Here is a 55,456-nt window from a genome sequence, read left to right on the forward strand (position 1 = left end):
CCTCTTCCAGACCCAGCGTCTCCAGGAAGTCGGCGCGCTCTTCGCGCGACAGCGTGGCGATCTCGGATTCGATCTTGGCGGAGATGGCGACAGCAACTGCGCCTTCCTTCGCCGCCTGCTCCTCGACCGCCCTGGAGAAGGAATTGCCGGTCGCCGCCGAACCTTCCTCGACATTGCAGACGTAGAGGACGGGTTTTGACGACAGCAGGCCCAGCATCGAGAAAGCGCGCTCCTCTTCCGCCTTGCGTTCGACGAGGCGCGCGGGCTTGCCCTCGCGGAGCAGAACCAGCGTGCGATTGACGAGGTCGAGCTGCTCCTTGGCCTCCTTGTCGTTACCCTTGGCCTTCTTGGAGAGGTTGTCGACGCGCTTCTCGAGGCTGTCGAGGTCGGCGAGCATCAGCTCGGTCTCGATGGTCTCGATGTCGGCGACCGGGGCGATCTTGCCTTCGACATGGGTGATGTCGGAGTCTTCAAAGCAGCGCACGACATGCGCGATGGCATCGACCTCGCGGATGTTGGCCAAAAACTGGTTGCCGAGGCCTTCGCCCTTGGAGGCGCCGCGCACGAGACCGGCGATGTCGACGAAGGTCAGGCGCGTCGGGATGATCTGCGCGGATTTGGCGATCGCCGAAAGCTTGTCGAGCCGCGGATCGGGCACGGCGACCTCGCCGACATTGGGCTCGATCGTGCAGAACGGATAGTTCGCCGCCTGCGCGGCCGCCGTCTCGGTCAGCGCGTTGAACAAGGTCGACTTGCCGACATTGGGCAACCCGACAATCCCGCATTTGAATCCCATCGTGTCCTCGTAGGGCAGTGCAATCGTAGGGTGGGTTAGCGAAGCGTAACCCACCAATTTCCTTGTCGTGACCCGGTGGGTTACGCCTTCGGCTAACCCACCCTACGCGTCGGGCAATGACGAGCCCTACTCTTTGCCGTTGTCGTCCTTGGTCAAAAATCCCTTCGCCTGCATGGCGAGATGCACCTTGTTGGCGAAGGTCGCGTCCGCGCCCTTGGCGAGCAGGCCGGCGTGCTCGGCGACGGCGTCGCATAGCGTCCTCACCCACTCGTCGTCGGCCTTGGCGAAATCCGACAGCACATGCGCGTGCACGAATTCCTTGACGCCGGGATGACCGATGCCGAGCCGCACCCGGCGATACTCGTTGCCGATATGCGCCGAGATCGAGCGCAGGCCGTTATGTCCGGCGATCCCGCCGCCCATCTTCACCCGCACCTTGCCCGGCGGCAGTTCGAGCTCGTCCTGGAACACGGTGACGTCGCCAGGCGCGATCTTGAAGAAGCTCGATGCTTCCTGAACGCTGCGGCCGGACTCGTTCATGTAGGTCGTGGGTTTGAGCAGGATGACGCGCTCAGCTCCGAGCGCGCCTTCCGAAGTCTCGCCCTGAAAGCGACGGCGCCATGGTGCGAAACCATGACGCCGCGCAATCTCCTCGACGGCCATGAAGCCGATATTGTGCCGGTTACGTGCGTATTTCGCGCCGGGATTGCCGAGCCCAACAAAGAGTCGCATGACGCGGCGCGCCCCTCGCTCGGCGCGCGATCAATGACCGCGCGCCAGCACTGAGAGATTACTTCTTCTTGTCGCCGCCGGCGGGCGCCTTCGCACCCGCTGCCGGAGCCGCAGCACCCGCTGCCGGCGCCGCAGCGCCAGCCGCCGGAGCAGCAGCCGCAGGCGCAGCGCCCGGAGCAGCCGCACCGGCTGCAGCCGCAGCCGCCGCCTTCTGCTCTTCGGCGTAGCCCGAGGGCGGCACGATGGTCACGAGGGTTGCGTCCTCGCGGGTCAGCGCCTTCACGCCGGCGGGGAGGTTGACGTCCGACAGATGCAGCGAGTGACCGATTTCGAGCTGGCCGACATCGACGTCGATGAACTGCGGAATGCTCTCGACCGAGCATTCGAGCTCGACCGCATGCGCCACGATGTTGACCGTGCCGCCGCGCTTCACGCCCGGCGAGGCTTCCGACTTCACGACGTGCAGGGGCACGCTGATGCGGATGGTGGCGCCTTCGCCGAGCCGCATGAAGTCGACATGGATCGGGAAGTCCTTGACCGGGTCGAGGTGGAAGTCGCGCGGAATCACGCGGTGCTTCTTGCCCTCGAGGTCGATGTCGAACAGGGTGGTCAGGAACCGGCCGGCCAGGATGCGCTGGCGCAGTTCACGATCGTCAACCGAGATCGTGAGCGGGGGCTGGTTGTTTCCATAGATCACTCCGGGCACTCTCCCGGCGCGACGCTCTGCCCGGGCGGCCCCCTTGCCGCTCTGCGGACGTGCGGTCGCCTTCAATTCCTTGACGGTCGCCATAACGTTAAGTCCTTGTTTTTGCAAAAGTTAATGGGCCGCAGCGCGGCCCATGGCTTGTCCGCAGCAAGCCTCCAGGGGTGCGGGGGCCGCGGACGTGGCGGGCTTTTAGCCGCAAAGTGCCGAAATGACAAGGAGATTGGGCCGCTTTCAGGCCGGGGTGGATCGCCTCAGGAACTTGGCGGCGGCGCCGCGGTCCTGGCCTCCAGCGCGGCAATGCGCACCTTCAGCGCCTCGTTCTCCTCGCGCGCAAGGCGGGCCATGTCCTTGACCGCCTCGAACTCCTCGCGCTTGACCAGGTCCATGTCGCGCAGGAATTTTTCAGCCTGGGTGCGCATGACCGTGTCGAACTCGCGCTTCACCCCCTGCGCTGCACCGGCGGCATCGTTCATGAGACGTCCGATCTCGTCGAAAAACCGGTTGCTGGTCTGGGTCATGGCGATCTCCGGGAGCCTTTGCGCGTACTGAACCTGACCAAGACAATGGCAATCCCGCAGCCACGGTTCAAGGGCCGAGCACCCCGGCGCGCGGTATCCTTGTCATGCTCCGGTTTCCTTGCAATCGTACTCGTCAGCCCCGCATGACAAGAATCACACGACAATAATCATTGGCGAAAGACCGACATGATCGACCAACAGATCGAGATTGCGACCAAGGACGGATCGACCACCACCTTCATCACCCATCCGGAACGCGGCGGTCCCTTCCCGGTCATCATCTTCTACATGGATGCGCCGGCGATCCGCGAGGAGTTGCGCGACATGGCACGCCGACTCGGCACGTCGGGCTATTACGTGATGCTGCCGAACCTCTATTACCGCTCCGGCGTGATGGAGCTCGGCCCGCTGCCGGCCGACCCGAATTCGCCTGAACGCAAGCGCATGTTCCAGCTCATGGCCTCGCTCAACATTCCCATGATCATGGAGGATACCAAGGCGCTGCTCGCCTATGCCGAGGGCCAGGCGGCCGCGAACACAGGGATCGTCGGCACGGTCGGCTATTGCATGAGCGGCCGCTACGCCGTCAACGCCGCGACGCATTTCCCCGACCGGGTGAAGGCCGCGGCGTCGATCTACGGCACGCATCTGGCCACCGACGAAGACAACAGCCCGCATCTCGCCGCCAGGAAGACCAAGGCCGAGCTCTATTTCGCCTGCGCCGAGACCGACATCTACGCCCCGCCCGAGGTGATCGCGAAGGTGCAGGAGAGCATGAAGGGAGCGCATGCCGAGGTCGAGATCTATCCCGGCACCCACCACGGCTTCGCCTTCCCCAAGCGTCCCGTCTACGAGCGCGACGCAGCCGAGCGGCACTGGGAGCGCCTGCTCGAGCTCTACCGCCGCAATCTTGTTTAGAACCTATTCCGATGGGATCGGAATAGGTTCTAGATTCTTATTTTGACGCGTTTTCTTGACGCGAACCGGTATCCACTTCGCTTGAAAACGCTATAGAACCTAAGGCGCGATGCCGCTTCTCCTGATCAACTTCCCGTCCTTCGATCCGATCGCCCTGTCGCTCGGGCCGTTTGCGATCCGCTGGTATGCGCTCGCCTATATCGGCGGCATCGTGATCGGTTGGCTCTACGCGCGCTCGCTGGTCAAGAAGGAGCGGCTCTGGGGCGGACCGGCACCGATGTCGCTGGTCCAGCTGGACGACTTCATCCTCTGGGTCACGCTCGGCATTATTCTCGGCGGCCGCACCGGCTACGTGCTGTTCTACAATTTGCCCTTCTTCATCGAGCACCCTGCCGCGATCTTCAGATTGTGGGAAGGCGGCATGTCGTTCCACGGCGGCTTCCTCGGCTGCGTCGTTGCGGTGATGTGGTTCGCCAGCCGCAACGGCATCTCGATCCTGTCGCTCGGCGACATCACCACGGCGGTCGGGCCGATCGGCCTGTTCCTCGGCCGCCTCGCCAACTTCATCAACAGCGAATTGTGGGGCCGGGCTGCCGACCCCAGCCTGCCCTGGGCGGTGATCTTCCCCAACGGCGGGCCCGAGCCGCGCCATCCGAGCCAGCTCTATGAAGCAGGCCTCGAAGGTATCTTGCTGTTCACCGTGCTGGCGGTGATGATCCGGTTTGGCGCCTTGAAGCGGCCCGGCCTGATCCTCGGCAGCTTCATCCTGATCTATGGCCTCGCCCGTATCACCGGCGAGCATTTTCGCGAGCCAGACCCCCAGCTTGGTTTTCTCTGGGGCGGGTTAACCATGGGCGCGCTGTTGTCGATCCCGATGCTTATTGTCGGGGTCATACTTATTGTATTGGCAGTGCGGCGCGGTGCGCCTGACACCGCGGAGGCCATTCGTTAATTCATTTCGAGAAGGCAGTTGTGAGCGAACATTCTGCGCTGTTGAACGAGATCAAGGCGCTGATCAAATCCTCCGGACCGATGCCGGTCTGGCGGTACATGGAACTGTGCCTGATGCACCCGCGCTATGGCTATTACGTCTCGCGCGATCCGCTGGGACGGGAGGGTGACTTCACGACCGCGCCCGAGGTCAGCCAGATGTTCGGCGAGCTTCTTGGGCTGTGGACGGCATCGGTGTGGAAGCAGATGGGCTCGCCGCAATTGCTGCGGCTGATCGAACTCGGCCCCGGCCGCGGCACCATGATGGCGGATGCGCTGCGGGCGCTGCGCGTGCTGCCGCCGCTCTATCAGACGCTGAGCGTCCATATGGTCGAGGTCAACCCGGTGCTGCGCGAGCGGCAGAAGACGACGCTGTCGGGCGTGCGCAACATCGCCTGGCACGACAATATCGACGACGTGCCGGAAGGCCCCTGCATCATCCTGGCCAACGAATTTTTTGACGTGCTGCCGATCCACCAGATGGTGAAGCAGAAGAACGGCTGGCATGAGCGCGTGGTCGACGTCGAGGCAGGCGGCAAGCTGGTCTTCGCTGCGGCCGCCGAACCGACCCCGCGCTTCGACGTGCTGCTGCCGCCACTGGTGCGTGCCGCGCCCGTCGGCGCGGTGTTCGAATGGCGCCCCGACGCCGAGATGATGAAGCTCGCGGCGCGCGTGCGCGATCAGGACGGCGCGGCACTGATCATCGATTACGGCCATTTGCGCAGCGATGCCGGCGATACCTTTCAGGCGATCGCGCGCCACACGTTCACCGATCCGCTGAAGGCGCCCGGCCAGGCCGACGTGACGGCGCATGTCGACTTCCAGGCGCTGACGCGTGCGGCCGAAGACGTCGGCGCCCGCGTGCACGGCCCGGTGACGCAGGGCGAGTTCTTGAAGCGCCTCGGCATCGATACCCGTGCGGCGGCGCTGATGCAGAAGGCGACGCCGGAGGTCTCCACCGATATCGCCGCCGCGCAAAAGCGCCTGACCGATCCCGGACGCGGCGGCATGGGCTCGATGTTCAAGGTGCTCTGCGTTTCCGAACCGAGGCTCACCTCGATCGCAGCCCTGAGCGACCATCTTGAGGAAGACGAAAGCACATGACTATTGGCTCGTCGCTGCTTGCAGGCGTTCCCGGCCTGCGCCACGCCTTCTTCACCCGCGAAGGCGGCGTGTCCAGCGGCATCTATGCCGCGCTCAATGGCGGGCTCGGCTCCAATGACGATCCGGCCCTTGTCGCGGAGAACCGCCGCCGCATGGCCGAGCATGTCGGCGTTGCGCCCGAGCGCTTCGTCAGCCTGCATCAGATCCATTCGCCCGACGCGCTGATCGCCGAGGGCGCGTGGCCGGCCGGCCCGCGCCCGAAGGGCGATGCGCTGGTCACCAACACGCCCGGCATTGCGCTCGGCGTCTCCACCGCCGATTGTGGGCCGGTGCTGTTCGTCGATCCCCATGCGCGCGTCATCGGCGGAGCGCATGCCGGCTGGAAAGGCGCGCTCACGGGCGTGCTGGAATCCACTATCGACGCGATGGAGAAGTTAGGGGCCGCACGCAGCGGCATCATCGCCGCGATCGGGCCCCTGATCCGTCAGGAATCCTACGAGGTTGGCGACGAGTTCGTCGCCCGCTTCATCGAGGCGGACGCCGACAACGCCGTGTTCTTCATCCCCTCGGTGCGCGAGGGCCATGCGATGTTCGATCTCGCCGGCTTCATCCGCCAGCGCCTGGAGCGCGCCGGCATTTTGATGATCGATGACTTAGGCCTCGACACCTATGCCGACGAGCGCTTCTTCAGCTATCGCCGCTCGGTGCATCGCAAGGAGCCGGACTACGGCCGGCACATCCACGCGATCACGCTCGAAGCGTGAACATTCAGAGAATCGTGCAAACGCAAGTCACGGCAATCGCGAGCGAATTCCGCTTCGCGTAAGACATGTGGCTTCCCCGCCCTAGACGTTAATCGGTTTTAACGATATCGCTGCCCGTCATAATGAGGGACGCGTCACCATTCTTGCTCCGTGCTGGCACGCGCGTGCTCGCAGTTGCGCTGCTGGCCGCCTCGTGCGCGCTCGGCGGCTGCGCCGGCGGCGGTGCTGCGAGCAATTCCTATGCGATGGCGCCAAGCGGGAGCGGTGCCACCGTGGCCTTCGAATCGATCGACGGTCCGCCGCCGGCCGTGTTCGACCGCATGGTTGGTGTGCTCGACAGCGAATCGAAGCTGCGCAGCCTGTCCGTGGTGTCCCGCGAGGGCGGGGCTGCCTATCGCGTGCGCAGCTACCTCGCCGCCCAAACCGTCCGCGGCAAGACCGTCATTTCCTGGGTCTGGGACGTCTATGACGCCAACCAGCAGCGCGCGCTTCGCCTGTCCGGCGAGGAACCTGCCGGCAAGGCCGGCCGCGATGCCTGGTCCGGCGCCGACGATCTGGTCCTGCGGAAGATCGCCCAGGCCGGATTCAGCGGACTTTCCAACATGATCAACGGGGCGCCGACGGATTCCCCTGGTACGGTTCCGGGTCTGCGGGGACCGGCGGTGGCCAGCATCCCGGCGCCCGCGCGAGAGGCCGACATATCAGCCACGGCGCTCGGCTATACCGACCGCTAACCACAGCCAAAGTGTTGGCCGGACTCAGGATTTTCGACAGGAAAACGTAGCCTCCCGGGTTGCCAGCGGAGCCTTCGGCCTGATATTTCCTCGCCCGTCGTAACCGTGCTCCGTGTGGGTATTCTTTGATGTTGAACGTCGTATCCAGCAAAGCGCGGGAGGAAGCGTCCATGTCGGCCAAAAACGGCTCGATCAAGCTCGTTGCCGGCAACTCCAATCCGGCTCTCGCCCAGGCCATCGCGCAGGGCCTGCATCTGCCGCTGACGAAGGCGGTGGTGCGGCGCTTCGCCGACATGGAGATCTTCGTCGAGATCCAGGAGAACGTCCGCGGCTCGGATGCCTTCATCATCCAGTCGACCTCGTTCCCGGCGAACGACCATCTGATGGAGTTGCTGATCATCACCGACGCGCTGCGCCGCTCCTCGGCGCGCCGCATCACGGCGGTGCTGCCCTATTTCGGCTATGCGCGGCAGGATCGCAAATCCGGTTCGCGCACGCCGATCTCGGCAAAACTGGTCGCGAACCTGATCACCCAGGCCGGCGTCGACCGCGTCATGACGCTCGACCTGCATGCCGGCCAGATCCAGGGCTTCTTCGACATCCCGACCGACAACCTCTATGCCGCCCCGCTGATGGTGCGCGACATCAAGGAAAAGTTCGACCTCTCCAAGGTGATGGTGATCTCGCCCGACGTCGGCGGCGTGGCCCGTGCGCGCGGCCTCGCCAAGCGCATCAACACCCCGCTCGCGATCGTCGACAAGCGCCGTGAGCGTCCCGGCGAGTCCGAGGTGATGAACGTGATCGGCGACGTCGCCGGCCACACCTGCATCCTGGTCGACGATATCGTGGACTCCGGTGGCACGCTGGTGAACGCGGCCGATGCGCTGATCGCCAAGGGAGCCAAGGACGTCTACGCCTATATCACCCACGGCGTTCTGTCCGGCGGCGCCGCCGCCCGCATCGCGAACTCCAAGCTGAAGGAGCTCGTGATCACCGATTCCATCCTGCCGACGGATGCGGTGAGCAAGGCGCCGAACATCCGCACGCTGCCGATCGCCAGCCTGATCTCGGACGCGATCGCGCGCACCGCGTCGGAAGAGTCGGTGTCGAGCCTGTTCGACTAGACACGTCGATCTCATAGGGTGGGTTAGCCCTGCGGCTGCGCGCAGCGCAGTTCGCTGGCGTAACCCACCTCTTTGATTTCCGTTGAGACAGAAGTGATGGGTTACGCCTTCGGCTAACCCCACCCTACGATCTAGCGCGTTGACGCGCCGCAGCACGCCTCACAGCCCCCATGGGTTGTTGCCGGCAATGGCGCATGACATCATCCAGATGCCGAGTCACCTCCTGGATGCCTGATGCCACGCCGGAAATTCGCCTGGGAAAAGCTGTCGGATGAGCAGTTGCTCGAGCAACGCCTCAGCAGCCTGAGGCTTACGGTCGAAGGCACCTGGCTCGAGGATTGTGTCGGCACTCTCCACGAAGAGCTCGAGGAACGGGGCATCCAGCTGCGGCCGCACACCTGGATATCGAGCGAATGGTTTAGTCCGGCAGACGTGCCGGGCATCGCGATTCCCTTCTATCTTGCTCATCCGCGCTTGATGAAGCTCGAGAAGAAGATGATGTTCGACGTTGAGGGCGGCACCTCGCGGGAGTGCATGGCCATTCTCCGTCACGAAGCAGGCCACGCCCTGCAGCACGGCTACCAGCTGCAACGCCGCCGGCGCTGGCAGCAGTTGTTCGGCCCGTCGTCGAAACACTACCCGCGCTACTACCGGCCCAATCCGGCCAGCCGCCGTTACGTCCAGCATCTTCGGCTCTGGTACGCACAGAGCCATCCGGACGAAGACTTCGCCGAAACTTTTGCGGTGTGGCTGCGGCCGCGTTCGAACTGGCGGACGCGCTATGCCGGCTGGCCCGCGCTGAAGAAGCTCGAATATGTCGACGAGCTGATGGGCGAGATTGCGGGAAAGCGACCGCTGATTACGACGCGGGAACGCGTCGATCCGCTGAGCAAGCTCAGCCAGACGCTCGAAGAGCACTACAAGAAGAAGCAGGCGTTCTACGCCTTCACGCCACCGAAGACCTACGACCGCGACCTCTCCAGGCTGTTTTCCGCCGATCCACGGCATCAACGGTCAAGGCCAGCCGCAGTCTTGATCAGGCGGCACCGCGCCCAGATCAGGCAATTGGTTGCGCGGTGGACAGGCGAGAACCAGCTCACGCTCGATGCCGTGCTTGACGACATGATCTCGCGCTGCCGCGAGCTCGATCTGCGCGCCGTCGGTCCTGAACAGAAGCTCGTCCTCGACTTCACCGTCCTCGTGACCGCCAAGACCATGCACGCGTTGTTCGGCCCATCACGTCGCAAATGGATCGCGCTATGAGACGCCTCCGTATTCTCGTGCTCATGCATCCGGATTTCATGCCTCCGGAGACGACCGACGGATACACCGCGCAGGAAATCAACGCCTGGAAAACAGAATTCGACGTGGTGAGCACCTTGCGCGCGGCCGGCCATGAGGTTCGCCCGCTCGGCGCGCAGGAGGAAATCAAACCGGTCCGCGACGCGATCGAGGAGTTCAAGCCGCACGTGGTCTTCACGCTGCTGGAGGAGTTCCACTACAACGTCGCCTATGACCAGCATATCGCGAGCTATCTCGAACTGATGAAGGTCCCGTATACCGGCTGCAATCCGCGTGGCCTGATCCTGGCCCGCGGCAAGGACCTGTCCAAGACGCTGGTACATCATCGCCGGATCGCGGTGCCGGCCTTCGCCGTTTTCCCGATGCGCCGCAAGGTCAAACGTCCCAAGCATCTTGCGCTGCCGCTGATCGTCAAAAGCCTGAACATGGATGGATCCTTCGGCATCTCGCAGGCCTCCATCGTCGACACCGACGAGAAACTCGCGGAGCGCGTCGCCTTCATCCACGACCGGCTCGAATCCGCCGCCATCGCCGAGCAATTCATCGAGGGGCGAGAGCTCTATGTCGGCGTGCTCGGCAACAACCGGCTGCGCGTTCTGCCGGTCTGGGAACTGAAATTCGGCAGCATGGGCGGGCGCAGATCACGACACATCGCCACCGAAAAAGCCAAGCACGATACCGATTATCAGGAGCGCGTCGGAATTGTCGACGGGCCCGCGAAAGACCTGACGCCCGAACTGACCGCCCGCATCCAGCGCGCTGCGAAACGCATCTACCGGGCACTTGGACTCGATGGATACGCGCGCATCGACTTTCGTCTCTCTGCCGACGGCACTCCATATTTCATCGAAGCAAACCCCAACCCCGAGATCGCGAAGAGCCAGGAGTTTGCAACCGCAGCTCAACACGACAAGCTCAAATATCCGGACCTCCTGCATCGCATCCTGACGCTTGGAATAAGCCGCGCGAAAGCGGGCGTGTCGCTGGGGTGAGGGCGGGATCGGCTTGCGTCGCTATCGTAGGGTGGGTTAGCGCAGCGGCTGCGCGAAGCGCAGTCCGCTCGGCGTAACCCACCTCTTTGATCTCCGCGGCGACAGAAGTGGTGGGTTACGCCTCGCGGGCCGCGCTTCGCGCAGCCACGGGTCTAACCCACCCTACGGCAGCTAGCCTGCCTCCGCCTTCGCACCGACCACTGCGGCAAACGACTTGAAGAACTCCCCGGCAAGCTTTGTCGCCGTCGAGTTGATCAGCCTTGCGCCGAGCTGGGCGAGCTTGCCGCCGATCTGAGCGTCGACGTCGTAGTGCAGCACGGTGACGTCGGCACTCTCCGACTCCAGCCGCACCATCGCGCCGCCCTTGGCAAAGCCGGCGACACCGCCGGAACCTTCGCCGGAGATGCGATAGGAGTTGGGCGGATCGAGATCGGACAGCGTGACCTTGCCGCCAAAGGTCGCCTTGACCGGGCCGACCTTGAACACGACGGTCGCGGTCATCTCGTTCGGACCGGTTACCTCGAGCGACTGACAGCCGGGGATGCAGGCCTTGAGCACATCCGGATCGTTCAGCGCCGCCCACACTTGTTCACGAGAGGCGGGAATGCGCTGGCTGTCGTTCATCTGCATGGTCGGTCCTCACTCCTTGCTTGCGATTTGGCTTGCGATTTGATTGGCGGCGCGTTGGCCGCGGCGGCGCTCCTGGGTGATCTCGGCGAGGATCGACATCGCGATCTCCTCCGGCGTGATCGCGCCGAGATCGAACCCGGCGGGCGCCTTGACGCAATCGATCGCGGCGGCATCGGTGCCTTCGGCGATCAGCTTTGCGCGCAGCGAAGCCATTTTGCGGCGGCTGCCAACGAAGGCGTGATAGTCCGCCTTTGTCGCGATGGCCGCGCGCAACGCGACCTCGTCGCCCTTGCCCTGCGTCGACACCACGACGAAGCGTTTTGCCTCGTTCAGCGCACCCAACTGATAGCCCTCAATCACCGCATCGGCATCCGGTTGCGCCGTGAGATCGGCTGATGGCGCCGCGAGCGTGACGTGATAGCCGAGCGTGCGCGCCTGCGCCGCGAGCGACAGCGCCACCGGGCTCGCGCCGAGAATGACCAGCGAGGGATGCGGCAGCACCGGCTCGACAAAGATGTCCATGGTGCCCTTGCTCGGGCACATGTTGCTGGCAAAGCGGATGCCGTCGCGGCTCTCGCCCGCGCGCACGCCGAGCTCGGCGAGCAGATTTTCCGGCTGCACCGACACCATGCGCGGCTCGCCGTCGGCGAGCGCCTCACGCGCCGCTTTCAGCACGGCACCGCGCGCGCAGCCGCCGCCGATCCACCCCGCCACGATGGTGCCATCGGCCGCGATGATCGCCTTCGCGCCGGCCTTGGCCGCCGTCACCGACACGGTGCGCACCACGGTCGCGAGCACGAAGGCGCGCTCGGCCGCCTTCATCTGTGCGACGATATCCAGCACTTCGAGATGTGTACTCATCGGTGTCCCCTCAGAGCTTTGCCAGATAGGGTTCAAGCGCGCGCAGGCTGTTCAGCGTATTGGCGGGCGCGTAGAGATCGACATGCGGCAGCGCGGCCTTGATGCCCTTCGCCTCCGGCGCATAGTCCTTCCACGCCATCATCGGGTTGAGCCAGACGATGCGGCGGCAGCGCCGGTGCAGTGCCGCCATTTCCCGGCCGAGCAGTTCGGCGTCGCCGGTCTCATAGCCGTCGGACACGATCATCACGCAACTGCGCGAATGGATGACGCGCGCGGCGTGCCAGCGGTTGAAGCTCTGCAGGCTCTCGCCGATCCTGGTGCCGCCGCCCGCGCCTTGCGCCATGATCGAGAGGCGGTCGAGCGCACGACCGGCATCCTTTTCCTTGAGCGCATCGGAGACGTAGGCGAGACGGGTGTGGAACAGGAACGCCTCGGCCTCAAAAAATTCGTCGAGCACGCCGTGGATGAAGCGGAGGAACACCGCGGTGTACATGCTCATCGAGCCGGACGCATCGAGCAGCACGATCAGCCGCAGTGGCTTGTCCTTGCGCTGCCGCTTCACCAGCGAAATCGGCACGCCGCCATGGCTGATGTTGCGATGGATGGTGCGCCGGAGATCGAGGCGATAGCCGCGCCGCCGCGCGAGGTCGCGCCGCGTCAGGCGCGTGCGCATGATCTTTGCCAGATGCGCCGCGGCCTCATGGGCCTGCGCAACCTGGTCGGGATCGGCGAGCTTGCGAAAGTCGACCTCGGCGAGATTTTCGGCGCGCGAGGCCCCTTCCATGCGCCCCTCGCCGCCGTGGCCGTCAGGGGCGTCGTTCGAGGTTGGCACCTGATCGAACGCGGATTGCGCCCCGCCCTGCTCCACCCGCGCCTCCTGCATGCCCTTCAGCGACGGACTGTTGGCGCCTTGCGTCGAACCCATCGTGCGGGAGCGCGAGCGCACGCGCTTTCCCAGCCAGAACGCGTCAAACAGACCGTCAAACTTGTCCCAATCGGATTTGCGCGCCGAAAACAGATGCTTGAACGCCGCGCGCAACAGGCCCGGCCGCGCCGCGTAACCCGCCGCCATCAATGCCGCTGCGTCCTGCCCTTCCGCCAGCCCGACGCGGAAGCCAGCGTCGCGGAGCGTGCGCAGGAAGGCCGCGAGACGCGCAGAGACGAGGCGCGAGACCTCGTTGAGGTCGTCGAATTCGGGACTTGAGCCGCAGCAGCTCATGCCACCCTCCCGAGCAGGCGCTGCGTCACCTCCGGTGTTACGCGCGAACGGTCCTCGTGGGTCTTGAGCAGACAGATCAGCGTCTCATGCACGGTCTCGGGCGCGTCGTGGAGATCCCTGATGTCGAGACCGACCAGCGCGGCGGCCCAATCCAGCGTCTCCGCGACGCCCGGGACCTTGCGCAGCTCCTCCTTGCGGACGCCCTCGACCATCCGCGCGATCTGCAGCGACAGCGACGGGCTGGCGCCGGCGATCCGCGCCAAAATGATGCGCGCCTCGCGATCGACGTCAGGATAGTCGACATAGTGATAGAGGCAGCGCCGGCGCAGTGCGTCGGAGAGTTCGCGCGTGCCGTTCGAGGTCAGCACCACATGCGGAATGGTGATCGCGGGGATGGTGCCAAGCTCAGGGATCGAGACCTGGAAGTCGGACAACAATTCCAGCAGAAACGCCTCGAACTCGTCGTCGGCGCGATCGATCTCGTCGATCAGCAGCACCGGCGCCTGCGCGCGGCGGATCGCGGCGAGCAAGGGGCGCTCGAGCAGGTACTTCTCCGAAAAAATCTGGTCTTCGATGCTGTCGGTGCCGCGATGCGCCTGGATCGCCAGCAATTGCCGCTGGTAGTTCCATTCGTACAGCGCCGACGACTGGTCGAGGCCTTCATAGCATTGCAGGCGGATCAGTTTTGTCGCGTGCACGTTGGCAAGCGCCTTCGCGACCTCGGTCTTGCCGACGCCCGCCTCGCCTTCCAGCAGCAGCGGACGCCGCAAGAGTTGCATCAGCGAGATCGCCGTCGCCAGATCCGCGTCCGCGATATAACCCGATGCGGCCAGTGCTTGCGCGATCTCGTTACGGCCTTTCATCTCCGTACTCCTCCGTCATTGCGAGCGAAGCGAAGCAATCCAGAAATGCTCCCGCGGAGACAGTCTGGATTGCTTCGTCGCTTCGCTCCTCGCAATGACGACACTACGCGACCGCTCCAAGCTGCTTCGCTGCCTTCCAGTTGCGCCAATAGTCATGCGGCATCTGGATGTGCGTCGACCCCAGGAACGAGAACGCGTCGTTGACGGCGTTTGAGAACGCCGGCACGCCGCCGACATTCGGGCTTTCGCCGACGCCCTTGGCGCCGATCGGGTGATGCGGCGACGGGGTGACGGTGAAGTCGGTCTCCCAATGCGGCGTCTCGACCGCGGTCGGCATGAAGAAGTCCATGAACGAGCCGGTAACGACGTTGCCGGTGTCGTCGTAGCGGATCTCCTGGCCCATCGCGATGGCGAAGGCTTCGGTGAGGCCGCCATGCACCTGGCCCTCGATGATCATCGGGTTGATGCGGGTGCCGCAGTCGTCGAGCGCATAGAAGCGCCGGACCTTGTACACGCCGGTATCGACGTCGATATCCATCACACAGAGGTAAGCGCCGAACGGATAGGTCATGTTGGGCGGATCGTAGTAGCTCACCGCCTCCAGCCCCGGCTCCATGCCCGGCGGCACGGAGTTGTACGCCGCCCAGCAGATGTCCTTCATCGACATGAATTTTTCCGGCAGGCCTTTGACGCGGAAGCCGTCGATGTCCCATTCGAGATCGTCCTCATGGACCTCGAGCTTGTAAGCCGCGATCATCTGCGCCTTGGCCCTGATCTTTCGCGCCGCCATGGCGATCGCGGCGCCTGCCACCGGCGTGGAGCGCGAACCGTAAGTACCGAGCCCGTAGGGCGCGGTGTCGGTGTTGCCCTCCTCCACCATGATGTTGTCGGCGGGGATGCCGATCTCGGTGGCGATGATCTGAGCCCAGGTGGTCTCGTGACCCTGGCCCTGGCTCTTGGTGCCCATGCGCGCGATGCCAGCACCCGTCGGGTGCATGCGGATCTCGCAGGAGTCGAACATGGAAATGCCGAGGATGTCGCAGTTCTTCGACGGGCCCGCGCCGACGATCTCGGTGAAGAACGACACGCCGAGACCCATGATCTCGCGGGTCTCGCCGCGTGCGAACGCCGCGCGCTTTTCCGCCTGCTCCTTGCGGAGCGCGGCGTAGTCGGTCGTCTCCATCATCTTGCGCATGGCGGTGTGGTAATCGCCGGAGTCGTATTCCCAGCCCAGCGCCGAGTGATAGGGGAACTGCTCCGGCTTGATAAAATTCTTCAGCCGCAGCTCCGCCGGATCCATGTTGAGTTTTTGCGCCAGAATATCCATGGCGCGTTCGATGCAATAGGCGGCCTCCGTGACGCGGAACGAGCAGCGATAGGCGACACCGCCCGGCGCCTTGTTGGTGTAGACGCCGTCGACAGCCAGATGCGCGGTCGGGAAGTCATAGGAGCCGGTGACGATGTTGAAGAAACCGGCCGGCCATTTTGACGGGTCCGCGCAGGCGTCGAACGCGCCGTGATCGGCGAGCACGTGCACACGCAGGCCCGTGACCTTGCCGTCCTTGGTCGCGGCAATTTCAGTGGTCATGTGATAGTCGCGCGCGAACGAGGTCGCGGTCAGGTTCTCGATGCGGTCCTCGACCCATTTCACCGGCTTGCCGGTGACGATGGAAGCGACCGCCGCGCAGATGTAGCCGGGATAGGCGCCGACCTTGTTGCCAAAGCCGCCACCGATGTCGGGCGCGATCACATGGATCTTCTGCTCCGGCAGCTTTGCGATCAGCGATACCACGGTGCGGATCACATGCGGGGCCTGGAAGGTGCCGTAAATCGTCAACTCGCCCTTGATCTTGTCGAAGGAGCAGACGCACTGGCAGGTCTCCAGCGGCGACGGGTGGGTGCGGTGATAGGAGATCATCTCCTTGATCGACACCTCCGCCTTCTTGAAGGCGGCGTCGGTCAGCTCCTTGTCACCGACCGTCCACTCAAAGATGTGGTTGTGGTGTTTTCGCGGACCGTGCGCGCCCGTGGTCTTGCCGGCGAGGTCTTCGCGCAGCACCGGCGCGTCCGCGTCCATCGACTTAAAGGGATCGACCAGCGGCGGCAACGGCTCGTACTCGACCACCACCTTGTTGATGCCGTCATCGGCCGCATAGCGGTCGGTCGCGACCACAAAGGCGACTTCCTGGTTCTGGAACAGAACCTTGCCGTCGGCCAAGACCATCTGCACGTCGCCGGCCAAGGTCGGCATCCAGGCGAGGTTGACGGTCTTCAGCGTCTCCGCGGTGATGACCGCGAGCACGCCCGGCACTTTCAGCGCCTCGCTGTCGTCGATCTTCTTGACGCGCGCATGCGGATGCGGCGAGCGGACGAAGTCGCCATGCAGCATGCCCGGCAGCTTGACGTCGTCGACGTAATTGCCCTTGCCTTGCGTGAAGCGGATGTCTTCGACGCGCTTGCGCTTGCAGCCCATGCCTTCGAGAGCGGCGGTGCGTTGTTCCCGCGTGGGAGTCATGTCGTTCATTCTGCGGCCTCCCGGAATTCCACGCCGTTGATTTTTGCGGCGGCGTACTGGATTGCTTTGACGATGTTCTGGTAGCCGGTGCAGCGGCAGATGTTGCCGGAGATGCCCATCCGGATTTCTTCTTCGCTCGGCGAGGCATTTTCCTTCAATAGCCGGTGCGCCCGCATGATCATGCCGGGCGTGCAGAAGCCGCATTGCAGGCCATGCATCATCCGGAAGCCTTCCTGCAATGCCGACAGCGTGCCGTCGGCATTGGCCATGCCTTCGACCGTGATGATATCGCTGCCCTGCGCCTGCACCGCGAACATGGTGCAGGACTTTACCGACATGCCGTCGATATCGACGGTGCAGGCACCGCAATGGGTGGTCTCGCAGCCGATATGGGTACCGGTCATCCCGAGATTCTCGCGGATGAAATGCACCAGAAGCGTGCGCGGCTCGACGAGGCCTTCGACCTCGGCACCGTTCACCTTCATCGTCACGTGTGTTTTTGCCATCAACCCCTCCCTTATTTCGCGTTCGCGGCTGCGCGCTGCAGCGCGCGCGTCACCATGATGCCGCCGACATGCTTTCTGTATTCGACGGGCCCGCGGGCGTCGGCCGCCGGCGCCATGATCGCTTCGGCCGCCGCGGCCGCCTTCGCCAGCGTGGCCGCGTCGAGGCTGGTGCCGATCACGGCTTTCGCGGCGTCGGTGGCGAGCAGCGGCGTTTCGTGGACGTTGGTGAGCCCGATCGCGCAGGTCGCGACCTTGCCGCCCGACATCGTCAGCACGACGGCGGCAGCCGCGGTCGCGTAGTCGCCGACCTTGCGCTTGAGCTTTTCATAGGCGTAGCCGTGGCCGGCGGCCGGCACGGGCACCGCGACAGAGGTCAGGATCTCGCCGGGCTCGAGCGCGGTGAAATAGGCGCCCTGATAGAAATCGGCCGCGGCGACGTCGCGGGTGCCACCGGAACCTTCGAGGCGGTAGCTCGCACCGAGCGTCATCATCAGCGCCGGCATGTCGTTGCCGGGATCGCCATTGGCGACATTGCCGCCGATCGTGCCGCGGTAGCGCACCTGGGGGTCGGCGATCAGCAGCGCCGCCTCGTGCAGGATGGGAACGGATTTGGCAACCTCCTCGGAGGCCAGCAGATCGTGCTGGGTGGTCATCGCGCCGATGACCAATTTGTTGCCGTCACGGCGGATGCCCTTCAGCCCGGCGATGCCGTGTAGGTCGATCAGATGAGCCGGGCTTGCAAGCCGCAGCTTCATCATCGGCACCAGGCTGTGGCCGCCGGCCAATGGCCGGGCATCCTCGCCAAGGTCGGACAACAGTTTGACGGCGTCGGCAACACTCGCCGGCCGGTGATAGCTGAATGATCCCGGGATCATCGTCTCCTCCCACAATTCGTCCTTGGCGCGTGAAGCGCGGACGTTAACGGGACGGTCTCTCCAGGCGGGGCGGGCCGCAATCGCTGGGGCACGGAACAGCGGATTTCGCACGAAATGCGGCGATGGGCGCACGAATTGCGTCAGAGGAGACGACCTATGGAGGCGGACTCCGAAGCTTACCCTCCCCTGGAGGGGGAGGGTCGCTTTGCATGAAGCGAAGCGCAGTGCGAAGCGGGGTGGGGTGATCTCTCCACACGGGCAGCGTTCGTCGCGGAGAGACCGTCACCCCACCCCGTCTCATGTCTCGCTCCGCTCAACACGAGCCGACCCTCCCCCTCCAGGGGAGGGTAAGGGGGCCGTTGCTATTGTCAGAGTCCTAAGCGTGCCGCCGATTGGCAAGCCCCAGCCTCGCCTTGACCTCGGCGATCTTGGCGCGGCTCACGGGCACCCTATGCGGCGACGGGCCGTCGAGCTCGAGAATGGCACCGTCGCCCTCCTTGCGGACCAGGGCGACATGGGGGATCGCGACGATGTGGCTGCGATGCACCCGGATGAACAGCGAGGGGTCGAGCTGCGCCTCGGCTTCCGAGATCGACCACGGACACATCCGCTCGCGGGTGCCGTCATGCACCCTTGTGTAATGGGCGTCGGCGCGGACGCTGCGCACATCCGCCGTATCAATGAAGTGCGTGCCATCGGCGCCCTCGACCGGCAGCCGTGGAGCGGGCGCGGCGCGCGGCGGCTGGCCGATGCCGCCGAGCGGGGCCGGCACCGGCCGGGGTGACGCGACCGCCTGCGGAACCGGCTCCGCGACCAGCATGTCCGGTGGAGCGGACGCGCCGGCCATCGCCGGCACCAGCGTCTGCCGCCGCGGGTCGGGCACCAGCGAAAGCAAAAAGCCCGCCGCGATCACGAAGCAGAGCAAGGCGACGACGATGGAGAGGATTTGCTGCGACGCGGCGAGGCTGCCGCCGAGATGGTGGTGGACCTGTCCCGCCAGCGGCACGAAGTGCATGCCGTGCATCGCGGTGTAGTGCATGCCGGAGACGGCGACGCCAAAGGCGATCGAGCTCACGATCAGGCGAACGCCTTCCTGCTGCGCGAGAAACGCACGCAAGCCGCCATAGGCGGTGACGATCGCGACCAGGACAGAGAGCAAAATCATCGATCCGTCGTGCTCGATGGCGAACGGGCCGGCCAGACCGTGGATCCCGACATAGTGCATGCTGGTGATGCCGGCGCCGAGCAGCACGGCCGACGACACCACCCGCTTCAGCGAAGGCTCTCCGATCGACACGAAGAACAGGGAGATGCCGACCACCAGCGCGCAGATCAGAAACGAGATGATGGTGGGCAGGAGCAAATAGACGGTGTCAGAAGGTAGCGGCGCGGCCAGCATGCCGACGAAATGCATGGTCCAGATACCGACAGCCAGGAACGCGGCCGCGCCCGCGAGCAGCATTCGATTGCTGACGCCGGGCGTGTTGCGGATGCGAGCCGCAAGCGCAAATCCGGTATAGCCACCCAGGCTCGCAATCGCCACCGAGAGCGCGACGAGATAGGGATCGTGTCCTTCGAACATGATCTTGCCGACCGGTCCGTCTCCACGGCCCGGCCTCCTCCCGCCGCCGAGTTTATCAACGCGGCGGCGGGATTGACAATCAGCGGTGAGAGAAAGACGCCGCTACACAATCCCCGCTGCGACCTGGCCGCGCAGGCGCTCTAGCCCGTGCAGCGTGTTGGCGCAGGCTTCCGCGACCTCGACGCCCTTGATCGCAAAATGCTTGCGGAAGAAATCGTAGTGCACCTCGGTCTCGTGGAATTGCTGCGGCGTCAGCACCGCAGAGAACACCGGCACCTCGGTGCGCAACTGCACGTCCATCAGCGCCTTGATGACGGTGTCGGCGACGAACTCATGACGGTAGATGCCGCCATCGACCACGAGGCCCGCCGCCACGATCGCGGTGTAGCGCCGCGTCTTGGCGAGGATCTGCGCGTGCAGCGGGATCTCGAACGAGCCCGGCACCTCGAAGACGTCGACATGAGTAAGGTGCCGCGCCTCGGCCTCCCTGAGGAAGGCAATGCGCGCCTCCCGGACGACGTCGTGGTGCCAGCAGGCCTCGACGAAGGCGACCCGCTGCGGCTTTGCAAAGCGCGGATGCTCTCGCAGCGGCGGCGGCTCAGGTGGAACCGGCGGCGGCTGGGTTTGCTGAGAAGTCTCGACTTGGGAGTTTTCGACTTGGGGGTCTTGCAACATCTGATTCATGGCTTTCCTTCATAAGGACCAGAATCAGGGCACACGGAACGACAAACAGCCGCATCTTCTGAGATGCGGACGGCAAGCGACCGTTCTCTTTCATCCGGACTTTAACCGTCGGCTTCGGAGTTGCACCGAATCTGCTGACCCTTCCCTTCGGGAGATTCCCTCGAAGAAGGCGCTCGCGGGCTTGGATCTTGCGACCCTTACCGCCGGTGGGGACTTTCACCCCGCCCTGAGAACATCGGCCGTTCGGAATGAACGACCTGGAAGGAAATATGACGCCGGGGAACAGCCACAGCAAGCTCCTTGCGCATGGGGAAATCGCATAGGACCATGCGGCCGAGGCGATCCAGCCTCCATGGAACCGAATTTCGGGGCGCCGTTAACGGTTGCGCCGAGCCCCTCAATCCGATTCCGGTTTGTTCTCAAATTAATAATTATGACCGAGATGAGCTGTGGACGAGCCGGCCATGGCTTGTGGACGGACTCGCGACCCAGTTGCGCTGATTCCGCAAATCACATCACTTGATCCCCGACAGCCCGCGCTGATCCGAGGGATCGCAAGAGCGACCCTGAGGGGACCGCCGAAGCGACTCCGAGGGGACCGCGTCGCGACGAAGGGAGCGCGCGCCGGGCCAACCGCGTGCGTATCAAGGACAACAAGAAGGCAAGAGGTCGAGACGGCATGTCCCTGCTCGAAAGCACTATCGATTCCCGGAACCACCCGCTGACGGTGGTCGAGGACATTGCCGCCAGCAACAACTGGCCGTTCGAACGTTCCGAAGACGAGCTCACGATCATCTCCCGGGGTCAGTGGACGGACTATCAGCTCTCCTTCACGTGGATGGGCGAGATCGAGGCGCTGCATCTGGCCTGCGCGTTCGACATGAAGATTCCGGTCGCGCGCCGGCCCGAGGTGCAGCGGCTGGTCGCTGCCATCAACGAGCAGTTGTGGATCGGACATTTCGATCTCTGGACCCACACCGGCATGATCATGCATCGCCAGGCGTTGGTGCTGCCGGGCGGGCTCACCGCCTCGACCGCGCAATGCGAGAGCATGCTGAACGGCGCCATCCACGCCTGCGAACGCTACTACCCCGCGCTGCAGTTCGTGGTGTGGGCGGGGAAGAGCACCGCGGAAGCCATGGACGCGGCAATGTTCGACACGATGGGGGAAGCGTAAGGCGCGCTTCAGGTTAGGGAAGCCGCACCTCCCTCCCCAACGTCGTCCTGGACAAGCGTAGCTCCCGACAACGCTAGCGTTGTCGAGAGCGAAGCGCAGATCCAGGACCCATACCGCGAGGTGCCCGTGTGTGGCACAGCGCTTGTTGCCAACACCTCCATCCACTAGAACCACTCGGGGTAATGGGTCCTGGCTTTCGCCAGGACGACGGATGTATTGGCGGCAACAATGACCAACGACAGCACCCTTCAAAACATCACCGGCACCATCCTCCTCGCCGGCGCGGGCAAGATGGGCGGCGCAATGCTCACGGGGTGGCTCGCGGGCGGGCTCGATCCGCGCCGCGTCGCTGTCATCGAGCCATATCTCTCGCCCGAAATCAGCGCGCTGGCCGCAAAAGGCGTCGCGCTCAATCCGGATGTGACGAGCGCTGATACGGTCGAGACGATGGTCGTCGCGGTGAAACCGCAATCCTTTCGCGAGGCCGGCGCCAAGCTGAAACCGTTCGTCTCCGCCGGCACATCGGTTGTTTCGATCATGGCCGGAACGACCATCGCCGCACTCCAGGAGGTCTGCGGTGGCGCAGTGGTGCGCGCGATGCCGAACACGCCGGCGGCGATCGGCCGCGGCATCACCGTTGCGGTCGCCGCTGATAATGTCAGCGCCAAGCAGCGCGCGGTGGCCGATGCGCTGCTGCGCGCCACCGGCTCGGTCGAATGGGTCGACGACGAAGGCTTGATGGATGCGGTGACCGCCGTCTCCGGCTCGGGCCCGGCCTATGTGTTCCTGCTCGCCGAAGAGCTGGCGCGCGCCGGCGTTGAAGCCGGCCTTCCCGAAGCGCTGGCAACGAAGCTCGCGCGCGAGACGGTCGCCGGCTCCGGTGAGCTGCTGCACCAGTCGGACCTTCCCTCGAGCACGCTGCGGCAGAACGTGACCTCACCCGGCGGCACCACGGCCGCGGCGCTCGGCGTGCTCATGGGCGAGCCCGGCCTGCGCGACCTGATGATCCGCGCGATCGCAGCAGCGACGAAGCGGTCGAAAGAGCTCGCAAAATAGCGACTACGCGCCCAGCCGCTTGTTGAACATCTCGACATTGACGAGGCCGCGGGCGTGGCGGCCTTCGCCGAGCTTGCGCGTGCCCTCGAACGCTTCGACCTCGAAGCGGATGACGCGGCGCTCGACCGCGACCACCTTTGCGGTGGTCCGCACCGTGGCGCCGACGAGAGCTGCCGCAAGATGGCGAATGTCGACCTCGGTGCCGACCGTGACCCAGCCGGACTGAAGCGCGCTGCGGATCGCGTCGCCGGACGTCATCTCCATCTCCAAGATCATCATCGGCGTCGCATAGACCATCGGCATGCCCTGCACGAAATGCCCGACCGTGCGCTCCTTCGGCACGACGAGGGTGCGCTCGGCGCTCATGCCGATCTTGATGAAGTCGCGTGCGTCCATGGTTCTTTACCTCGTCGTCCTGGACAAGCGCAGCGAAGCGGAGCGCAGATCCAGGACCCATTACCCCGACTGCATGTCATTGGCAGGGCCTAAACCACGACCTAGCGCAACAACTACTCCCTGGGGTAATGGGTCCTGGCTTTCGCCAGGACGACATCGGTGTCAGTTGCTGCGCCTGCGCGTCATTTCTTCGCCGCGGCCGCGCGTTCCACAAAGGTCTTGCCGCCCTTCATCTTGTGGCGAAGCGGGGCTTCGTTGATCTGGATGACGACGGCATCGGCGTCGACGCCGAGATTCTTCACCAGCGCGGTGGTGATGTCGCGCATCATGCCGGCCTTCTGTTCGTCGGTACGGCCCTCGGCCATGCTGATGGTGATCTCAGGCATCGTCTTCTCCCTGTTCTTCCGTCATGGCCGGGCTTGTCCCGGCCATCCACGTTGGCGGCCATCAAACAAGACGTGGATGCCCGGGACAAGCCCGGCCATGACGAATGAGGCGAATAGCTAACCCCAGCCCACGTCATGGCGCGCGAGCACCTCGCGCACCTTGGCGACGAGGTCGGCTTCGCTACAGGAAAATTGCGCAGGCCGCGTCTCGCGCCATTCCTGGTTGGAGGCGATGGCGGCCGCGGCCTTGGCGCCCTCGATCAGATCCTTGATCTGCACCTCGCCGCGCGCCTTCTCGTCCGAACCCTGGATGATCACGCAGGGCGCATTGCGACGGTCGGCATATTTGAGCTGGTTGCCCATGTTCTTGGGATTGCCGAGATAGAGCTCGGCGCGAATGCCGGAGGCACGCAACGTCGCGACCATTTTTTGATAGTCGGCGACGCGGTCGCGGTCGAACACGGTGACGACGACAGGACCAAATTCGGGCCGCGTGTCGAGCTTGCCGAGCAGCGTCAGCGCGGCCTGCAACCGGGAGACACCAATCGAAAAGCCGGTCGCGGGCACCGGCTCGCCACGGAAGCGCGAGACGAGGCCGTCGTAACGGCCGCCGCCACCGACCGAGCCGAAGCGCACCGGGCGGCCCTTTTCGTCCTTGGTGTCGAGGAGCAGTTCAACCTCGTAGACGGGGCCGGTGTAGTATTCGAGGCCACGCACGACGGAGGGATCGATCTTGATGCGATCTTCGCCGTAGCCAGCGGCTGTTACGAGCTTGCTGATCTGATCGAGTTCGTCGCGCCCCTGCTGGCCGATCGCGCTTGCGCTGAGACGAGGATCAATCGGCGCGCTTTGCTCAATGGTGGACAGGACGAGCGCGATGTCGTCCTCCTTCAATCCTGCACCCTTGGTGAAGTCGCCGGATTCGTCCTTGCGACCTTCGCCGAGCAACTGCCTTACGCCGCCGAGGCCGAGCCGATCGAGCTTGTCGATCGCGCGCATGATCGTGAGCCACTGACCGTCATCGGCAATGCCCACCGCATCGCGCACGCCATCGAGCACCTTGCGATTGTTCACCTTCACGACATACTGGCCGCGCGCGATGCCAAGCGCCTCCATCGTATCCGCCGCCATCATGCAGATCTCTGCATCCGCCGCCGGCGTCGCCGAGCCGACGGTGTCGGCATCGAACTGCATGAACTGGCGGAAGCGGCCGGGGCCGGGCTTTTCGTTACGGAAGACGTAGCCGGCGCGGTAGCTGCGATAGGGCTTTGGCAGCGTATCGAAGTTTTCGGCGACATAGCGCGCGAGCGGCGCGGTCAAATCGTAGCGGAGCGAAATCCACTGCTCGTCGTCGTCCTGGAACGAGAACACACCCTCGTTCGGACGGTCCTGGTCGGGCAGGAATTTGCCGAGCGCGTCGGTATATTCCATCGCCGGCGTTTCCACGGGTTCGAAGCCGTAGAGCTCGTAGACGACGCGGATTTTTTCCACCATCTGGCGCGTCGCCCGGATCGCCATGGGATCGCGATCCTCGAGCCCGCGCGGCAGGCGCGCCTTCAATTTCTGGGGTTTTTTGGGTTTGTCGGCCATGCGCGGCGTTTACCAGCCGACGCGCGATGCGGCAACTCTTAGGTGGCCCTAAGGCTGCTCCATCCGCGCGCGCAGGGCGTCGGCGTCCGCTTTCGGCATGGATTTGAGCAGCGGCTTGATGGTCTCGCCGCCGACGATCTTGTCGTTGCGCGTAAACATCCAGTCCGAGATATCGGCCTCCCTAAACTCGGCCAGGTCGCCTTCCCGCTTGCCCGGGAGATCGCGCGGCCTGTTGGCGAAGCGCGCCGAATAGGTCCCGTTCGGGAGTTTCTTCACGTCGGCCATCCAGATGTGCTCGGCGCCGTTGCGGGTCGGAAACCGAACCTTCAGCGAGTGCCCGGTCTCCGATCCCTTGGGCGCATCAAAGGAGGCCCAGAAGGTCGGCAGCGTCGCACGGGCGCGGCCGATCGCGGCGTTCATTTCCGCATCAGCGGTGCGAACGTCGATGACGGGCGAGCGGTCCTGCGCCTCGACCTCCCGCTTGGGGCCGATGGTCAAAATGCCGAAGACGGTGATGCCGGTGACGACGGCGAGAATGGCCCATTTCAGGGGCTGGGTCGGTGCGGTGGCCATGGTGCGATGTCCGGAAACCTTGGTGTCTCCGGCTTTGTCGCGTCGTCGCGGCGGTGCGTTCATGTCGCGCCGACCGAACCCCGTCATGGCCGGGCATAGCCGTCCGAAGGACGGCGTCGCTTCCGCTCGCCTATGTCCCGGCCATCCACGCGTTTCCGCGTGCGTGGTGCCAAGAACGTGGATGCCCGGGACAAGCCCGGGCATGACGGAGAATGCAGCTGGAGCGAGCGCCGCTTACGCCGCCGCCCGCTCGCCCTTCGGCTGCACCTCGGCGGCGTAGTCCGTCATGAGGGCCTCGCAGATTGCGCCCGGCGTGAACCGCCATGTTGCGATTTCGGCAACCGGGGTAACCTCTGCCGCGGAGCCCGTAATGAAGCACTCGGTAAAGCCGGCAAGCTCCTCCGGCATGATGCGCCGCTCGATCACCTCGATGCCGCGGCGCTTCGCCAACTCGATCACCGTCGCCCGCGTGATGCCGGCGAGGAAACAATCGGCGATCGGCGTGTGGATCTTGCCGTCTTGCACGAAAAAGATGTTGGCGCCGGTGCATTCTGCGACGCGCCCCTCCCAGTCCAGCATCATCGCGTCCGCATGGCCTTTGCGCTCAGCCCGCTGTTTGGAGATGGTGCAGATCATGTAAAGGCCCGAGGCTTTTGCGAGCGCGGGCGTCGTGCGCGGATCGGGCCGTCGATAGCTGGCGAGATCCATGCGGATGCCCCTGAGCTTTGCGGCCGGGTCGAAGTAGCTCGGCCAGTTCCAGGCGGCGATGGCGAGGTGAATGGTGTTGCCAGGTGCCGACACGCCCATCATTTCCGAACCGCGCCAGGCGATCGGACGGAGATAAGCGTTCGGCAGATTGTTGCTGTCGATTACGAGCTGCTTGGCAGCATCGATCTCGGCGACTGAATAGGGAATCTCGAAGTCCAGGATATTTGCTGACGCCTTCAGCCGCAGGGAATGCGCGGTGCTCTTGAACACCTGGCCACCATAGGCGCGCTCGCCCTCGAACACGCAGCTTGCGTAATGCAGGCCATGGGTCAGCAGATGGACGTTGGCGTCCTGCCAAGGCACGAGCTTGCCGTCGAACCAGATCACGCCGTCGATGTTGTCGAACGAAACTCCCATGGTCGCTTCTCCCGGGTTGGACGCCTGAAAATCGGCACGCGCCGGCCCGTGCCCGGAGCGTCAGCTCCGTGCCGATGGGACGATCGCGCGTGTGGTGGGAGGCGGCGGAAAAACTCCGCCGCCGGTTACAGGACCTTTCGGATCCAGTGATGCGGGTCGTTGGTCCGGCCGTACTGGATGTCGACCAGTGTCTTGCGCAGCCCCATCGCAACCGGGCCGGCGGCGCCGCCATTGATGGTGAAATCGCCGCTCGCCGAGCGCACCTTGCCGATCGGCGAAATCACGGCGGCGGTACCGCAGGCAAAGGCTTCCTTCAGCTTGCCGCTGGCGGCGTCAGCGCGCCACTGCTGGATCGTGTAGGGCTCCTCGCGCACCTTGGTGCCGGAATCCTTCGCCAGCGCGATGATGGAGTCGCGGGTGATGCCGGGCAAAATCGTGCCGAGCGGCGGCGTCAGGAGCGAGCCGTCATCGAACACGAAGAACACGTTCATGCCGCCGAGCTCCTCGATGTAGCGGCGCTCGACCGCATCGAGGAACACGACCTGGTCGCAGCCATGCTGAATGGCTTCGGCCTGCGCGCGCAGGCTCGCGGCGTAATTGCCGCCGCACTTGACCGCGCCGGTGCCGCCGACCGCGGCGCGCGTATAGTTCTCCGACACCCAGATCGACACCGGCGCCGGCCCACCCTTGAAATAGGAGCCGACCGGCGAAGCGATGACGGCGAAGATGTATTCGGCCGACGGTTTCACGCCGAGAAAGGTCTCGCTCGCGATCATGAAGGGCCGCATGTACAGGCTGCCCTCGCCGCCCGGAATCCAGGCGCGGTCGATGCGCACGACCTGCTCGACTGCTTCGATGAACACATCGTCCGGGATCGGCGCCATCGCCATGCGGTCGGCCGAATCCTTGAAGCGGCGCGCATTGGCGTCGGGGCGGAACAGGTTCACGCCGCCGTCGTCGCGCTTGTAGGCCTTGAGACCTTCGAAAATCTCCTGCGCGTAGTGCAGGACGGCACCGGCCGGATCGAGTTGGAAGTTCGCGCGCGCCTCGATGCGCGCGTCATACCAGCCGCCCTTGGCCTGGTTGTAGCGGACCACGGCCATGTGATCGGTGAAGACCCGTCCGAAGCCGGGGTCCACGAGCTTTGCGATGCGGTCCTTCTCGGAGGTCGGGTTCGCCGCCGGTTGGATATCAAATTTCAAACTCATTCCCTTCCCTCCCGCTTCGGAATCGGCGCGATCTCCAGCGCCGGCCTGCCTCTTTCGGGGCTGGTGGCTTGATAGGTCTGGACCGCACCCGGCGCCAGCCTTGTTAAGGCCGGTTTCCGCAGCCAGCTTGTCCCGGAGGACATGCTTTTGCCGAAGGCGGAAGTCCAGTATGTTTTGCCGACATGCCGCTCGACAATCGCACGGTAGATCAGTCCGGCCGGCGCCGCCTCTCAGGCATATCCCGGCCGCCTTCGACGACGTCACCCGAGACGAAGCGATCTAATATTTCGTTCGGGCCGAGTGTTTTGTAACATTGAACCCAAGATACGTCAATATGCCTGACATAAATTTCGCAACCACCTCCCAAGAAGCAGCCGACGCCAGGCCGGCCGCCGCCGATGGAGGCAATTTGCGCTGGGATATCATAGAGCTGCTGTTCTTCGCCTATCGCGACTTCGTCGGCGATCCCGACCAGGAGCTGGAGGCGTTCGGCTTCGGCCGCGCCCACCACCGGGTCATGCATTTCGTCTACCGCTATCCCGGCCTGAAGGTCGCCGACCTCTTGGACGTCCTGCGCATCACCAAGCAGTCGCTCGGCCGCGTGCTCAAGCAACTGCTGGATGAGGGCTACATCATCCAGAAGACCGGCGACAACGATCGCCGCCAGCGCCTGCTCTACGCGACGCCCAAGGGCGAGGCGCTGGTGCAAAAGCTCGCAGGCCTGCAGACCACCCGCATCACCCAGGCGCTCGCCGAGATGAGCCTGGAGGATGCCGAGACCGTGAAGCGCTTCCTCCTCGCCATGATCGACCGCGACGATCCGGACAAGGTGCTGCAGACGATCTTCGCCTCCGGCAATTCAACGAAGGAGTGATCGTGACGCTCGCCGCCACTCTCGCCCGCACGCCGCCGCGCCCGGCCGACGATGCACCGCATCTCCTGCTGGTCGACGACGACCGCCGCATCCGCGACCTGCTGTCGCGTTTCCTGTGCGCCGAAGGCTACCGCGTCACGACTGCCGCGAGCGCGAGCGATGCGCGCGCAAAGCTCATGGGCCTGCATTTCGATCTTCTCATCCTCGACGTGATGATGCCCGGCGAGACCGGTTTTGACCTCGCTCGCTTCATCCGCAAGTCATCTTCGGTCCCGATCGTGATGCTGACCGCAAGGCACGAGGCGGAAGCGCGCATCGAGGGCCTGCAGATCGGCGCCGACGATTACGTCGCAAAACCGTTCGAGCCGCGCGAGCTGGCGCTGCGCATCAACAACATCCTCAAGCGCACCGCGCCACCGCAAACCGCAACCGTCGAGAAGATCGCCTTCGGGCCGTATGTGTTTCACCTCGATCGCGGCGAACTGCGCGACGGCGAGGAGGTCGTTCACCTCACCGACCGCGAGCGCGAGATGTTGCGCATCCTCAGCGAGGCGCCGGGCGAAACGGTGCCGCGCAGCGCGCTGACCGGCAACGGCAGCGTGAACGAGCGTGCGGTCGACGTGCAGATCAACCGCCTGCGGCGCAAGATCGAGCGCGACCCGACCAATCCGCTGTTCCTCCAGGCGGTGCGCGGCATCGGCTACCGGCTGGTGGCCTCGCCGTAAGCGATGAAGCGCGACCGATGAGCACGATCGATACCGGCCTGACGCTTCTGAAGAGCGCGGCAGGCCGCGTCTCCGCCGCCAATGGCTGGATCGGCAACGCGTTCAAGGGCTGGATGCCGACCGGCCTCTACGCCCGCGCCCTGCTGATCATGATCGTGCCGATGGTGATCCTGCAATCGGTCGTCGCCTTCGTGTTCATGGAGCGGCACTGGAACACGGTGACGCGGCGCCTGTCCGCCGCGGTCGTGCAGGACATCGCGGCCCTGATCGACGTCTACAAAGGCTATCCGCAGGACAAGGACCGCGACCTGATCCGCCGCATCGCCCAGCAGCGCCTGGGGCTCGTCGTCGATTTCCTGCCCGCAGGCGACATGCCGCCGCCGGGGCCAAAGCCGTTCTTCTCGCTTCTGGACCAGACGCTGTCGGTGCAGCTCGGCCGGCAGATCGGGCGTCCATTCTGGATCGACACGGTCGGCCGCTCCAACCTCGTCGAGATCCGCATCCAGCTCGACGATGCCATCATGCGGGTGTTCGCTCAGCGGGGCGCGGCCTACGCCTCGAACTCCGAGATCTTCCTGTTCTGGATGGTCGGCACGTCCTCGATCCTCCTGATCGTCGCGGTGCTGTTCCTGCGCAACCAGATCAAGCCGATCCTGCGGCTGGCGGACGCCGCGGAAAGTTTCGGCAAGGGCCGCGAGGCGCCGAATTTTCGCCCGCGCGGTGCGCGCGAGGTTCGGCGCGCAGCACAGGCCTTCCTCGAGATGAAGTCGCGCGTCGAGCGCTCGATCGAGCAGCGCACCGCGATGCTCGCCGGCGTCAGCCACGATTTGCGCACCATCCTCACCCGCTTCAAGCTCGAGCTCGCGCTGATCGGCGACAGTCCCGAGCTCGAAGGCATGCGCAAGGACGTCGACGAGATGTCGATGATGCTCGAGGATTATCTTGCTTTCGCGCGCGGCGATTCCGGCGAGCAGGCGCAGCCGACCGACATGTCCCAGGCGCTGGAAGAGTTGCGCAGCGACGCCGAGCGGCACGGACATGCGGCAACCGTTGCCTTCCAGGGCCTGCCGGTGGTGACGGTGAAGCCGGCCTCATTCAAGCGCTGCCTGGCCAACCTCGTCTCCAACGCGGCGCGGCACGGCAAGACCATCGCGATCACCGGCCAGCGCGACCACCGCTATCTCACCGTCACCATCGACGACGACGGCCCCGGCATTCCCGCCCAGATGCGCGAGGAAGTGTTCAAGCCGTTTTTGCGGCTGGACAATGCGCGCAACCAGGACGAAGGCGGTACGGGACTTGGCCTTGCGATCGCCCGCGACATCGCCCGCTCGCATGGCGGCGACATCACGCTCGGCGACAGCCCGATGGGGGGCTTGCGCGCCGCGGTGCGGATACCGGTGTAATTTTACCTTGATCCCGCTTGCGGGCCACGTGCGGGAGAGGGAGGACCCGACCCTTTCCTACTGTGCATGGGGTTGTTTTGCGGTTTGGTTGGCGCCCTAGCTGCGCAGCCCTACTTCGGCAGCAGGTTCTTCAGCTTGTCGGCGTCGCGGACGTTCATCTTGAAGCCGCCGGGCATCACGATATCGCCGGGCTTCTGGTCCGGCTTGCAGGCGCCGAGCCATTTGGCCTCGATCGTCGTGGTGGAATCGCGCCCCGTAGCGCCCGCCGGCCCGCCCTGCACATGCGCGGTGCTCTTCACCGTGTAGGCGGAGTTGAAATCGCCGGTGATGTCGGCATGCGTGGTCGTGGTCATGCCGGCGACGTTGCAGACGGAGTCGCTGACATAGCCGGTCGCGGTCTTCTGGATGTCCTGCTTGGAGCAGACCTGCTTGGTCACCGGGGAGATGTTGTTGTTCATCTCCTTGTCGACGGTCTCGTCGGTGCAGTGCTGCATGGTCATTTCAGGCATCGGCGAGCCGGCCCTGACCATCTTCATCTCCCACAGGCCCGCCTTGCGCACGGGCATGTCGACGGCTTGCGCACCCGTGGCCACGGCGATCGTCTGCAAAAGGGATGCACTGAAAACAAGAGGCTGTCGCGTCATGCGCCAAGCTCCCGGCATTCGAACGTCAGTTGCGGATCAATACAGCGTGCGGATCGGCCGGTCGGCGGCGCCATACGGCACCCAGCGGCAGGAGAAGGAGATGTAGCCGCCGTCATAGGGCTGCACGGCGAGGAACTTCACGACCTTGCCGTAACGCGCGCAGTGGTCGACCGCGACCTGCCGCGCATCGACCTGGGTCGCCATCGAATAGGCGATGATGCCGCCGGTGTCGTTGCCCTTGAAGGGCGGCACCGGAAGGATGTCGGCGCGCGCAGCTCCGCTCGCCAGAACACCCAGGGCAACCAGGCCCGCAGCCGCAATGATTCGCATTCCCGTCACTCCATCTCGTCAGGCCCAGTTTACGGTGCCCGGGGCACGGAGAAAAGAACGCATGCGGCCTCGATACGACATTGCGTCCAACTCGTCGCCAAGTGTTGCCGCGCTGCACTTGACCTGTCCCGGCTCTCGCGGCACGGTCCCATGCTTGCAGACCATGTCCTTGGATTGCCCATGCGCGCCCTCACCTTCCCCAGATCGTTCCGCTTTGCCGCGGTGCTCGGCCTTCTGTGCGGCGCGCTGTCGCTTGGCGAGGCCAGGGCGGCCAATCCGCTGGAGCTGAATTTCTGGCTGAGCGGCCCGCGCTATGACGGCCAGGTCAGCGATTGCGACAAGGCGCTGCCGACGATCGCGACGCAGTTCTGGGAGAAGGAAAGCTCGTTCTGGAACTCCTCGCTGAAAATCACCGGTTTTGCCGCCGTTCGCGAGATCGCCTTCCGGCCCTGGCAGTCTGACAATATCCCGCGCCGCTATTGCACGGGCGAGGCCATGCTCACTGACGGCAAGGTGCGCAGGGTGCACTTCTCGATCATCGAGGATGGCGGCTTTGCCGGCTTCGGCCAGGGCGTCGAATGGTGCGTCGTCGGCCTCGACCGCAACTGGGCCTACAACCCGGCCTGCCGGGCCGCAAAGCCCTAAAATCGGGGAAGCCGCGTCGTTTAGCGCGCGCTTCAATTTTGTTCTTGAAATGTTCTCATCGCCTGCTAGGCTCTTGTGCACAGTCTAGTTGAGGGGCGTCGTCATGTTTCATTCCCGATTGCATTCGCTCTCCTGCTTCCTGATCTCGCTGCTGCTGTCCGCAAGCCTGTTTACAAGCCTGTCCATCCTCGCCGATCCGGCGATGGCCCAGGACAAGCGGCAGAACGCGCCCGGCGAGTTCGATTTCTATGTGCTGTCGCTGTCCTGGTCGCCCTCGTTCTGCGAAGAAGCCGCCGAGCGCGGCGGACGCTCCCAGATCCAGTGCAGCGGGCGGCCCTACGCTTTCGTGGTGCACGGGCTGTGGCCGCAATATGAGAACGGCTTTCCGGAATACTGCCAGCGGCCGGCGCCGCGGCTGAACCGCAACATCGTCTCCTCGATGCTCGATCTGATGCCGGCGCCGGGACTGATCTTCAACGAATGGGACAAGCACGGCACCTGCTCCGGCCTGTCGGAGCGGAACTACTTCGAGGCGATCCGCAAGGCGCGCGCGACGGTGAAGATTCCGGCCGAATTTCTCGACCTGTCGCAGGCCAGGACGGTTGCGCCTGCTGACGTCGAGGAGGCCTTCATCAAGGCCAATCCAGGCCTGAGCAGCGCGGCGGTCTCCGTGACCTGCAACCGCACGCGATTGTCCGAGGTCCGTATCTGCATGAGCAAGGACCTGCAATTCCGCGCCTGCGAGGAGCTCGACCGCCGCGCCTGCCGCCGCGACCAGGTGACGATGCCGCCGATCCGGGGCGGGTAGAGGCGTGGATGGCCGGGACAAGCCCGGCCATGACGCGTAGAAGAAGCTGCGCATCCCCGTAACGAGCCGCAGATCTTCTGATGAACTACCGTCACGCCTTCCACGCCGGCAACTTTGCCGATGTCATCAAGCACATCGTGCTGGCGCGCATCCTGACCTATCTGCAGGACAAGCCGGCCGCCTTCCGCGTCATCGATACCCATGCCGGAGCCGGTCTCTACGATCTCCAGAGCGAGGAAGCAGAGCGCAGCGGCGAGTGGCTGAGCGGGATCGCGCGCATCATGCAGGCGCGGTTCTCGAACGAGACCGTCGAACTGACCAAGCCCTATCTCGACATCGTCCGCGCCTTCAATGACCGCGGTGCGCTCAAGACCTATCCGGGATCGCCGCTGATCGCGCGCGGCCTGTTGCGGCCACAGGATAGCCTCGTCGCCTGCGAGATCGAGCCCAACGCCCGCAAGGCCCTGATCGCGGCGCTACGCCGCGACACACAAGCGCGCGTCGTCGACCTCGACGGCTGGATGGCGCTGACCGCGTTCGTGCCGCCGAAGGAGCGGCGCGGCCTCGTGCTGATCGACCCGCCCTTCGAGGCGAAGGACGAATTCGAACGGCTCGGTGACGGCTTCTGCGAAGCCTTCGCCAAATGGCCGACCGGCATCTACATGATCTGGTATCCGGTGAAGAATCGGCGCGGCGCCGAGACCCTGGCGCAGACCGTGGCGCGGGCCGCAGCCGCGGCAAAGCCGCCCGGCAAGTGCCTGCGGCTCGAGTTCAGCGTCGCGCCGCAAACGGCCGGCGCGCCGCTCACCTCTACCGGGTTGTTGATGGTCAACGCACCCTACACGTTGCAGAACGAACTGAAGACAATCCTTCCTGAGCTCGAGAAGCCGCTCGGACAGGGCGGCGCAGCACGCTTCAGGCTCGACGTGCCGAAGCCGTAAGGCCCAGCCATATTTGGGAAAAAGATGCAGGACCGGTAGTCAATCTGCAAAGAACCGTATTATGCTGTCCTCGTGACTGGCTTTGCGTTCCGCTTCCGCGAATGGTTGCGGCGGAGTGAAGGCCGAACAAGGATCCAGGCGGACTGACGGTCCGCCCAAGGATGGCCAGGCTCTTGGGCTCGTGAATGTCCGGTCGCGCCGCGACGCGGGACTGCGTCACGGCGGAGGAGCAATGCGGGGGAGGAGTACCCGATGGCCATGACGGGGACGGTCAAGTTCTTCAACGGCGAACGCGGCTACGGCTTTATCAAGCCGGACGACGGCGGTCGCGATGTGTTCGTTCACATCACCGCAGTCGAGCGGGCCGGACTGAAGGACCTCACCGAAGGACAGCGCATCACGTTCGAAGTCGAGCCGGACAAGAAGGGAAAGGGACCCAAGGCGGTGAACCTGGTCATCCTATCCTAGACGCCTGACGCGAAAAAAATCCCGGCCGCAAGCGACCGGGAGGTTAAAGGTCCGGTATTTTCTTCTAACTATCAGAAGCGATAGTTCACGCCTGCGCGCACAATGCTGGCGCTATAGCCGTTTGACACGCCTGTTATCGCGAACTGACTGGTCGACAAGTCGATGTAGAGATATTCGAGCTTGGCGCTCCAGTTTTGCGTCAGGCCAACCTCGGCACCGGCGCCGATGGTCCAGCCCGCGGTGGTGTGGGATTCCGTCAGGCCAAAAGTCTGTCCGCGCAGCTCGCCGAAGGCGAGGCCGGCGGTGCCGTAGAACAGGATGTTGTTGAGCGCATAGCCGGCGCGGCCGCGCACGGTGCCGAACCACGGATTGGAAAACTTCCACGGCGCGAACGTGTCGTCGGCGCCCGATCCCTGGATGTCGCCCTCGATGCCGAACACCCAGGGCCCGTTCTGGAAATTGTAGCCGGCCTGCACGCCGCCGACGAAGCCGGAGGGCTCGGTGGGATTGTTGCTCACCGAACCCCACGCGTAGCCGAGGTTGCCGCCGATATAGGGACCGGCCCAGCTATAGGCGTTGAGCGGCTGGTTGACGGTGTAGGGTGCGCGCTGTCCGTAGTTGAGATCGGCGGCTTCGGCCGAAGCCGTCCAGCCGGCGGCGACGACAGCCGCGGCGCCCACAACGAACCTCTTCATCGCACTCTCCAACGCAACTGCCGCAGCTCCGTCGCGGCGCGCGCAGAAAGCGCAGCCGAAACGCATAGTTACGGAACCCAGAACTTTTCGCGTAGGATTTATCGAGAGTTTTAAGTTAAAGGCTTGTTAAGCGCGGTTACCGCGCGCTTAACAGTCTTAAGGAAGCGTTACCGGGAACAGCGCGCCGCCAGATGCATGCGAGCCGCTGCCGGAACTTCAAATCGGCGCCTCCAGCGCCTAAATTCGTCCCATGGATCACGATTCCACCGACAACCCGGCCCCGGCGCGTGCGGGCAAATCCCGCCGCGGCACGGCGCTCGATGCCCCGCCCGAGGGGCTGACGCCGCCGGACGTCGATCCCGCGGCCGCAACCAGCGAGGACGACGACGAAGCGCGGCTGCCTGATATCCTGGAGGAAGCCGGCGCGGTCGGCGAAGGGCCGCTTGCGACCGGCCATGAGGCGATCGAGCGCGCGGTACGGCTCGCGCCGACCTCGGCCGGCGTCTATCGCATGCTGAATGCGAACAATGACGTGCTCTATGTCGGCAAGGCCAAGAACGTCAAAAAGCGCCTCTCCAACTACGCGCGCCAAAGCGCGCCGCAGCCGGCGCGCATCCGGCGCATGATCGCAGCCACGGTCACGGTCGAGATCGTCTCGACCACGACCGAGACCGAAGCGCTGCTGTTAGAGGCCAATCTCATCAAGCAGCTCAAGCCGCGCTTCAACGTGCAGCTGCGCGACGACAAATCATTTCCCTACATCCTGATCACCGGCGACCATTGGGCGCCGCAGATCCTGAAGCACCGCGGCGCGCAGTCGCGGCCCGGCCGCTATTTCGGACCGTTCGCCTCCGCCGGCGCCGTCAACCGCACCATCACGGCACTGCAGCGTGCGTTCCTGATCCGCTCCTGCACCGATTCGTTCTTCGAGAGCCGCACGCGGCCCTGCCTCCTGCACCAGATCCGCCGCTGCGCCGGCCCCTGCACACGCGAGATCGATTTTCCGGGCTATGCGACGCTGGTGCGCGAGGCCACCGACTTCCTCTCCGGCAAAAGCCATGCGGTGAAGCAGGAGCTTGCCGCCGAGATGGAGAAGGCATCGCACGAACTCGAATTCGAGACCGCCGCGCTCTACCGCGACCGTCTCGCCGCGCTCTCGGCGATCCAGTCGCAGCAGGGCATCAATCCGCGCACCGTGGAAGAAGCTGACGTCTTCGCCATCCATCAGGAGGGCGGCTTCTCATGCGTCGAAGTGTTCTTCTTCCGCACCGGACAGAACTGGGGCAACCGCGCCTATTTCCCGCGTGCGGAGAAGACGTTTACACCCGAAGAGGTGCTGGGCTCGTTCCTCGCGCAGTTCTACGACGACAAGCCGCCGCCAAAGATCGTGCTGCTCTCGCATGAGATCGAGGAGTGCGAGCTGCTCGCCAACGCGCTGTCGACCAAGGCCGGGCACAAGGTCGAGGTGTCCTCGCCCAAGCGCGGCGAGAAGAAGGAGCTCGTCACCCACGCGCTGACCAATGCGCGCGAGGCGCTGGGGCGCAAGCTCGCAGACACCGCCACGCAAGGCAAACTCCTCGACGCGATGGCGAGCACACTAGCCCTCCCCCACCCGCCGAAGCGGATCGAGGTTTACGACAACAGCCATATCCAGGGCACCAACCCGGTCGGCGCCATGATCGTCGCCGGTCCCGACGGCTTTGTGAAAAACCAGTACCGCAAGTTCAACATCAAGTCCGAAGGGCTCACGCCCGGTGACGACTATGCGATGATGCGCGAGGTGCTGGAGCGGCGCTTCAAGCGCCTGATCAATCCGCCCGAGGATGCCGCCGGTAAGGCCAAGGATGACGACTTCCCGCAATGGCCCGATCTCGTCATCATCGACGGCGGCCGCGGCCAGCTCAACGCCGCCAAGGAGATCTTTGACGGCCTTGGCCTCGCCCAGGTGTCGCTGATGGGGGTCGCCAAGGGCCCGGAGCGCGACGCCGGCCGCGAGACCCTGTTCATCCCCGGCCGGGAGGCGATCAAGCTCGAGCCGCGCGACCCCGTGCTCTACTTCATCCAGCGCCTCCGGGACGAAGCTCATCGCTTCGTCATCGGTTCGCACCGTAAACTGCGCAAGAAGGACATCCGCGAGGCTGGTTTGCAGGAAATCCCGGGCATCGGCCCGTCACGCAAACGTGCCTTGCTGCATCATTTCGGAACCCTGAAGGAGATCGAGCGCGCCTCGATTGCCGATCTCGGCAAGGTTCCGGGAGTGAGCGCCGAGAGCGCCCGCAAGATTTTCGAGTATTTCCATCCCCAGCCGGGGTGAACTAAAGGGGACTAGCGGTCATATAGTCGTTGCCTGCACCCCTCATTGAGGGCCGGACGATTGACCTTCATGCCGCAGCGGTATTGGTAGAACGAATGAACATCGCCACGACACGGGGGACCGCCAAGAGCTCGAACAAGAGCTCGATGTCCCTTCCGAACATCCTGACCTATGGCCGGATCGCCGCGATCCCGGTGGTGGTCGGATGTATCTATGCCCAGTCGATCCTGGATGGTCCGCTCTGGCTGCGCTGGGTGGCGGTCGCCATTTTCATCGCGGCAGCGGTGACCGACTACCTCGACGGTTACTACGCCCGAATCTGGAATCAGCAATCGGCATTCGGCCGGATGCTCGACCCGATCGCCGACAAGCTCCTGGTTGCCTCCTGCCTCTTGATGCTCGCCGCCGACGGCATCATCCATGGCTGGGCGCTCTGGGCCGCCATCGTCATCCTGTGCCGCGAGATCCTGGTGTCGGGCTTGCGGGAATATCTGGCGGCGCTCCGTGTCAGCGTACCGGTCACAAAGCTCGCCAAGTGGAAGACGACGGCGCAGCTCGTCGCCATCGGCTTCCTGCTCGCCGGGCCGGCCGGCGACGAGGTAGTGCCGGTGGTCACGCTGATCGGATTGCTGCTGCTGTGGGCGTCGGCGCTGCTGACGATCTACACCGGCTACGACTATTTCCGCGCCGGCATCCATCACCTCATCAAGGAGGATGAGGGATGAAGGTGAAATATTTCGCCTGGGTGCGCGAGCGCGTCGGCAAGGCGGAAGAGACGATCGAGCCGCCGGCGAGCGTTCGCACGGTGGAAGAGCTGATCGCCTGGCTGTCCGGCCGGAGCGAGGCCTATGCCTATGCGTTCGAGAAGCCGAAGGTGATCCGCGCCGCGATCGACCATGCCCATGTGAAGCCGGACGCGGCGATTGCCGGCGCCCGCGAGATCGCGTTCTTTCCGCCGATGACCGGCGGCTGACGTCGCATGGCCGCCCCCGTCACCATTCGCATCCAGGAAGACGATTTCGACGTCGCGCGCGAGATCGCGGCGCTGTCGCGCGGCCGCACCGATATCGGCGCGGTCGTCAGCTTCTCGGGGATCTGCCGCCGGGACGAGGACGAGGGCAAGATCGCCGCACTGACACTCGAACATTACCCTGAAATGGCCGAGGAGGAGATCGCGCGCCATGTCGACGAGGCGCTCGCGCGCTGGCCGCTCAACGGCGTCACCGTCATTCACCGCGTCGGGCGCATTGAGCCGGGCCAGAACATCGTGCTGGTGGTGACGGCCTCGCAGCACCGGCAGGCGGCGTTCCAGGCCGCGGAGTTCCTGATGGATTATCTCAAGACCAGCGCGCCGTTCTGGAAGAAGGAAGAGAGCGCGACCGGTACCGGCTGGGTCGAGGCGCATGCCCGCGACGATCAGGCCGCCGCACGCTGGACCAAATCCTGATGGCAAAAGCATCCAAAAAGTCCGCGCAGCGCCGCGCCACACCCAAGCTCGCGAAGGTCGCCGCCGGCGATCTCGTGACGCTGTTCGACTTCGTGCGCTATGCGGTGAGCCGCTTCAATGAGGCCGAGCTCGCCTTCGCGCACGGCACGACCGATCCGGTCGCTGAAGCCGCTTTTCTGGTCTGCGAAGCGCTGCACCTTCATCCCGACCAGTTCGAGATGTTTGCAAATGCCCGCGTCAGCGCGGCCGAGGCGAAGACCATCATCGGGCTGATCCACCAGCGCGTCACCACGCGCAAACCGGCCGCCTATCTCGTCAACAAGATCTACATGCGCGGCCTGCCCTTCTATGTCGACGAGCGCGTGATCGTGCCGCGCTCCTTCATCGGCGAACTGCTGGAGTCGCATTTCGGCGGCGACGGCGAAGCGGGCTCGCTGATCGACGACGCCGGCGCCGTGGAGCGCGTGCTCGACCTCTGCACCGGCTCCGGCTGCCTCGCCATCCTCGCCGCACATCATTTCCCGAACGCGCTGGTCGACGCGGTCGACATCTCCAAGGCCGCGCTCGAGGTTGCCTCACGCAACGTCGCGGAATACGGGCTTGAGGATCGCCTCACGCTCCACCGCGGCGACCTCTTTGCGTCGCTGGGCGAGGCACGCTACGACCTGATCATCTCCAACCCGCCCTATGTCGATGCCGAGGGCATGGCAGCGCTGCCGCCGGAGTGCCGGGCCGAACCAAAACTCGCTTTCGACGGCGGCGCCGACGGATTGGACGTGGTGCGCCGCATCTTGCGCGACGCGCCCGATCACCTCACGCCGGAGGGCGGGCTATTGTGCGAGATAGGCCGCGGCCGCGAGCGGATCGACGAGGCATTTCCGGAACTGCCGCTGCTCTGGCTCGACACCGAAGACAGCGAGGGCGAAGTGTTCTGGATCGCGGCAGCCGATCTCGGCTGATCCGGCAAACCTCTGATCCGATAAGCCTCCCGGAACAACTCAAACCGCGCCACGTTCATCCTCGAAGAATTTTCTTTTCGTCGGAGGATGTCCGCATGCTTGCGCCATCGGGCGAATTGCTGCGCGCCGGCGTGGCACTCAAGATCAATCACCTCAAGCGCGCCACGCGATCCTATCTGCGTGACCGCGCCAGCCAAGCCGGCGGCCGGGTGACGTCTTACGCGACGGCCGCGGGGCTGTTCGCGGTTGCGGGCGTGTTCGTCCTCGCCGCCTTCTTCGTCGGGCTGATGGCGCTGTTCCGCTGGGTCGAGCTTACCTACGGGATGTTCTGGGGTTTTGGCGCCGTCGGCGCGGTGCTGCTGGTACTGGCTGCGATCCTTGCTGGTGTTGCGATGGCACAAATGAAGCGCCGGCCGAAGACCATCGTTCCGCTTGCCAGCCGCCTGCGCGTCGCGATCGCAACGCCCCGAATTCCGCGCGGTACGGTCAAGGAGGCCGTGAAGGAGGTCGCCACCACGATTCCCCTGGTGCCGCTCGCACCCGGCGAGAAGGGCCATCGCAACGGAACCTCGCGGGCGCGCGGCAACCGGCCGCTGCAGCTTGGCTTGATGCTCGCGGCCGTCGGCCTCCTGGGATTGACCGCGGCGCGCCGGCGCCGCCACAGCCGCGAATTGGACGCATGATGACGCTGCGGCGCTCCAGCGAACTCGACAGCTGGCTCCTGGTCGCCGCCACAACCATCTTCGTGCTGACGGCCGAACGCTACTTCGGGGACTATGTCACGTCGAGATCCGGCTCCGTCGCGGCGCGCCGTAACGATGAGGGCAATTCGCCCGAGGCCAATCCCGTGCGCGCACTCGCGCAACCCGGACATGGCCGTCGCTCGACAAGCCCATTCCATATTCCCTGGACCGGCTGGAAGGACATTCTCTGGCGCACCTATCAGCGCATCGACGAGGACCGCCTGCTTGCAACCGCGGGCGGTGTGGTGTTCTTCGGGCTGCTCGCGGTCTTTCCCGCCGTCACCGCGCTTGTATCCTCCTATGGCCTGCTCGCGGACCCCTCGACGATATCAGCCAATCTCCAGACGCTCGCCATGATGCTGCCGGACGGCGCGTTCCAGATCGTCGAAGACCAGGTCGCGCGCGTGCTCGCCAAGGGCAACACCCAGCTTGGTGTCGCCTTCCTGTTCGGCCTCCTGCTCGCGATCTGGAGCGCCAATGCCGGCGTCAAAGCCATCATCGACGCGCTCAACGTCGCCTATGAGGAGCGCGAGAAGCGCAGCTTCGTCCGCCTCAATCTGGTGTCGCTGGCCTTCACGATCGGCGGGATCGTGGCGCTTCTGCTGATGGTGGCGGCGGTGGTCGCCTTCCCGCTTGCGCTGAACCATCTGGGGCTGGGGCCCGAGAGCAAGCTGATCGTCGCGTTGGCGCGGTGGCCGCTTCTGTTCGTCATTTTGCTGGCGGCGCTTGCCATCCTCTACCGCTTTGCGCCAAGCCGCGACGCGCCGCGCTGGCAGTGGCTGAGCATCGGCGCATTGACCGCCACCATCCTCTGGATCGCAGGCTCTGCGCTGTTGTCCTGGTATCTGTCGGAGTTCGCAAATTACAACGCCACCTACGGCTCGCTCGGTGCGGCGATCGGGTTGATGATGTGGATGTGGATGTCCGCGATTGTGGTCATGTTCGGGGCCGAGCTGAATTCCGAGCTCGAGCGGCAGACCTTGCGCGACACCACCACCGGGCAACCCAAGCCGCTCGGCAGCCGCGAGGCGGTCTCGGCCGATACGGTCGGCGCCGCAGCACCATCCTAAAGCGCGATGAGTTCAGTTGATCGTCATCGCGCTTTAGCTTCTTGTTTGAGCATGATCTCCGCGCAAACGCGTTCCGCGTTTGTCGCGAGGGAAAACCGCTGCACACTTTCCGGATCATGCTCTAGCTTCGAGATCAGGCCGGATATGCTCCGGCCTGACCCGATCTCTGCCGCGGCTCAGCGCTTGGTGATGACGGCTTCGAGATATTCGCTGTGCACCACCACCGTGCCGTCCTCGGCATGGTTGAACTCGCCGACCAGCGCCAGCAGGTCGCGCTTGAGCGCCGCCTGACCGTTGGCGTCAAGCGCGGCAAAGGCCTTCAGCATCGGCCCGTAAAAACTCTTGAACACGTCGAGCCAATGGTCCGGCGAGCGATAGCGGAACACGAACATGCGCGGTTCGGCTGATATTTCCGATGCGGTTCGACCGAACATCTCCTCAAGGCGCGCCTTGGTGCCCCACAAGGCCGGCGACTTCACGCCGGCGGGCGGCGGCAGGTGTTTGCCGATCGTTTTGAAGAGCTGGCCGATAAAACCCTGCGGCGTCCAGTTCGCGAGCCCGATCTTGCCGCCCGACCTGCAGACGCGCGCCAGCTCGGACGCTGCCTTGTCCTGGTCCGGGGTGAACATCACACCGAAGGTCGACAGCACGACGTCGAAGGTGGCATCGGCAAACGGCAGCGCTTCGGCGTCGGCCTCGCGGAATTCGATCCTGAGATGCTCGGCCGCCGCCCGCTCGCGGCCGCGTTCGAGCAGCGCCGGCACGTAGTCGGTGGAGGTCACATCGCACCAGCGGCGGGCCGCGGCCAGCGTCACATTGCCGTTGCCGGCGGCGACATCGAGCACCTTGCTGCCGGCGCGCAGATCGAGCGCCTCGCAAAGCTGTTCGCCGACGATCTGCAAGGTGGTGCCGACGACGGCATAATCGCCGGACGACCAGGCGCCATGCTGGCGCTGCTTGACGGCGGAGAGATCCGGCTGGGCTACGACGGGCTGGTTGAGGGCGGCGGATGTCGACATGGGCAAACTCCCTGGGTTGGACACGCCGGGACGATAGGGCGCACGCCGTCCGCTGGCCTTGAGGCCTGCGTTATTTTACGTTGAGGGCGCCTTGATTTTTGGCCGGGAGCCGAGCGACGCGTGGCGTTCCAGTTCGAGGATTTTGCGCTGGATTTCGAGCGCCGCGAATTGCGACGCGCAGGTACCCTCGTCGCGCTCGAGCCGCAGGTTTTCGATCTCCTGACCTATCTCGTTCGCAACCGCGATCGCGTGGTGACGCGGGACAATTTGCTCGATGCGATCTGGAACGGCCGCGTCGTCTCGGAATCGACGCTGGCAAGCCGCATCAACGCGGCACGGCGCGCGATCAACGACACCGGCGAGGAGCAGCGGCTGATCCGCACCGTGGCCCGCAAGGGCGTCCGCTTCGTCGGCGAAGTCGTCGAAACGCCCAAGGTCCAGCCCGTGCCGCCGGCCAAGCCGGGCGACGGGACGTCGGCCGGCCTGCCGCTCCCAGATCGCCCCGCCATCGCCGTGCTGCCCTTCACCAATCTCAGCGGCGAGATCGAGCAGGACTATTTTTCGGACGGCATCAGCGAGGACATCATCACCGCGCTGTCGAAGCTGCGCTGGTTCTTCGTCATCGCCCGCAACTCCTCCTTCATCTACAAGGGCCGCGCCGTGCACCTGCGCCAGATCGCGGAGGAACTCGGGGTCCGCTACGTCGTCGAGGGCAGCGTGCGCAAGGGTGGCGAGCGCGTGCGCATCACCGCCCAGCTCAACGACGTTGCGACTGGCAGCCATCTCTGGGCCGAGCGCTACGACCGCAAGCTCGCCGACGTCTTCGCGGTGCAGGACGAGATCACCGAAGCCATCGTCGCCGCGATCGAGCCGCAGCTCTATGCGGCCGAGAATTTTCGCGCCCAGCGCAAGCCGCCGGGCAGCCTGGACGCCTGGGACCTCGTGATGCGCGCGCTGTCGCACTACTGGCGGGTGACGCGGCAGGACCATGTCGTCGCCCAGGCCCTGCTGGAAAAGGCCATCGCGCTCGACCCCGATTACGGCAAGGCGCTCGGGCTGCTCGGCACCAGTTACATGTTCGCGGCCCATATGGGCTGGATGGAGATGGCCATGGCACTGCCGCTCGCCGAGCGCGCCGCCACGGCCGCGATCCGCGCCGACGGCGAGGATCCCTGGGCCCACAACGCGCTCGGCCACGTCCATCTGTTCGCCCGGCGGTTCGAGGATGCGCTCGCCGAGTTCCAGACCGCGTTGCGGCTCAACCCGAATTTTGCGCTGGCGCAGGGCTATCACGGCCTCGCGCTCAGCTATTGCGGCCGCTGGCAGGATGCCGACGAGGCGGCGCGCCGCGCCATCCGCCTCAGTCCGCGCGATCCCTACGCACCGGTCTATTTCGGCATCGCCGCCTATGCCCGCTTCCTCGGCGAGGACTATGAGGAGGCGATCCGGCTGGCCCACGAGGCGTTGCGACAACGCAGCGATTTCGTCGGCGCGCACCGGGTGCTGACGGCGGCCGCCGGTATGGCTGAAAAGACCGAGCTCGCCCGCGATGCCCTGCAGGAACTGCGGCGCGCCCAGCCCAACATCTCGCTCGGCTGGATCGCCGAGTTCATGCCGATCCGGCTTGCCGCCGATCGCGAGCGCTACCTGGAAGGTTTCCGCCGCGCGGGCCTCACGTAGGATTCCTTGTTTGAGCATGATCTTTTTCGGAAAACCGCTACACACTTTTCCGGATCATGCTCGGCGCGACGCCGCTATCCCCTCGAATCAACATTGATGTTAAGGTTGCAGCGCTTGGGGAAGCGCAAGAGATGAGCACGGCTGAAGAGCCCGTGTTTTCCCGGGTGGGGCAGTCAGCACTTGAGGGCGTAGCGCGCGGCATGATTCGCATTTCGACGATCTTCATCGCCATCTGCATGGTGCTTGTTGCCGCCTCGCTCGGCCTGGCGCTCTACTCGGTCGCCGGGATCAGCGGAACGGAATCCGCGATCGTGGCGCTGACCGCGCTGACCTTCCTGATTCTCTACAACGCCGTCTCGATGCGCCTGCGCGACCGCAGCGACGTCGGCAGCCAGATCGCCGATCTGTCGCGCGGCACCGCCGACCTCGCCCGTCAGGTTGCCGAATTCGGCCGCAGACTGGCCGCGGTCGAGGGACGCGTGGCGTCGGCCAATTCGACCAATGCCGACCGGGTGCAGTCCGTGGTCGGCGAGATCAACGAGCTCGGCGGCCTCGTCAAGCAACTCGCCGCGACCGTGTCGGCGCATGAGGATCTGCTCACGACGACCGGCGCGCCGCAGGCGGTGGCCGCGCCGCTCGCCCAGCCCGTGGCGAATACCCCCAAGGAGCCGGCTGCTGCCGCCGAAACGAAGTCGGCCGTTCCGCAGCCGGTGCCGGCCGCAACGCCTGCCGCTCCCATCGCGGAGGCCACAGGGGCCCGCAACCAGACCCAGATGCTGGCGACCTTGCGCAGCGCCGTCGACGAGAGCCGCATCGACATCTTCCTGCAGCCGATGGTGACGCTGCCGCAGCGCAAGGTGCGCTTCTACGAGGCGGTGACGCGACTGCGCGACGAGCGCGATCAACTGATTGCCGCCGAGGAGTTCATTTCAGTTGCGGAAGCCTCCGGCCTGATCGGCCGCATCGACAACATGGTGATGCTGCGCTGCGTCCAGGTGCTGCGCCGCCTGATGGTGCGCAACAAGGATGTCGGCGTGTTCTGCAACGTCGCCGCCTCCACGCTCGGCAATTCCACGACCTTCTCGCAGTGCCTCGACTTCCTCGAAGCCAACCGGGCGCTGGCGCCGGCGCTGGTGCTCGAGTTCAAGCAGTCGACATTCCGCAATCTCGGCCCTGCCGAGACGGAGAATCTCGCAGCGCTGGCCCAGCGCGGCTTCCGCTTCTCGATCGACCACGTCACGGATCTGCGGATCGAGCCGCGCGAGCTTGCCGACCGCGGCGTGCGCTTCATCAAGGTGCCGGCGTCGCTGCTGCTCGATCCGAGGCAGGCCTCGACCTCGGACATCCATCCCTCCGACCTCTCCGACCTGCTCGGCCGGTTCGGCATCGACCTGATCGCCGAGCGGATCGAGGGCGAGCGCGCCGTGGTCGACCTGCTCGATTATGACGTACGGTTCGGTCAGGGTTTTCTGTTCGCACCGCCCCGGCCATTGCGGCCGGAAGGGGCATCTGCTACCGCCGGGGCCCTGCCGAACCAGGCGCAGGAACCTCAAGGATCAGACCAGGGATCACATGGCTCGGGCATATCCAGCTCAGGCGAGACGGCAACCACGCCGCACCGCGCGACCGGCAACGCAGCGCTCGCGCGCCGCATCTGATCGGCCGCTCGCATCATGACCACGTTGCATTTCGTCGAGCGCCTGCGCGAGCTCACGAGCGGCGTGGACGTCGTGCTCAGCGACATCTGGGGCGTGGTGCATAACGGGCTCGAGTCATTTCCGGAGGCCTGCGAGGCGCTGCACACCTACCGCAGCCAGGGCGGCACGGTCATCCTGATCACCAACGCGCCGCGTCCGGCGGATTCGGTGCAGCGGCAGTTGCGCAAGCTCGGCGTCGCTGACGAGACCTATGACGCGATCGTCTCCTCCGGAGACCTGACGCGGCTCTACGTCGCCGACCATCCCGGCCGCAAAATGTTCTGGCTCGGACCCGAGCGCGACAATTCGATCTATCGCGGCCTCAATGCGCAGCTCGCGCCGCTGGAAGAAGCCGACTACATCGTCTGCACCGGCCTCTATGACGACGAGACCGAGTCCGCGGAAGATTATCGCGGCATGATGCTCAAGGCGCGCGAGCGCAAGCTGACGCTGGTCTGCGCCAATCCCGACATCGTGGTCGAGCGCGGCGACCGGCTGATCTACTGCGCCGGCGCCATTGCCGAGCTCTATCGCGAGCTCGGCGGCGAGGTGATCTTCTACGGCAAGCCGCACCGGCCGATCTATGAGCGCGCGATGGCGCTTGCCGGCGAGCGGCAGGGCCATACGATCGATCGCAAGCGCGTGCTGGCGATCGGCGATTCTGTCCGCACCGATCTCACCGGCGCACGCGAATTCGGCATCGACTGCCTGTTCGTGACCCGCGGCATCCATTCGGAGGAATTCGAAGGCCTCGACCAGCTCGACCCGGCCTCCGTGATGGAATTGTTCGGCCATCCGCCGAAGGCGCTGATCCGCGAATTGAAGTGGTGACGCCCGACCGTCATTCCGGGGCGCGTCGAAGACGCGAACCGGAATCTCGAGATTCCGGGTTCGCCCTTCGGGCGACCCGGAATGACGAGTTCAACGCAGAAAGCCCGGGCCAAGCCCGGGCTTTCCGAATTCATCCGATGGCTTCGATGCGCGCTTACGCGCTCGCCATATCCGGGAAGACCGCCTCGATCTTGGTCTTCAGCGTCGCCGCGTTGAACGGCTTGACGATGTAGTTGTTCACGCCGGCCTTCTTGGCCGCGATCACGTTCTCGGTCTTGGATTCCGCCGTGATCATGATGAAGGGCGTGGTGGCGAGGTTGGGATCGGCCCGCACTTCGCGCAGCAGGTCGTAGCCCGTCATCGGCTCCATGTTCCAATCGGAAATCACGAGCCCGTACTTCTTGCCGCGCATCTTGTTCAGCGCCGCCGAGCCGTCGCTGGCATCATCGATATTATCGAAGCCAAGCTGCTTCAGCAGATTCCGAATGATGCGGATCATGGTGCTGTAGTCATCAACGACCAGAACCGGCATCGACAAATCAACCGCCATCTCGACTCCCCCAACGCAACTAGGAAATATGAACGAACGAACTGCCGGACCCAGCGCCCCACAGTTCCAAGACCAAGGACTAGCACCAAGGCGTTAAACAGCGCGTTAACTGGCCCCTTCGGGAAAGGATGGAAATCCCGTGCAATCCGGTCGCATCTCCCGCTTGACTTCGCCCAGCGCGTCACGCCACGGTCCCGGCCCGACCTGACCGGCTTGAGATTCCCCTGATGGCTCCGCATTTTACGGTTATCCGCGACCAGACGCCGGCCTCCGAAATCCCGAAAGGCGCGGTCGTGGCCATGGGCAATTTCGACGGCGTTCATCTCGGCCATCGCGCGGTGATCGCGGCCGCCCTGGAGATGGGCCGGGCCCATGGCCGCCCGGCTTTTGCGCTGACTTTCGAGCCGCATCCGCGCCGGTTTTTCAGCCCGACCACCCCGCAATTCCGCCTCACCGACGAACGCGCCAAGCTGCGGCTGCTGGCCGGCACTGGGCTTTCCGGCGCCGTGGTCATGACCTTCGACAAGGGCCGCGCAGGGACCTCGGCACAAGATTTCATTCACCATGACCTGATCGGCCGGCTCGGCGTCAGCGGGATCGCGGTCGGCTACGACTTCCATTTCGGCAAGGGCCGGGTTGGCTCCCCGAGCCTTCTTGTGAGTGAGGCGCCGCGGCTCGGCATCGAGGTCGACGTGCAGGCGCATGTCGATATCGACGAGCGGCCGGTCTCCTCCAGCGCGATCCGGATGGCGCTGGCCGAGGGGCAGCTCGACGAAGCCACCGCCATGCTCAGCGCGCCCTGGTTCGTGACCGGCGAGGTCATCCATGGCGAGAAGCGCGGCCGCGATCTCGGCTATCCCACCGCGAATATCCGCTTAGATGCCAATTGCGGGCTCAAGCACGGCATCTATGCCGTGCGGGTCGGCCGCGGCCAGGGAAAGGACCAGGTGCGCCTCGACGGCGTGGCGAGTTTTGGCCGCCGTCCGACCTTCGACAACGGCGCGCCGCTGCTCGAAATCTTCCTGTTCGACTTCAAGGGGGACCTCTACGGCCAGGAGCTGGACTGCGCCTTCATCGGCTTCATCCGCGAGGAGCTGAAATTCGATGGTATCGACGCGCTGATCGGCCAAATGGACCAGGATTCGGCCCAGGCACGGCGCCTTTTGGCCGCCGCCCCGGATGCCTTCCCGAAGCTCGGGACCATCGATTGAGGCGGCCTCGGGCGGTCCCTGCCCTTTGCGAAATCCCGGGCCCCCTGCTATGGAGAGCCCATGTTTGCGCGGCGCATCATAGGGATTAGCGGCCCGGCTTCCGTCTGAGCCATCAGGCTCGGCGCAAGACCGGGATTTCCTCGTTTTCACCCGCGATTCCAGTCGCCTTGCGCGTCCTCGCGCCCTTCCGAGCCAGTCATCTTCATGTCCGATAAGCCGCAAAAGTCCGACGCCAAAGACTATTCAAAAACCCTGTTCCTGCCGCAGACCGAGTTCCCGATGCGGGCCGGCCTGCCGCAGCGCGAGCCCGAGATCCTCAAGCGCTGGTACGAAATCGGCCTCTACGAGAAGCTGCGCGAGGCCGCGAAGGGCCGCGAAAAATTCGTGCTGCATGACGGCCCGCCCTACGCCAACGGCAACATCCATATCGGCACGTCGCTGAACAAGATCCTCAAGGATCTCGTCACCAAGAGCCAGCAGATGCTCGGCTTCGATTCCAACTACGTGCCGGGCTGGGATTGTCACGGCCTGCCGATCGAGTGGAAGGTCGAGGAGGAGAACTATCGCAAGAAGGGCAAGCAGAAGCCCGACTTCCGCGACAGTGCCGCGATGGTCGCCTTCCGCCGCGAATGCCGCGCCTATGCCACGCACTGGCTCAACATCCAGCGCGAGGAGTTCAAGCGGCTCGGCGTGATCGGCGATTGGGCCCATCCCTACGCAACCATGACCTATCCGGCCGAAGCGCAGATCGCGCGCGAGCTGATGAAGTTCGCCGCCAACGGCACGCTCTATCGCGGCTCCAAGCCGGTGATGTGGAGCGTGGTCGAGAAGACCGCGCTCGCCGAGGCCGAGGTCGAATACGAGGACTACACCTCGGATATGGTGTGGGTGAAATTCCCGGTCACCTCGCCGGCGCACGGCGCGCTTGCCTCCGCAAGCGTCGTGATCTGGACCACCACGCCGTGGACGCTGCCCGGCAACCGCGCCATCTCGTTCTCACCGAAGATCGCCTATGGCCTCTACAAGGTGACGGATGCACCCGCCGACAACTGGGCCAAGACCGGCGACATGCTGATCCTGGCCGACGCGCTCGCCGCAGACGTGTTCAAGCAGGCGCGGGTGACGGCTTTCGAGAAGGTCCGCGACATCCCCGGCGACACCATGGACGCGATCGAATGCGCCCATCCGCTCAAGGGCCTCGGCGGCGGCTACGGCTTCACCGTGCCGCTTCTGCCCGGCGACCACGTCACCGACGACACCGGTACCGGCTTCGTGCACACCGCGCCCAGCCACGGCCGCGAAGACTTTGACGTCTGGATGGCGAATACGCGTGAACTGGACGCGCGCGACATCAACAGCGCGATCCCCTACACCGTCGACGAGAACGGCGCCTATACCGATCATGCGCCGGGCTTTGCCGGAAGGCGCGTCATCAATGACAAGGGCGAGAAGGGCGACGCGAACGACGCCGTGATCAAGGCGCTGGCTGACGCCGGCATGCTGCTCGCGCGCGGCCGGCTGAAGCATCAATATCCGCATTCCTGGCGCTCCAAGAAGCCGGTGATCTTCCGCAACACGCCGCAATGGTTCATCGCGATGGACAAGGATATTGCCAGCGATGGCAAGGCCAAGTCCGGCGACACGCTGCGCGCCCGTGCCCTGCATGCGATCTCGGTGACGCAATGGGTGCCGCCGTCGGGCCAGAACCGCATCAACGGCATGATCGAGGCGCGCCCGGACTGGGTGATCTCGCGCCAGCGCGCCTGGGGCGTGCCGATCGCCGTGTTCGTGCGCGAGAAGGGCGATGGCTCCGCCGAGATCCTACAGGACGACGCCATCAACGCCCGCATCGGCGACGCCTTCGAGAAGGAAGGCGCCGACGCCTGGTACATGGAAGGCGCGCGCGAGCGCTTCCTGGGTTCGCGTGCCAACGAGGACTGGCAGAAGGTCGACGACATCCTCGACGTCTGGTTCGATTCCGGCTCGACGCACGCCTTCGTGCTGGACGATCCCGCGCAATTCCCCGGCCTTGCCGGCATCAAGCGCAAGGTCGACGGTGGCAAGGACACCGTGATGTATCTGGAAGGCTCGGACCAGCATCGCGGCTGGTTCCACTCCTCGCTGCTGGAAAGCTGCGGCACGCGCGGCCGCGCGCCCTACGACATCGTGCTGACCCACGGCTTCACCCAGGCCGAGGACGGCCGCAAGATGTCGAAGTCGCTCGGCAACACCATCGAGCCGCAGGCCGTCATCAAGGAATCCGGCGCCGATATCCTGCGGCTCTGGGTCGCGTCCTGCGACTACACCGACGACCAGCGCATCGGCCCGGAGATCCTGAAGAACACGGTCGAGACCTACCGCAAGCTGCGCAACACCGTGCGCTGGATGCTCGGCACGCTGCATCACTACAAGGCCGCCGACGCGGTCGCGCCTGCCGAGATGCCCGAGCTCGAGCGACTGATGCTGCACGAGCTTTCGGTCCGCGCCGACACCATCCGCAAGGCCTACGAAGCGTTCGACTACAAGACCGTGGTCGCGACGTTGTCGGCATTCCTCAACAGCGAGCTCTCCGCGTTCTATTTCGATATCCGCAAGGACACGCTCTACTGCGATCCGCCGTCCTCGCTGACGCGCAAGGCGGCGCTGACCACGATCAACCTGTTGTGCGACGCCATTCTGAAATGGCTCGCGCCGGTGTTGAGCTTCACCGCGGAGGAAGGCTGGCGGATGTATCGCCCGGATGCCGAGCCCTCGGTGCATCTCACGCTGTTCCCGGTCGGGCTGGAGAAATTCCGCGACGACAAGCTGGCCGCGAAGTGGGAGACGATCCGCAACGTCCGCCGCGTCGTCACCGGCGCGCTCGAGCTCGCGCGTGCCGCCAAGACCATCGGCTCGTCGCTCGAAGCATCTCCGATCATCTACGTGGCCGATCGCGCAATGCTGGGCACACTGTTCGACGTCGATCTCGCCGAAGTCTGCATCACCTCGAGCTATGAGGTGCACGAGGGCGAGGCGCCGACGGGCGCATTCAAGCTCGACGGTGTCCCTGGTGTCGCCGTCGTCGTCGAGAAGGCTGTCGGCACCAAGTGCGCCCGCTGCTGGAAGATCCTGCCCACGGTCGGCGAAGACCCCGACTATCCCGACGTCACCCCGCGCGACGCCAAGGCGTTGCGTGAGTGGAAGGCGCTGGGGGTGGGCCTCTGATGTCGTCCCGCCCATGACCCCTGTCCGCGCCGGCATCATCGCGGCCGTGGTCACGGTCGTGCTCGACCAGGCCTCGAAGCTCTGGCTACTGAACGTGTTCGACATCGCCCGGCATGGCGCGGTCAAGGTGACGCCGTTCTTCGACCTGGTGCTGGCCTGGAACACGGGCATCAGCTACGGCCTGCTGCAGACCGACAGCGCGACCGGACAGATTGCGCTGACGGCCGTCAAGGTCGTCGCCGTGGTGGCGCTGGCGATCTGGATGGCCCGCTCGCACACCCTCCTGGCCACGATCGCGCTGGGCCTGATCATCGGCGGTGCCATCGGGAACGGCATCGACCGGCTGGCCTATGGCGCGGTGGTCGATTTCGCCCTGTTTCACATCGATATCGGCGAAAAAACCTATAATTGGTACGTGTTTAACCTAGCGGACGTAGCGATCGTTGTCGGCGTGGCGGCCCTATTGTATGATTCCTTCCTGGGGGTACCCGCCGCAAAAGCGCCCTGATCCCGGCTGATACGAGCCGGACAGCGGAACCTTGCGTGCAAGGGTTAAAGCCGTGCCTGGCGCGGCGATCTGCAACACGATGGAATAGGTAAAGTGATGCGCAGCTCCGTGACCAGCGGTTCGATGGTTCGAGACCCCAAAACGTTGTTGGGCGCGCTGAAGCTCGCCGCTGTCGCGCTCGGCATCGGCCTCGTGATGTCGGCAGGCGCCGCACGTGCCGGCGACGATGACGAAGACGACATGACCTTCGAAGAGAAGCTGATCGACAATCTGATGTCCGGCATCGGCGCCAAGAGCATGGAAAAGCCGGGCGTCGACTATCGCGAGCGTTCTCCGCTGGTGGTCCCGCGGAAGCTGGACTTGCCGCCGCCGGCCTCCGAGCAGGCGAATGCGGCCCCGAATTGGCCCAAGGATCCCGACGAAAAGCGGCGCAAGGAAGCGGCGGCGCAACGGAAGAAGGCCAACACCGGCAACAAGGTGCAACAGCCGTGGGAAGCGGCCCAGCCGCTTTCGCCGAGCGAGCTCGACAAAGGCAGGACGACAACCGCATCACGCGGGACCCGTGATCCGCTTCCGCCCGGCACCAACACCAGCAATCCGACGATGAGCCCGCAAGAGCTCGGCTACACCGGCGGTATCATGGGCATGTTCAAGAGCAGCAGCGCGACCGAGCAAAAAACGTTCACAAGCGAGCCGCCTCGACAGTCGCTGGTCGAGCCGCCGGCAGGCTATCAGACTCCGTCGCCGAACTACGCCTATGGCACCGGTCCGGACACGTCGAAGAAGACGTATTTCGACGTCATGTCCGGCAAGGAGAAGGAGCAGTAACGCTCCTCCCCGTCTCCAGGTTTGGCACGCGCGGAACTGCCGCAATCGTCCGGTGTGGGCCGGAAACGGCAGATGACCTATTTTTAAGTACAAGTTGATCGCGTTCTCTGCTTCGTGACGCCATGCGTCAACCGCGCGGTATAGGATGCCGTGCCTTCCGCCGCGGACATTTGGGTCCGGGCTTTCAAAGGATGATGATGTCCTCAAACCGCTCGGCCGCCTGCCTGCTTGCCGCGTTGCTTTCCTGTGTGGTTTCGACCAGCGGCGCGTTTGCCCAGACCACGGTCACATCGGCACCACCCGCCAGCTTCACCCTCAGCAACGGCCTGCAAGTGGTCGTCATCCCCGACCACCGCACGCCCGTGGTCACTGAGATGATCTGGTACAAGGTCGGCTCGGCCGACGAGACGCCCGGCAAGTCCGGGCTCGCACACTTCCTCGAGCATTTGATGTTCAAGGGTACGGAAAAGCATCCGGTCGGCGAATTCTCCCAGACCGTGCTCCGCGTCGGCGGCAATGAGAACGCCTTCACCTCGGTCGACTACACCGGCTACTTCCAGCGCGTACCGAAAGAGCAGTTGCCGACCATGATGGAGTTCGAGGCCGACCGCATGACCGGCCTCGTGCTCAAGGACGAGAACGTGCTGCCCGAGCGCGACGTCGTGCTCGAAGAATACAACATGCGGGTTGCCAACAATCCCGACGCGCGCCTCAGCGAGCAGATCATGGCGGCGCTCTATCTCAACCATTCCTATGGCCGGCCCGTGATCGGCTGGCACCAGGAGATCGAGAAGCTGGACCGCGAGGATGCGCTGGCGTTCTACCGCCGCTTCTACGCGCCGAACAACGCCATCCTGATCATCGCCGGCGACGTCGAGCTTGCCGATGTCCGACCGCTGGTCGAGCGCAATTTTGGCTCGATCCCGGCGCAGCCCGCCATCCCCGCGCGGCGCGTCCGTCCGCAGGAGCCGGAGCCGGCCGCGCCGCGCACGGTCACGCTGGCCGATCCGCGCGTCGAGCAGCCCAACGTGCGCCGCACCTATCTGGTGCCGTCGGCCACGACGGCGGCCGCAGGCGAAAGCGCAGCCCTCGACGTGCTCGCGCAATTGATGGGCAGCGGCAGCAACTCCTATCTCTACCGCGCGCTCGTCGTCGACAAGCCGCTCGCGGTCTCGGCCAGCGCCAGCTATTCCTCTACCGCGCTCGACCCGACCCAGTTCGCGATCTCGGCCTCGCCCAAGCAGGGCGTCAGCTTCGCTGATGTCGAGCAGGTGATCGACGGCGTCATCGCCGACATCATCCAGAACCCGATCCGTGCCGAGGATCTGGAGCGGGTGAAGACCCAGCTCATCGCGGAAGCGATCTACGCCCAGGACAACCAGGCGGTGCTGGCACGCTGGTATGGCGGTGCGCTGACCACCGGGCTCTCGATCGAGGACATCCGGAGCTGGCCGGATCGCATCCGCGCCGTCACGGCCGAGCAGGTGCGCGCTGCCGCGCAGAAATGGCTCGAGAAGAAGCGCTCGGTGACCGGCTATCTGATCAAGGACACCACTAGCGCCAAGCGCGAGGAGAAGCGTTCGTGACCTATCCCTTTCTTCGCACCGCGCTGTCCCTTGCCACCGGCCTGGCGCTCTCGCTCGCCGCAATCTCGCCGTCGCAGGCCGCAGCAAAAATCCAGCACCTGATCTCGCCCGGCGGCATCGAAGCCTGGTTCGTGCAGGACGCAACCGTGCCGCTGATCGCCATGGAATATTCATTCGGCGGCGGCGCGGCGCAGGATCCCAAGGACAAGCCGGGCACCGCCAATCTGGTCGCGGACCTTCTCGACGAGGGCTCCGGCGATCTCGACTCCAAGACCTTCCACGAGCGGCTCGACCGCCGCGCCATCGAACTCAGCTTCTCGGCCGGCCGCGACACTTTCCGCGGCAGC

56 protein-coding genes, 1 pseudogene and 1 riboswitch (2 of these 58 only partly in view) are annotated in these 55,456 nt (G+C 64.8%); of the genes and pseudogenes, 33 read left to right on the forward strand and 24 right to left on the reverse strand.

Translation table 11 applies throughout. The features are described 5' to 3' along the window. From ychF to KUF59_RS36615, 4 genes are all read right to left on the reverse strand, one after another. Window positions 1-796 carry the 5' portion of a redox-regulated ATPase YchF gene (gene ychF / locus KUF59_RS36600; RefSeq protein ID WP_212462293.1) on the reverse strand. The gene continues 302 nt to the left of window position 1, outside the view, so 796 of the gene's 1,098 nt are visible here — the first part of the coding sequence; its start codon is at window positions 794-796; the stop codon falls past the left edge of the window. A 126-nt stretch (window positions 797-922) separates the two neighbouring features. Further along, window positions 923-1,528 (reverse strand): aminoacyl-tRNA hydrolase, encoded by a 606-nt coding sequence (gene pth / locus KUF59_RS36605; protein ID WP_212462294.1) that lies wholly within the window; start codon window positions 1,526-1,528, stop codon window positions 923-925. Window positions 1,529-1,586: 58 nt separating this feature from the next. Then, window positions 1,587-2,318: a 50S ribosomal protein L25/general stress protein Ctc gene (locus tag KUF59_RS36610; RefSeq protein WP_212462295.1), complete on the reverse strand. Its 732-nt coding sequence runs from the start codon at window positions 2,316-2,318 to the stop codon at window positions 1,587-1,589. Between the two features lie 167 nt (window positions 2,319-2,485). Further along, entirely contained in the window at window positions 2,486-2,752 is a 267-nt protein-coding gene (locus tag KUF59_RS36615) for an accessory factor UbiK family protein (RefSeq protein ID WP_212462296.1), read from the reverse strand. Window positions 2,753-2,938: 186 nt separating this feature from the next. Here KUF59_RS36615 and KUF59_RS36620 point away from each other — a divergent pair, with 186 nt between their 5' ends. From KUF59_RS36620 to KUF59_RS36655, 8 genes are all read left to right on the forward strand, one after another. Then, window positions 2,939-3,670, forward strand: coding sequence for a dienelactone hydrolase family protein (locus KUF59_RS36620; protein WP_212462297.1), 732 nt, complete (start codon window positions 2,939-2,941; stop codon window positions 3,668-3,670). 109 nt (window positions 3,671-3,779) lie between these two features. Next, a complete protein-coding gene (gene lgt, locus KUF59_RS36625; RefSeq protein WP_212462298.1) occupies window positions 3,780-4,622 on the forward strand; it encodes a prolipoprotein diacylglyceryl transferase in 843 nt (280 codons plus the stop codon). An 80-nt stretch (window positions 4,623-4,702) separates the two neighbouring features. Beyond that, the gene (locus tag KUF59_RS36630) at window positions 4,703-5,764 is read left to right on the forward strand and encodes a class I SAM-dependent methyltransferase (protein ID WP_212462348.1); all 1,062 of its coding nucleotides are present in this window, start codon (window positions 4,703-4,705) and stop codon (window positions 5,762-5,764) included. Further along, complete coding sequence (pgeF, locus tag KUF59_RS36635) at window positions 5,761-6,528, forward strand: peptidoglycan editing factor PgeF (RefSeq protein ID WP_212462299.1); 768 nt, start codon at window positions 5,761-5,763, stop codon at window positions 6,526-6,528. The genes KUF59_RS36630 and pgeF overlap by 4 nt, the downstream gene beginning before the upstream one ends. A gap of 122 nt (window positions 6,529-6,650) precedes the next feature. Next, window positions 6,651-7,262 carry a hypothetical protein gene (locus KUF59_RS36640; protein ID WP_212462300.1) on the forward strand — a complete coding sequence of 204 codons (612 nt, stop codon included), beginning with the start codon at window positions 6,651-6,653 and terminating at the stop codon, window positions 7,260-7,262. Between the two features lie 170 nt (window positions 7,263-7,432). Further along, window positions 7,433-8,386, forward strand: a complete 954-nt coding sequence (locus tag KUF59_RS36645; protein WP_212462301.1) for a ribose-phosphate pyrophosphokinase — start codon at window positions 7,433-7,435, stop codon at window positions 8,384-8,386. 234 nt (window positions 8,387-8,620) lie between these two features. Next, window positions 8,621-9,649 carry a putative zinc-binding metallopeptidase gene (locus KUF59_RS36650; protein ID WP_212462302.1) on the forward strand — a complete coding sequence of 343 codons (1,029 nt, stop codon included), beginning with the start codon at window positions 8,621-8,623 and terminating at the stop codon, window positions 9,647-9,649. Continuing rightward, a complete protein-coding gene (locus tag KUF59_RS36655) occupies window positions 9,646-10,680 on the forward strand; it encodes a D-alanine--D-alanine ligase family protein (RefSeq protein WP_212462303.1) in 1,035 nt (344 codons plus the stop codon). The genes KUF59_RS36650 and KUF59_RS36655 overlap by 4 nt, the downstream gene beginning before the upstream one ends. Window positions 10,681-10,851: 171 nt before the next feature. Here KUF59_RS36655 and KUF59_RS36660 read toward each other — a convergent pair whose 3' ends face one another. The 9 genes from KUF59_RS36660 to KUF59_RS36700 all read right to left on the reverse strand — a co-directional run bounded on the left by KUF59_RS36660 (window position 10,852) and on the right by KUF59_RS36700 (window position 20,415). Continuing rightward, the gene (locus KUF59_RS36660) at window positions 10,852-11,310 is read right to left on the reverse strand and encodes an SRPBCC family protein (RefSeq protein ID WP_212462304.1); all 459 of its coding nucleotides are present in this window, start codon (window positions 11,308-11,310) and stop codon (window positions 10,852-10,854) included. Between the two features lie 9 nt (window positions 11,311-11,319). After that, window positions 11,320-12,171: an XdhC family protein gene (locus tag KUF59_RS36665; RefSeq protein WP_212462305.1), complete on the reverse strand. Its 852-nt coding sequence runs from the start codon at window positions 12,169-12,171 to the stop codon at window positions 11,320-11,322. A 10-nt stretch (window positions 12,172-12,181) separates the two neighbouring features. Further along, window positions 12,182-13,390 carry a vWA domain-containing protein gene (locus KUF59_RS36670; protein WP_212462306.1) on the reverse strand — a complete coding sequence of 403 codons (1,209 nt, stop codon included), beginning with the start codon at window positions 13,388-13,390 and terminating at the stop codon, window positions 12,182-12,184. After that, window positions 13,387-14,253 carry an AAA family ATPase gene (locus KUF59_RS36675; protein ID WP_212462307.1) on the reverse strand — a complete coding sequence of 289 codons (867 nt, stop codon included), beginning with the start codon at window positions 14,251-14,253 and terminating at the stop codon, window positions 13,387-13,389. The genes KUF59_RS36670 and KUF59_RS36675 overlap by 4 nt, the downstream gene beginning before the upstream one ends. A gap of 103 nt (window positions 14,254-14,356) precedes the next feature. Beyond that, window positions 14,357-16,777: an aerobic carbon-monoxide dehydrogenase large subunit gene (locus KUF59_RS36680; protein WP_212462308.1), complete on the reverse strand. Its 2,421-nt coding sequence runs from the start codon at window positions 16,775-16,777 to the stop codon at window positions 14,357-14,359. Continuing rightward, window positions 16,774-17,274: a (2Fe-2S)-binding protein gene (locus KUF59_RS36685; protein WP_212462309.1), complete on the reverse strand. Its 501-nt coding sequence runs from the start codon at window positions 17,272-17,274 to the stop codon at window positions 16,774-16,776. Before KUF59_RS36685 ends, KUF59_RS36680 begins: the two co-directional genes overlap by 4 nt. A gap of 11 nt (window positions 17,275-17,285) precedes the next feature. Further along, complete coding sequence (locus KUF59_RS36690; RefSeq protein ID WP_212462310.1) at window positions 17,286-18,149, reverse strand: FAD binding domain-containing protein; 864 nt, start codon at window positions 18,147-18,149, stop codon at window positions 17,286-17,288. A gap of 376 nt (window positions 18,150-18,525) precedes the next feature. Then, window positions 18,526-19,731 carry an MHYT domain-containing protein gene (locus KUF59_RS36695; RefSeq protein WP_212462311.1) on the reverse strand — a complete coding sequence of 402 codons (1,206 nt, stop codon included), beginning with the start codon at window positions 19,729-19,731 and terminating at the stop codon, window positions 18,526-18,528. Between the two features lie 102 nt (window positions 19,732-19,833). Beyond that, on the reverse strand, window positions 19,834-20,415 hold the full coding sequence (locus KUF59_RS36700) for a 6,7-dimethyl-8-ribityllumazine synthase (RefSeq protein ID WP_212462312.1): 582 nt from the start codon (window positions 20,413-20,415) through the stop codon (window positions 19,834-19,836). Window positions 20,416-20,493: 78 nt separating this feature from the next. Further along, window positions 20,494-20,653, reverse strand: a riboswitch (FMN riboswitch). A 441-nt stretch (window positions 20,654-21,094) separates the two neighbouring features. Here KUF59_RS36700 and KUF59_RS36705 point away from each other — a divergent pair. Both KUF59_RS36705 and proC read left to right on the forward strand, forming a co-directional pair. Further along, window positions 21,095-21,592, forward strand: a complete 498-nt coding sequence (locus tag KUF59_RS36705) for a type III secretion system chaperone family protein (RefSeq protein ID WP_212462313.1) — start codon at window positions 21,095-21,097, stop codon at window positions 21,590-21,592. Window positions 21,593-21,820: 228 nt separating this feature from the next. After that, window positions 21,821-22,648, forward strand: coding sequence for a pyrroline-5-carboxylate reductase (gene proC / locus KUF59_RS36710; protein WP_212462314.1), 828 nt, complete (start codon window positions 21,821-21,823; stop codon window positions 22,646-22,648). A gap of 3 nt (window positions 22,649-22,651) precedes the next feature. Here the strand turns inward: proC and KUF59_RS36715 are convergent, their stop codons facing one another. The 6 genes and pseudogenes from KUF59_RS36715 to KUF59_RS36740 form a co-directional block, all read right to left on the reverse strand. Continuing rightward, a complete protein-coding gene (locus KUF59_RS36715) occupies window positions 22,652-23,044 on the reverse strand; it encodes a thioesterase family protein (RefSeq protein ID WP_212462315.1) in 393 nt (130 codons plus the stop codon). A 182-nt stretch (window positions 23,045-23,226) separates the two neighbouring features. Further along, complete coding sequence (locus tag KUF59_RS36720) at window positions 23,227-23,430, reverse strand: tautomerase family protein (protein WP_212462316.1); 204 nt, start codon at window positions 23,428-23,430, stop codon at window positions 23,227-23,229. A gap of 248 nt (window positions 23,431-23,678) precedes the next feature. Then, window positions 23,679-25,020: pseudogene (gene hisS, locus KUF59_RS36725) on the reverse strand (histidine--tRNA ligase); the annotation flags it as partial. 48 nt (window positions 25,021-25,068) lie between these two features. Continuing rightward, window positions 25,069-25,593: a YegJ family protein gene (locus KUF59_RS36730; protein ID WP_212462318.1), complete on the reverse strand. Its 525-nt coding sequence runs from the start codon at window positions 25,591-25,593 to the stop codon at window positions 25,069-25,071. 234 nt (window positions 25,594-25,827) lie between these two features. Beyond that, window positions 25,828-26,718, reverse strand: a complete 891-nt coding sequence (locus KUF59_RS36735) for a branched-chain amino acid aminotransferase (protein ID WP_212462319.1) — start codon at window positions 26,716-26,718, stop codon at window positions 25,828-25,830. Between the two features lie 125 nt (window positions 26,719-26,843). Further along, window positions 26,844-27,926: a branched-chain amino acid aminotransferase gene (locus KUF59_RS36740; RefSeq protein ID WP_212462320.1), complete on the reverse strand. Its 1,083-nt coding sequence runs from the start codon at window positions 27,924-27,926 to the stop codon at window positions 26,844-26,846. A gap of 334 nt (window positions 27,927-28,260) precedes the next feature. Between KUF59_RS36740 and KUF59_RS36745 the strand changes: the two genes are divergently transcribed. From KUF59_RS36745 to KUF59_RS36755, 3 genes are read left to right on the forward strand one after another with little or no spacing between them, the layout of a single operon-like run. Then, window positions 28,261-28,800 carry a MarR family winged helix-turn-helix transcriptional regulator gene (locus tag KUF59_RS36745; RefSeq protein WP_212462321.1) on the forward strand — a complete coding sequence of 180 codons (540 nt, stop codon included), beginning with the start codon at window positions 28,261-28,263 and terminating at the stop codon, window positions 28,798-28,800. Next, window positions 28,797-29,525, forward strand: coding sequence for a response regulator (locus KUF59_RS36750; protein WP_212462322.1), 729 nt, complete (start codon window positions 28,797-28,799; stop codon window positions 29,523-29,525). Before KUF59_RS36745 ends, KUF59_RS36750 begins: the two co-directional genes overlap by 4 nt. Before the next feature lie 17 nt (window positions 29,526-29,542). Continuing rightward, entirely contained in the window at window positions 29,543-30,931 is a 1,389-nt protein-coding gene (locus KUF59_RS36755) for an ATP-binding protein (RefSeq protein WP_212462323.1), read from the forward strand. A gap of 110 nt (window positions 30,932-31,041) precedes the next feature. Here KUF59_RS36755 and KUF59_RS36760 read toward each other — a convergent pair whose 3' ends face one another. Together KUF59_RS36760 and KUF59_RS36765 are read right to left on the reverse strand one after the other, a co-directional pair. Then, window positions 31,042-31,575: a DUF3617 domain-containing protein gene (locus KUF59_RS36760; protein ID WP_258767852.1), complete on the reverse strand. Its 534-nt coding sequence runs from the start codon at window positions 31,573-31,575 to the stop codon at window positions 31,042-31,044. Window positions 31,576-31,611: 36 nt separating this feature from the next. Next, complete coding sequence (locus tag KUF59_RS36765) at window positions 31,612-31,905, reverse strand: hypothetical protein (RefSeq protein WP_212462325.1); 294 nt, start codon at window positions 31,903-31,905, stop codon at window positions 31,612-31,614. A gap of 180 nt (window positions 31,906-32,085) precedes the next feature. On the opposite strand from KUF59_RS36765, the gene KUF59_RS36770 reads away from it, so the two are divergent. The 4 genes from KUF59_RS36770 (at window position 32,086) to KUF59_RS36785 (ending at window position 34,767) form a co-directional block, all read left to right on the forward strand. Then, window positions 32,086-32,550: a hypothetical protein gene (locus KUF59_RS36770; protein ID WP_212462326.1), complete on the forward strand. Its 465-nt coding sequence runs from the start codon at window positions 32,086-32,088 to the stop codon at window positions 32,548-32,550. A 103-nt stretch (window positions 32,551-32,653) separates the two neighbouring features. After that, the gene (locus KUF59_RS36775; RefSeq protein ID WP_212462327.1) at window positions 32,654-33,358 is read left to right on the forward strand and encodes a ribonuclease T2 family protein; all 705 of its coding nucleotides are present in this window, start codon (window positions 32,654-32,656) and stop codon (window positions 33,356-33,358) included. Between the two features lie 80 nt (window positions 33,359-33,438). Beyond that, entirely contained in the window at window positions 33,439-34,299 is an 861-nt protein-coding gene (locus KUF59_RS36780; RefSeq protein WP_212462328.1) for a 23S rRNA (adenine(2030)-N(6))-methyltransferase RlmJ, read from the forward strand. 252 nt (window positions 34,300-34,551) lie between these two features. Further along, complete coding sequence (locus tag KUF59_RS36785) at window positions 34,552-34,767, forward strand: cold-shock protein (RefSeq protein ID WP_027523068.1); 216 nt, start codon at window positions 34,552-34,554, stop codon at window positions 34,765-34,767. Window positions 34,768-34,838: 71 nt separating this feature from the next. On the opposite strand, the gene KUF59_RS36790 is transcribed toward KUF59_RS36785, so the two are convergent. Then, window positions 34,839-35,462 (reverse strand): outer membrane protein, encoded by a 624-nt coding sequence (locus KUF59_RS36790; protein WP_212462329.1) that lies wholly within the window; start codon window positions 35,460-35,462, stop codon window positions 34,839-34,841. A 250-nt stretch (window positions 35,463-35,712) separates the two neighbouring features. On the opposite strand from KUF59_RS36790, the gene uvrC reads away from it, so the two are divergent. The 7 genes from uvrC (at window position 35,713) to KUF59_RS36825 (ending at window position 41,995) form a co-directional block, all read left to right on the forward strand. After that, on the forward strand, window positions 35,713-37,776 hold the full coding sequence (gene uvrC, locus KUF59_RS36795; RefSeq protein WP_212462330.1) for an excinuclease ABC subunit UvrC: 2,064 nt from the start codon (window positions 35,713-35,715) through the stop codon (window positions 37,774-37,776). A gap of 95 nt (window positions 37,777-37,871) precedes the next feature. Next, window positions 37,872-38,501, forward strand: a complete 630-nt coding sequence (gene pgsA, locus KUF59_RS36800) for a CDP-diacylglycerol--glycerol-3-phosphate 3-phosphatidyltransferase (protein ID WP_212462331.1) — start codon at window positions 37,872-37,874, stop codon at window positions 38,499-38,501. Further along, window positions 38,498-38,749 carry a molybdopterin converting factor subunit 1 gene (gene moaD / locus KUF59_RS36805; RefSeq protein ID WP_212462332.1) on the forward strand — a complete coding sequence of 84 codons (252 nt, stop codon included), beginning with the start codon at window positions 38,498-38,500 and terminating at the stop codon, window positions 38,747-38,749. Before pgsA ends, moaD begins: the two co-directional genes overlap by 4 nt. Before the next feature lie 6 nt (window positions 38,750-38,755). Continuing rightward, window positions 38,756-39,223: a molybdenum cofactor biosynthesis protein MoaE gene (locus tag KUF59_RS36810; RefSeq protein ID WP_212462333.1), complete on the forward strand. Its 468-nt coding sequence runs from the start codon at window positions 38,756-38,758 to the stop codon at window positions 39,221-39,223. Continuing rightward, window positions 39,223-40,182 (forward strand): 50S ribosomal protein L3 N(5)-glutamine methyltransferase, encoded by a 960-nt coding sequence (gene prmB, locus KUF59_RS36815; protein WP_212462334.1) that lies wholly within the window; start codon window positions 39,223-39,225, stop codon window positions 40,180-40,182. The genes KUF59_RS36810 and prmB overlap by 1 nt, the downstream gene beginning before the upstream one ends. A 95-nt stretch (window positions 40,183-40,277) precedes the next feature. Beyond that, window positions 40,278-40,865, forward strand: coding sequence for a phage holin family protein (locus KUF59_RS36820; protein ID WP_212462335.1), 588 nt, complete (start codon window positions 40,278-40,280; stop codon window positions 40,863-40,865). Continuing rightward, the gene (locus KUF59_RS36825) at window positions 40,865-41,995 is read left to right on the forward strand and encodes a YihY/virulence factor BrkB family protein (protein ID WP_212462349.1); all 1,131 of its coding nucleotides are present in this window, start codon (window positions 40,865-40,867) and stop codon (window positions 41,993-41,995) included. The genes KUF59_RS36820 and KUF59_RS36825 overlap by 1 nt, the downstream gene beginning before the upstream one ends. Window positions 41,996-42,171: 176 nt before the next feature. Here KUF59_RS36825 and KUF59_RS36830 read toward each other — a convergent pair whose 3' ends face one another. Beyond that, complete coding sequence (locus KUF59_RS36830) at window positions 42,172-43,014, reverse strand: class I SAM-dependent methyltransferase (RefSeq protein WP_212462336.1); 843 nt, start codon at window positions 43,012-43,014, stop codon at window positions 42,172-42,174. Window positions 43,015-43,134: 120 nt separating this feature from the next. Between KUF59_RS36830 and KUF59_RS36835 the strand changes: the two genes are divergently transcribed. From KUF59_RS36835 to KUF59_RS36845, 3 genes are all read left to right on the forward strand, one after another. Beyond that, window positions 43,135-44,694 carry a winged helix-turn-helix domain-containing tetratricopeptide repeat protein gene (locus tag KUF59_RS36835; RefSeq protein ID WP_212462337.1) on the forward strand — a complete coding sequence of 520 codons (1,560 nt, stop codon included), beginning with the start codon at window positions 43,135-43,137 and terminating at the stop codon, window positions 44,692-44,694. 200 nt (window positions 44,695-44,894) lie between these two features. Beyond that, on the forward strand, window positions 44,895-46,352 hold the full coding sequence (locus KUF59_RS36840; protein WP_212462350.1) for an EAL domain-containing protein: 1,458 nt from the start codon (window positions 44,895-44,897) through the stop codon (window positions 46,350-46,352). Window positions 46,353-46,367: 15 nt separating this feature from the next. Then, window positions 46,368-47,222, forward strand: coding sequence for a TIGR01459 family HAD-type hydrolase (locus KUF59_RS36845; RefSeq protein ID WP_212462338.1), 855 nt, complete (start codon window positions 46,368-46,370; stop codon window positions 47,220-47,222). A gap of 154 nt (window positions 47,223-47,376) precedes the next feature. On the opposite strand, the gene KUF59_RS36850 is transcribed toward KUF59_RS36845, so the two are convergent. Beyond that, window positions 47,377-47,772 carry a response regulator gene (locus KUF59_RS36850; RefSeq protein WP_027551917.1) on the reverse strand — a complete coding sequence of 132 codons (396 nt, stop codon included), beginning with the start codon at window positions 47,770-47,772 and terminating at the stop codon, window positions 47,377-47,379. A gap of 227 nt (window positions 47,773-47,999) precedes the next feature. Here KUF59_RS36850 and KUF59_RS36855 point away from each other — a divergent pair, with 227 nt between their 5' ends. The 6 genes from KUF59_RS36855 to KUF59_RS36880 all read left to right on the forward strand — a co-directional run. Then, complete coding sequence (locus KUF59_RS36855; RefSeq protein WP_212462339.1) at window positions 48,000-48,983, forward strand: bifunctional riboflavin kinase/FAD synthetase; 984 nt, start codon at window positions 48,000-48,002, stop codon at window positions 48,981-48,983. 204 nt (window positions 48,984-49,187) lie between these two features. Further along, on the forward strand, window positions 49,188-52,187 hold the full coding sequence (gene ileS, locus KUF59_RS36860; RefSeq protein ID WP_212462340.1) for an isoleucine--tRNA ligase: 3,000 nt from the start codon (window positions 49,188-49,190) through the stop codon (window positions 52,185-52,187). Window positions 52,188-52,200: 13 nt separating this feature from the next. Continuing rightward, window positions 52,201-52,695 carry a signal peptidase II gene (gene lspA / locus KUF59_RS36865; protein WP_212462341.1) on the forward strand — a complete coding sequence of 165 codons (495 nt, stop codon included), beginning with the start codon at window positions 52,201-52,203 and terminating at the stop codon, window positions 52,693-52,695. Between the two features lie 96 nt (window positions 52,696-52,791). Beyond that, a complete protein-coding gene (locus KUF59_RS36870; protein WP_212462351.1) occupies window positions 52,792-53,523 on the forward strand; it encodes a hypothetical protein in 732 nt (243 codons plus the stop codon). 194 nt (window positions 53,524-53,717) lie between these two features. Continuing rightward, window positions 53,718-55,109, forward strand: a complete 1,392-nt coding sequence (locus tag KUF59_RS36875; protein WP_408918132.1) for a M16 family metallopeptidase — start codon at window positions 53,718-53,720, stop codon at window positions 55,107-55,109. Next, window positions 55,106-55,456, forward strand: partial view of a M16 family metallopeptidase gene (locus KUF59_RS36880; protein ID WP_212462342.1) — the beginning only. The gene runs 1,014 nt beyond the window's last position; only the first 351 of its 1,365 coding nucleotides appear in the window; the start codon lies at window positions 55,106-55,108; the stop codon falls past the right edge of the window. The genes KUF59_RS36875 and KUF59_RS36880 overlap by 4 nt, the downstream gene beginning before the upstream one ends.

This window comes from Bradyrhizobium arachidis (assembly GCF_024758505.1).
Lineage (GTDB): Bacteria > Pseudomonadota > Alphaproteobacteria > Rhizobiales > Xanthobacteraceae > Bradyrhizobium > Bradyrhizobium manausense_C.

Bases quoted from the DNA above. Each gene is read 5' to 3' on its own strand.
- pth (WP_212462294.1), bottom strand. From the start codon at position 1,528: ATGCGACTCTTTGTTGGGCTCGGCAATCCCGGCGCGAAATACGCACGT.
- KUF59_RS36610 (WP_212462295.1), bottom strand. From the start codon at position 2,318: ATGGCGACCGTCAAGGAATTGAAGGCGACCGCACGTCCGCAGAGCGGC.
- KUF59_RS36615 (WP_212462296.1), bottom strand. From the start codon at position 2,752: ATGACCCAGACCAGCAACCGGTTTTTCGACGAGATCGGACGTCTCATG.
- KUF59_RS36620 (WP_212462297.1), top strand. From the start codon at position 2,939: ATGATCGACCAACAGATCGAGATTGCGACCAAGGACGGATCGACCACC.
- lgt (WP_212462298.1), top strand. From the start codon at position 3,780: ATGCCGCTTCTCCTGATCAACTTCCCGTCCTTCGATCCGATCGCCCTG.
- KUF59_RS36630 (WP_212462348.1), top strand. From the start codon at position 4,703: ATGCCGGTCTGGCGGTACATGGAACTGTGCCTGATGCACCCGCGCTAT.
- pgeF (WP_212462299.1), top strand. From the start codon at position 5,761: ATGACTATTGGCTCGTCGCTGCTTGCAGGCGTTCCCGGCCTGCGCCAC.
- KUF59_RS36640 (WP_212462300.1), top strand. From the start codon at position 6,651: ATGAGGGACGCGTCACCATTCTTGCTCCGTGCTGGCACGCGCGTGCTC.
- KUF59_RS36645 (WP_212462301.1), top strand. From the start codon at position 7,433: ATGTCGGCCAAAAACGGCTCGATCAAGCTCGTTGCCGGCAACTCCAAT.
- KUF59_RS36650 (WP_212462302.1), top strand. From the start codon at position 8,621: ATGCCACGCCGGAAATTCGCCTGGGAAAAGCTGTCGGATGAGCAGTTG.
- KUF59_RS36655 (WP_212462303.1), top strand. From the start codon at position 9,646: ATGAGACGCCTCCGTATTCTCGTGCTCATGCATCCGGATTTCATGCCT.
- KUF59_RS36660 (WP_212462304.1), bottom strand. From the start codon at position 11,310: ATGCAGATGAACGACAGCCAGCGCATTCCCGCCTCTCGTGAACAAGTG.
- KUF59_RS36665 (WP_212462305.1), bottom strand. From the start codon at position 12,171: ATGAGTACACATCTCGAAGTGCTGGATATCGTCGCACAGATGAAGGCG.
- KUF59_RS36670 (WP_212462306.1), bottom strand. From the start codon at position 13,390: ATGAGCTGCTGCGGCTCAAGTCCCGAATTCGACGACCTCAACGAGGTC.
- KUF59_RS36675 (WP_212462307.1), bottom strand. From the start codon at position 14,253: ATGAAAGGCCGTAACGAGATCGCGCAAGCACTGGCCGCATCGGGTTAT.
- KUF59_RS36680 (WP_212462308.1), bottom strand. From the start codon at position 16,777: ATGAACGACATGACTCCCACGCGGGAACAACGCACCGCCGCTCTCGAA.
- KUF59_RS36685 (WP_212462309.1), bottom strand. From the start codon at position 17,274: ATGGCAAAAACACACGTGACGATGAAGGTGAACGGTGCCGAGGTCGAA.
- KUF59_RS36690 (WP_212462310.1), bottom strand. From the start codon at position 18,149: ATGATCCCGGGATCATTCAGCTATCACCGGCCGGCGAGTGTTGCCGAC.
- KUF59_RS36695 (WP_212462311.1), bottom strand. From the start codon at position 19,731: ATGTTCGAAGGACACGATCCCTATCTCGTCGCGCTCTCGGTGGCGATT.
- KUF59_RS36700 (WP_212462312.1), bottom strand. From the start codon at position 20,415: ATGAATCAGATGTTGCAAGACCCCCAAGTCGAAAACTCCCAAGTCGAG.
- KUF59_RS36705 (WP_212462313.1), top strand. From the start codon at position 21,095: ATGTCCCTGCTCGAAAGCACTATCGATTCCCGGAACCACCCGCTGACG.
- proC (WP_212462314.1), top strand. From the start codon at position 21,821: ATGACCAACGACAGCACCCTTCAAAACATCACCGGCACCATCCTCCTC.
- KUF59_RS36715 (WP_212462315.1), bottom strand. From the start codon at position 23,044: ATGGACGCACGCGACTTCATCAAGATCGGCATGAGCGCCGAGCGCACC.
- KUF59_RS36720 (WP_212462316.1), bottom strand. From the start codon at position 23,430: ATGCCTGAGATCACCATCAGCATGGCCGAGGGCCGTACCGACGAACAG.
- KUF59_RS36730 (WP_212462318.1), bottom strand. From the start codon at position 25,593: ATGGCCACCGCACCGACCCAGCCCCTGAAATGGGCCATTCTCGCCGTC.
- KUF59_RS36735 (WP_212462319.1), bottom strand. From the start codon at position 26,718: ATGGGAGTTTCGTTCGACAACATCGACGGCGTGATCTGGTTCGACGGC.
- KUF59_RS36740 (WP_212462320.1), bottom strand. From the start codon at position 27,926: ATGAGTTTGAAATTTGATATCCAACCGGCGGCGAACCCGACCTCCGAG.
- KUF59_RS36745 (WP_212462321.1), top strand. From the start codon at position 28,261: ATGCCTGACATAAATTTCGCAACCACCTCCCAAGAAGCAGCCGACGCC.
- KUF59_RS36755 (WP_212462323.1), top strand. From the start codon at position 29,543: ATGAGCACGATCGATACCGGCCTGACGCTTCTGAAGAGCGCGGCAGGC.
- KUF59_RS36760 (WP_258767852.1), bottom strand. From the start codon at position 31,575: ATGACGCGACAGCCTCTTGTTTTCAGTGCATCCCTTTTGCAGACGATC.
- KUF59_RS36765 (WP_212462325.1), bottom strand. From the start codon at position 31,905: ATGCGAATCATTGCGGCTGCGGGCCTGGTTGCCCTGGGTGTTCTGGCG.
- KUF59_RS36770 (WP_212462326.1), top strand. From the start codon at position 32,086: ATGCGCGCCCTCACCTTCCCCAGATCGTTCCGCTTTGCCGCGGTGCTC.
- KUF59_RS36775 (WP_212462327.1), top strand. From the start codon at position 32,654: ATGTTTCATTCCCGATTGCATTCGCTCTCCTGCTTCCTGATCTCGCTG.
- KUF59_RS36780 (WP_212462328.1), top strand. From the start codon at position 33,439: ATGAACTACCGTCACGCCTTCCACGCCGGCAACTTTGCCGATGTCATC.
- KUF59_RS36785 (WP_027523068.1), top strand. From the start codon at position 34,552: ATGGCCATGACGGGGACGGTCAAGTTCTTCAACGGCGAACGCGGCTAC.
- KUF59_RS36790 (WP_212462329.1), bottom strand. From the start codon at position 35,462: ATGAAGAGGTTCGTTGTGGGCGCCGCGGCTGTCGTCGCCGCCGGCTGG.
- uvrC (WP_212462330.1), top strand. From the start codon at position 35,713: ATGGATCACGATTCCACCGACAACCCGGCCCCGGCGCGTGCGGGCAAA.
- pgsA (WP_212462331.1), top strand. From the start codon at position 37,872: ATGAACATCGCCACGACACGGGGGACCGCCAAGAGCTCGAACAAGAGC.
- moaD (WP_212462332.1), top strand. From the start codon at position 38,498: ATGAAGGTGAAATATTTCGCCTGGGTGCGCGAGCGCGTCGGCAAGGCG.
- KUF59_RS36810 (WP_212462333.1), top strand. From the start codon at position 38,756: ATGGCCGCCCCCGTCACCATTCGCATCCAGGAAGACGATTTCGACGTC.
- prmB (WP_212462334.1), top strand. From the start codon at position 39,223: ATGGCAAAAGCATCCAAAAAGTCCGCGCAGCGCCGCGCCACACCCAAG.
- KUF59_RS36820 (WP_212462335.1), top strand. From the start codon at position 40,278: ATGCTTGCGCCATCGGGCGAATTGCTGCGCGCCGGCGTGGCACTCAAG.
- KUF59_RS36825 (WP_212462349.1), top strand. From the start codon at position 40,865: ATGACGCTGCGGCGCTCCAGCGAACTCGACAGCTGGCTCCTGGTCGCC.
- KUF59_RS36830 (WP_212462336.1), bottom strand. From the start codon at position 43,014: ATGTCGACATCCGCCGCCCTCAACCAGCCCGTCGTAGCCCAGCCGGAT.
- KUF59_RS36840 (WP_212462350.1), top strand. From the start codon at position 44,895: ATGATTCGCATTTCGACGATCTTCATCGCCATCTGCATGGTGCTTGTT.
- KUF59_RS36845 (WP_212462338.1), top strand. From the start codon at position 46,368: ATGACCACGTTGCATTTCGTCGAGCGCCTGCGCGAGCTCACGAGCGGC.
- KUF59_RS36850 (WP_027551917.1), bottom strand. From the start codon at position 47,772: ATGGCGGTTGATTTGTCGATGCCGGTTCTGGTCGTTGATGACTACAGC.
- KUF59_RS36855 (WP_212462339.1), top strand. From the start codon at position 48,000: ATGGCTCCGCATTTTACGGTTATCCGCGACCAGACGCCGGCCTCCGAA.
- ileS (WP_212462340.1), top strand. From the start codon at position 49,188: ATGTCCGATAAGCCGCAAAAGTCCGACGCCAAAGACTATTCAAAAACC.
- lspA (WP_212462341.1), top strand. From the start codon at position 52,201: ATGACCCCTGTCCGCGCCGGCATCATCGCGGCCGTGGTCACGGTCGTG.
- KUF59_RS36870 (WP_212462351.1), top strand. From the start codon at position 52,792: ATGCGCAGCTCCGTGACCAGCGGTTCGATGGTTCGAGACCCCAAAACG.
- KUF59_RS36875 (WP_408918132.1), top strand. From the start codon at position 53,718: ATGATGTCCTCAAACCGCTCGGCCGCCTGCCTGCTTGCCGCGTTGCTT.